Source organism: Arthrobacter liuii (assembly GCF_014639275.1).
Taxonomy (GTDB): domain Bacteria; phylum Actinomycetota; class Actinomycetes; order Actinomycetales; family Micrococcaceae; genus Arthrobacter; species Arthrobacter liuii.
The window spans coordinates 1-56643 of sequence record NZ_BMFW01000001.1 but is presented as its reverse complement, the minus strand read 5'-3'; the positions used below and the strand labels follow the sequence as shown (position 1 = coordinate 56643).

57 protein-coding genes (1 of these 57 only partly in view) are annotated in these 56643 nt (G+C 66.9%); 46 read left to right on the top strand and 11 right to left on the bottom strand.

Annotated elements, in window-relative coordinates; all coding sequences use genetic code 11:
- From IEW19_RS00285 to IEW19_RS00255, 7 genes are all read left to right on the top strand, one after another.
- Window positions 1–808, top strand: partial view of a molybdopterin-dependent oxidoreductase gene (locus IEW19_RS00285; RefSeq protein WP_188569702.1) — the 3' end only. 872 nt of this gene lie to the left of the window's left edge; the window shows 808 of its 1680 coding nt (coding positions 873–1680); the start codon falls outside the window, past its left edge; the stop codon is at window positions 806–808.
- 23 nt (window positions 809–831) lie between these two features.
- Window positions 832–2082 (top strand): molybdopterin molybdotransferase MoeA, encoded by a 1251-nt coding sequence (locus IEW19_RS00280; protein WP_188569701.1) that lies wholly within the window; start codon window positions 832–834, stop codon window positions 2080–2082.
- Entirely contained in the window at window positions 2070–2561 is a 492-nt protein-coding gene (gene moaC, locus IEW19_RS00275) for a cyclic pyranopterin monophosphate synthase MoaC (protein ID WP_188569700.1), read from the top strand. The genes IEW19_RS00280 and moaC overlap by 13 nt, the downstream gene beginning before the upstream one ends.
- The gene (locus IEW19_RS00270) at window positions 2558–3088 is read left to right on the top strand and encodes a MogA/MoaB family molybdenum cofactor biosynthesis protein (RefSeq protein WP_188569699.1); all 531 of its coding nucleotides are present in this window, start codon (window positions 2558–2560) and stop codon (window positions 3086–3088) included. Before moaC ends, IEW19_RS00270 begins: the two co-directional genes overlap by 4 nt.
- Entirely contained in the window at window positions 3078–3566 is a 489-nt protein-coding gene (locus IEW19_RS00265; protein ID WP_188569698.1) for a molybdenum cofactor biosynthesis protein MoaE, read from the top strand. The genes IEW19_RS00270 and IEW19_RS00265 overlap by 11 nt, the downstream gene beginning before the upstream one ends.
- A 123-nt stretch (window positions 3567–3689) precedes the next feature.
- The gene (gene dapB / locus IEW19_RS00260) at window positions 3690–4460 is read left to right on the top strand and encodes a 4-hydroxy-tetrahydrodipicolinate reductase (protein ID WP_188569697.1); all 771 of its coding nucleotides are present in this window, start codon (window positions 3690–3692) and stop codon (window positions 4458–4460) included.
- Window positions 4461–4463: 3 nt separating this feature from the next.
- On the top strand, window positions 4464–4937 hold the full coding sequence (locus IEW19_RS00255) for a hypothetical protein (protein WP_188569696.1): 474 nt from the start codon (window positions 4464–4466) through the stop codon (window positions 4935–4937).
- A gap of 279 nt (window positions 4938–5216) precedes the next feature.
- Here IEW19_RS00255 and IEW19_RS00250 read toward each other — a convergent pair whose 3' ends face one another.
- Complete coding sequence (locus IEW19_RS00250; RefSeq protein WP_188569695.1) at window positions 5217–6452, bottom strand: heparan-alpha-glucosaminide N-acetyltransferase domain-containing protein; 1236 nt, start codon at window positions 6450–6452, stop codon at window positions 5217–5219.
- 349 nt (window positions 6453–6801) lie between these two features.
- Between IEW19_RS00250 and IEW19_RS00245 the strand changes: the two genes are divergently transcribed.
- The 7 genes from IEW19_RS00245 to IEW19_RS00215 all read left to right on the top strand — a co-directional run bounded on the left by IEW19_RS00245 (window position 6802) and on the right by IEW19_RS00215 (window position 14572).
- A complete protein-coding gene (locus IEW19_RS00245; RefSeq protein ID WP_229748221.1) occupies window positions 6802–7080 on the top strand; it encodes a hypothetical protein in 279 nt (92 codons plus the stop codon).
- Between the two features lie 58 nt (window positions 7081–7138).
- On the top strand, window positions 7139–8047 hold the full coding sequence (gene dapA, locus IEW19_RS00240) for a 4-hydroxy-tetrahydrodipicolinate synthase (RefSeq protein ID WP_141160967.1): 909 nt from the start codon (window positions 7139–7141) through the stop codon (window positions 8045–8047).
- A 40-nt stretch (window positions 8048–8087) separates the two neighbouring features.
- Window positions 8088–9779, top strand: a complete 1692-nt coding sequence (locus tag IEW19_RS00235) for a ribonuclease J (protein ID WP_018771601.1) — start codon at window positions 8088–8090, stop codon at window positions 9777–9779.
- A 140-nt stretch (window positions 9780–9919) separates the two neighbouring features.
- A complete protein-coding gene (locus tag IEW19_RS00230; protein ID WP_188569694.1) occupies window positions 9920–12814 on the top strand; it encodes an FtsK/SpoIIIE family DNA translocase in 2895 nt (964 codons plus the stop codon).
- A 17-nt stretch (window positions 12815–12831) separates the two neighbouring features.
- Window positions 12832–13476: a CDP-diacylglycerol--glycerol-3-phosphate 3-phosphatidyltransferase gene (gene pgsA / locus IEW19_RS00225; protein ID WP_188569693.1), complete on the top strand. Its 645-nt coding sequence runs from the start codon at window positions 12832–12834 to the stop codon at window positions 13474–13476.
- Window positions 13473–13952: a CinA family protein gene (locus IEW19_RS00220; RefSeq protein WP_188569692.1), complete on the top strand. Its 480-nt coding sequence runs from the start codon at window positions 13473–13475 to the stop codon at window positions 13950–13952. Before pgsA ends, IEW19_RS00220 begins: the two co-directional genes overlap by 4 nt.
- A 167-nt stretch (window positions 13953–14119) precedes the next feature.
- Entirely contained in the window at window positions 14120–14572 is a 453-nt protein-coding gene (locus IEW19_RS00215; protein ID WP_188569691.1) for a helix-turn-helix domain-containing protein, read from the top strand.
- Window positions 14573–14702: 130 nt separating this feature from the next.
- Here the strand turns inward: IEW19_RS00215 and IEW19_RS00210 are convergent, their stop codons facing one another.
- Window positions 14703–15230, bottom strand: coding sequence for a MarR family winged helix-turn-helix transcriptional regulator (locus IEW19_RS00210; protein ID WP_188569690.1), 528 nt, complete (start codon window positions 15228–15230; stop codon window positions 14703–14705).
- A 41-nt stretch (window positions 15231–15271) separates the two neighbouring features.
- On the opposite strand from IEW19_RS00210, the gene IEW19_RS00205 reads away from it, so the two are divergent.
- The 6 genes from IEW19_RS00205 (at window position 15272) to dapF (ending at window position 20866) form a co-directional block, all read left to right on the top strand.
- Window positions 15272–15496 carry a DUF3046 domain-containing protein gene (locus IEW19_RS00205; RefSeq protein WP_188569689.1) on the top strand — a complete coding sequence of 75 codons (225 nt, stop codon included), beginning with the start codon at window positions 15272–15274 and terminating at the stop codon, window positions 15494–15496.
- Between the two features lie 229 nt (window positions 15497–15725).
- Entirely contained in the window at window positions 15726–16781 is a 1056-nt protein-coding gene (gene recA / locus IEW19_RS00200) for a recombinase RecA (RefSeq protein ID WP_188569992.1), read from the top strand.
- An 84-nt stretch (window positions 16782–16865) separates the two neighbouring features.
- Complete coding sequence (locus IEW19_RS00195) at window positions 16866–17414, top strand: regulatory protein RecX (protein WP_188569688.1); 549 nt, start codon at window positions 16866–16868, stop codon at window positions 17412–17414.
- 3 nt (window positions 17415–17417) lie between these two features.
- A complete protein-coding gene (miaB, locus tag IEW19_RS00190) occupies window positions 17418–18977 on the top strand; it encodes a tRNA (N6-isopentenyl adenosine(37)-C2)-methylthiotransferase MiaB (RefSeq protein ID WP_188569687.1) in 1560 nt (519 codons plus the stop codon).
- Window positions 18978–18980: 3 nt separating this feature from the next.
- The gene (miaA, locus tag IEW19_RS00185) at window positions 18981–19877 is read left to right on the top strand and encodes a tRNA (adenosine(37)-N6)-dimethylallyltransferase MiaA (protein WP_188569686.1); all 897 of its coding nucleotides are present in this window, start codon (window positions 18981–18983) and stop codon (window positions 19875–19877) included.
- A gap of 44 nt (window positions 19878–19921) precedes the next feature.
- A complete protein-coding gene (gene dapF, locus IEW19_RS00180) occupies window positions 19922–20866 on the top strand; it encodes a diaminopimelate epimerase (RefSeq protein ID WP_188569685.1) in 945 nt (314 codons plus the stop codon).
- Here dapF and IEW19_RS00175 read toward each other — a convergent pair.
- Window positions 20838–21461: a class I SAM-dependent methyltransferase gene (locus tag IEW19_RS00175; RefSeq protein WP_188569684.1), complete on the bottom strand. Its 624-nt coding sequence runs from the start codon at window positions 21459–21461 to the stop codon at window positions 20838–20840. The genes dapF and IEW19_RS00175 overlap by 29 nt on opposite strands.
- 436 nt (window positions 21462–21897) lie before the next feature.
- Here IEW19_RS00175 and hflX point away from each other — a divergent pair, with 436 nt between their 5' ends.
- Window positions 21898–23478 carry a GTPase HflX gene (hflX, locus tag IEW19_RS00170; RefSeq protein WP_188569683.1) on the top strand — a complete coding sequence of 527 codons (1581 nt, stop codon included), beginning with the start codon at window positions 21898–21900 and terminating at the stop codon, window positions 23476–23478.
- Window positions 23471–25531, top strand: a complete 2061-nt coding sequence (locus IEW19_RS00165; RefSeq protein WP_188569682.1) for an ATP-dependent DNA helicase — start codon at window positions 23471–23473, stop codon at window positions 25529–25531. Before hflX ends, IEW19_RS00165 begins: the two co-directional genes overlap by 8 nt.
- Before the next feature lie 61 nt (window positions 25532–25592).
- On the opposite strand, the gene lexA is transcribed toward IEW19_RS00165, so the two are convergent.
- Window positions 25593–26327, bottom strand: coding sequence for a transcriptional repressor LexA (gene lexA, locus IEW19_RS00160; protein WP_188569681.1), 735 nt, complete (start codon window positions 26325–26327; stop codon window positions 25593–25595).
- Window positions 26328–26883: 556 nt separating this feature from the next.
- Between lexA and IEW19_RS00155 the strand changes: the two genes are divergently transcribed.
- From IEW19_RS00155 to IEW19_RS00120, 8 genes are all read left to right on the top strand, one after another.
- Window positions 26884–27183 carry a LysM peptidoglycan-binding domain-containing protein gene (locus IEW19_RS00155; RefSeq protein WP_188569991.1) on the top strand — a complete coding sequence of 100 codons (300 nt, stop codon included), beginning with the start codon at window positions 26884–26886 and terminating at the stop codon, window positions 27181–27183.
- A 128-nt stretch (window positions 27184–27311) separates the two neighbouring features.
- Window positions 27312–28430 carry a histidinol-phosphate transaminase gene (locus IEW19_RS00150; protein ID WP_188569680.1) on the top strand — a complete coding sequence of 373 codons (1119 nt, stop codon included), beginning with the start codon at window positions 27312–27314 and terminating at the stop codon, window positions 28428–28430.
- A 61-nt stretch (window positions 28431–28491) separates the two neighbouring features.
- Window positions 28492–29118, top strand: coding sequence for an imidazoleglycerol-phosphate dehydratase HisB (gene hisB / locus IEW19_RS00145; RefSeq protein ID WP_188569679.1), 627 nt, complete (start codon window positions 28492–28494; stop codon window positions 29116–29118).
- Entirely contained in the window at window positions 29115–29873 is a 759-nt protein-coding gene (gene hisH / locus IEW19_RS00140; protein ID WP_188569678.1) for an imidazole glycerol phosphate synthase subunit HisH, read from the top strand. The genes hisB and hisH overlap by 4 nt, the downstream gene beginning before the upstream one ends.
- Window positions 29874–30032: a CG2302 family histidine operon protein gene (locus IEW19_RS00135; protein ID WP_188569677.1), complete on the top strand. Its 159-nt coding sequence runs from the start codon at window positions 29874–29876 to the stop codon at window positions 30030–30032.
- 93 nt (window positions 30033–30125) lie between these two features.
- Complete coding sequence (gene priA / locus IEW19_RS00130; RefSeq protein WP_188569676.1) at window positions 30126–30872, top strand: bifunctional 1-(5-phosphoribosyl)-5-((5-phosphoribosylamino)methylideneamino)imidazole-4-carboxamide isomerase/phosphoribosylanthranilate isomerase PriA; 747 nt, start codon at window positions 30126–30128, stop codon at window positions 30870–30872.
- A 20-nt stretch (window positions 30873–30892) separates the two neighbouring features.
- Complete coding sequence (locus IEW19_RS00125) at window positions 30893–31777, top strand: SseB family protein (protein WP_188569675.1); 885 nt, start codon at window positions 30893–30895, stop codon at window positions 31775–31777.
- 58 nt (window positions 31778–31835) lie between these two features.
- Window positions 31836–33134 carry an MFS transporter gene (locus IEW19_RS00120; protein ID WP_188569674.1) on the top strand — a complete coding sequence of 433 codons (1299 nt, stop codon included), beginning with the start codon at window positions 31836–31838 and terminating at the stop codon, window positions 33132–33134.
- Between the two features lie 94 nt (window positions 33135–33228).
- Here IEW19_RS00120 and IEW19_RS00115 read toward each other — a convergent pair whose 3' ends face one another.
- A complete protein-coding gene (locus IEW19_RS00115) occupies window positions 33229–33615 on the bottom strand; it encodes a DUF1844 domain-containing protein (RefSeq protein ID WP_056338291.1) in 387 nt (128 codons plus the stop codon).
- Window positions 33616–33974: 359 nt separating this feature from the next.
- On the opposite strand from IEW19_RS00115, the gene infC reads away from it, so the two are divergent.
- The 4 genes from infC to IEW19_RS00095 all read left to right on the top strand — a co-directional run bounded on the left by infC (window position 33975) and on the right by IEW19_RS00095 (window position 36828).
- A complete protein-coding gene (infC, locus tag IEW19_RS00110; RefSeq protein ID WP_188569990.1) occupies window positions 33975–35012 on the top strand; it encodes a translation initiation factor IF-3 in 1038 nt (345 codons plus the stop codon).
- A 117-nt stretch (window positions 35013–35129) separates the two neighbouring features.
- Window positions 35130–35324, top strand: a complete 195-nt coding sequence (rpmI, locus tag IEW19_RS00105) for a 50S ribosomal protein L35 (protein WP_009358635.1) — start codon at window positions 35130–35132, stop codon at window positions 35322–35324.
- Window positions 35325–35442: 118 nt separating this feature from the next.
- Complete coding sequence (gene rplT / locus IEW19_RS00100; protein ID WP_018763610.1) at window positions 35443–35832, top strand: 50S ribosomal protein L20; 390 nt, start codon at window positions 35443–35445, stop codon at window positions 35830–35832.
- 69 nt (window positions 35833–35901) lie between these two features.
- Window positions 35902–36828 (top strand): TrmH family RNA methyltransferase, encoded by a 927-nt coding sequence (locus tag IEW19_RS00095; protein ID WP_188569673.1) that lies wholly within the window; start codon window positions 35902–35904, stop codon window positions 36826–36828.
- A 208-nt stretch (window positions 36829–37036) separates the two neighbouring features.
- Here IEW19_RS00095 and IEW19_RS00090 read toward each other — a convergent pair whose 3' ends face one another.
- On the bottom strand, window positions 37037–37312 hold the full coding sequence (locus tag IEW19_RS00090; protein ID WP_188569672.1) for a GlsB/YeaQ/YmgE family stress response membrane protein: 276 nt from the start codon (window positions 37310–37312) through the stop codon (window positions 37037–37039).
- A gap of 196 nt (window positions 37313–37508) precedes the next feature.
- Between IEW19_RS00090 and IEW19_RS00085 the strand changes: the two genes are divergently transcribed.
- Window positions 37509–38468, top strand: coding sequence for a cation diffusion facilitator family transporter (locus tag IEW19_RS00085; protein WP_188569671.1), 960 nt, complete (start codon window positions 37509–37511; stop codon window positions 38466–38468).
- 109 nt (window positions 38469–38577) lie between these two features.
- Here IEW19_RS00085 and IEW19_RS00080 read toward each other — a convergent pair whose 3' ends face one another.
- Window positions 38578–39786: an MFS transporter gene (locus IEW19_RS00080; protein ID WP_188569670.1), complete on the bottom strand. Its 1209-nt coding sequence runs from the start codon at window positions 39784–39786 to the stop codon at window positions 38578–38580.
- A 161-nt stretch (window positions 39787–39947) separates the two neighbouring features.
- On the opposite strand from IEW19_RS00080, the gene IEW19_RS00075 reads away from it, so the two are divergent.
- The gene (locus IEW19_RS00075; protein WP_188569669.1) at window positions 39948–40394 is read left to right on the top strand and encodes a (deoxy)nucleoside triphosphate pyrophosphohydrolase; all 447 of its coding nucleotides are present in this window, start codon (window positions 39948–39950) and stop codon (window positions 40392–40394) included.
- Here IEW19_RS00075 and IEW19_RS00070 read toward each other — a convergent pair.
- From IEW19_RS00070 to IEW19_RS00060, 3 genes are all read right to left on the bottom strand, one after another.
- Window positions 40391–41509 carry an Rv2578c family radical SAM protein gene (locus IEW19_RS00070; RefSeq protein WP_188569668.1) on the bottom strand — a complete coding sequence of 373 codons (1119 nt, stop codon included), beginning with the start codon at window positions 41507–41509 and terminating at the stop codon, window positions 40391–40393. The two genes, IEW19_RS00075 and IEW19_RS00070, sit on opposite strands and share 4 nt — an antisense overlap.
- 57 nt (window positions 41510–41566) lie before the next feature.
- Window positions 41567–42139: an SIMPL domain-containing protein gene (locus tag IEW19_RS00065; RefSeq protein ID WP_444541728.1), complete on the bottom strand. Its 573-nt coding sequence runs from the start codon at window positions 42137–42139 to the stop codon at window positions 41567–41569.
- A 104-nt stretch (window positions 42140–42243) separates the two neighbouring features.
- Window positions 42244–42696 carry a hypothetical protein gene (locus IEW19_RS00060; RefSeq protein WP_188569666.1) on the bottom strand — a complete coding sequence of 151 codons (453 nt, stop codon included), beginning with the start codon at window positions 42694–42696 and terminating at the stop codon, window positions 42244–42246.
- A 200-nt stretch (window positions 42697–42896) separates the two neighbouring features.
- Between IEW19_RS00060 and pheS the strand changes: the two genes are divergently transcribed.
- A complete protein-coding gene (pheS, locus tag IEW19_RS00055) occupies window positions 42897–43958 on the top strand; it encodes a phenylalanine--tRNA ligase subunit alpha (RefSeq protein WP_188569665.1) in 1062 nt (353 codons plus the stop codon).
- Window positions 43959–43960: 2 nt separating this feature from the next.
- On the top strand, window positions 43961–46504 hold the full coding sequence (gene pheT, locus IEW19_RS00050; protein WP_188569664.1) for a phenylalanine--tRNA ligase subunit beta: 2544 nt from the start codon (window positions 43961–43963) through the stop codon (window positions 46502–46504).
- A 78-nt stretch (window positions 46505–46582) separates the two neighbouring features.
- On the opposite strand, the gene IEW19_RS00045 is transcribed toward pheT, so the two are convergent.
- Window positions 46583–47548, bottom strand: a complete 966-nt coding sequence (locus IEW19_RS00045; protein WP_188569663.1) for a quinone oxidoreductase family protein — start codon at window positions 47546–47548, stop codon at window positions 46583–46585.
- A 156-nt stretch (window positions 47549–47704) separates the two neighbouring features.
- Here IEW19_RS00045 and argC point away from each other — a divergent pair, with 156 nt between their 5' ends.
- The 8 genes from argC (at window position 47705) to argH (ending at window position 56478) form a co-directional block, all read left to right on the top strand.
- On the top strand, window positions 47705–48736 hold the full coding sequence (gene argC, locus IEW19_RS00040) for an N-acetyl-gamma-glutamyl-phosphate reductase (protein WP_188569662.1): 1032 nt from the start codon (window positions 47705–47707) through the stop codon (window positions 48734–48736).
- A complete protein-coding gene (gene argJ / locus IEW19_RS00035) occupies window positions 48733–49899 on the top strand; it encodes a bifunctional glutamate N-acetyltransferase/amino-acid acetyltransferase ArgJ (protein WP_188569661.1) in 1167 nt (388 codons plus the stop codon). Before argC ends, argJ begins: the two co-directional genes overlap by 4 nt.
- Before the next feature lie 42 nt (window positions 49900–49941).
- Window positions 49942–50901, top strand: coding sequence for an acetylglutamate kinase (gene argB, locus IEW19_RS00030; protein ID WP_188569660.1), 960 nt, complete (start codon window positions 49942–49944; stop codon window positions 50899–50901).
- Window positions 50902–51008: 107 nt separating this feature from the next.
- The gene (locus IEW19_RS00025; protein WP_229748254.1) at window positions 51009–52223 is read left to right on the top strand and encodes an acetylornithine transaminase; all 1215 of its coding nucleotides are present in this window, start codon (window positions 51009–51011) and stop codon (window positions 52221–52223) included.
- Between the two features lie 26 nt (window positions 52224–52249).
- On the top strand, window positions 52250–53251 hold the full coding sequence (gene argF / locus IEW19_RS00020) for an ornithine carbamoyltransferase (RefSeq protein WP_188569989.1): 1002 nt from the start codon (window positions 52250–52252) through the stop codon (window positions 53249–53251).
- Window positions 53251–53781, top strand: coding sequence for an arginine repressor (locus tag IEW19_RS00015; protein WP_159632296.1), 531 nt, complete (start codon window positions 53251–53253; stop codon window positions 53779–53781). The genes argF and IEW19_RS00015 overlap by 1 nt, the downstream gene beginning before the upstream one ends.
- 45 nt (window positions 53782–53826) lie before the next feature.
- Entirely contained in the window at window positions 53827–55032 is a 1206-nt protein-coding gene (locus tag IEW19_RS00010) for an argininosuccinate synthase (protein ID WP_188569658.1), read from the top strand.
- Between the two features lie 6 nt (window positions 55033–55038).
- Window positions 55039–56478, top strand: a complete 1440-nt coding sequence (argH, locus tag IEW19_RS00005) for an argininosuccinate lyase (protein ID WP_188569657.1) — start codon at window positions 55039–55041, stop codon at window positions 56476–56478.
- Window positions 56479–56643 lie beyond the last annotated feature (165 nt).

Genomic DNA, 56643 nt, shown 5'->3' with positions numbered 1-56643 from the left:
GGACACCTGGGTCCTGAAAGTCACGGGAATGGTGGCCCGCGAAGTTCAGCTTTCCTTCGCCGACCTCCTGGCAAAGCCCTTAACCGAACGGCACATCACCATTGCCTGCGTCTCCAACGATGTGGGCGGGGACCTGATCGGCAACGCCCGCTGGCTGGGTTGGCCGGTCCGCGAACTGCTGGCCCAGGCCGGTCCCGCGCCAGGTGCGGACATGGTCCTCTCCCGCAGCGCCGACGGCTGGACCGCAGGGACGCCGTTGGATGTCCTCACCGATAACAGGGACGCCCTGCTTGCCGTAGGCATGAACGGCGAACCACTGCCGATTGAGCACGGCTTTCCGGTGCGCCTGGTGGTCCCGGGCCTTTACGGCTATGTGTCGGCCACCAAGTGGGTCACCGAACTCAAGGTCACCAGGTTTGCCGACGACGCCGGATACTGGACCCCGCGGGGCTGGTCCGAACGCGGCCCCATCAAGGCGTCGTCCCGCATCGACGTGCCCCGCAGCGGCCGCCCGGTCAGTGCAGGGACGGTGGTTTTCGCAGGCGTTGCCTGGGCCCAGCACACGGGCATCCAGAAGGTGGAGCTGCGGATCAACCGGGGACCGTGGCGGGAGGCGGAACTGGCGGAGGGCATCTCGCTTGACACCTGGTACCAGTGGAAGCTGGCCGTTGACCTCACCCCCGGGCAGTACGAAGTCCAGGTCCGCGCCACCGACCTCAAGGGCCAGCCGCAGGACGAAACCGCGCGGCCGCCGGCACCGGACGGAGCCACGGGATTCCACACCGTTAGAGTGGACGTGAAATCCTGACGGCCTCGACCAAAGGCGTACCCATGACCAGCCACCCCCCGCACGGCCATGCCCAGCACGGAGCGGAGAACGCGCGGTCCGTCGCCGGCCATGCCGCCGCCGTCGCGGAACTCCTCCGGCCGCTCCGTTCCGCGGACCGCGAAGAGACCCTGCCGCTCAGCCGGGCGCTGGGCCGAGGCCTGGTGCACGATGTCGCCGCGCCGCTCAGCCTTCCCCCTTTCGCCAATTCCCAGATGGACGGCTATGCGGTCCGTTCCGCTGACATTGACGACGGCGGCACGGACCTGCGCATCATGCCGCCGGTTCCCGCCGGGTCAAGCCCGCAGGCACTCGAGCCGGGGACCGCGGCGCCCATCATGACCGGTGCCATGGTGCCGGCGGGGGCTGACGCCGTCGTCCCCATTGAAAAGGCGGTGCCTGACCACTTCCTGGCGCCTGGTCACGGAGGCACAGTGCGGCTGCCTGCCACCGCGCCCGGAACGTACGTGCGCATTGCCGGCAGCGACATCGCGGCGGGGGAGCGGGCCCTTGCCGCCGGAACCTGCCTGGGCCCGGCCCAGTTGGGGCTGCTTGCCGCCCTGGGTATTCCGGAGGTGGCGGTGCACAAGGCCGTGACCGTCCTGCTCGTCACCACGGGGGACGAGGTGGTTGAACCCGGGGGGACACTGACTCCGGGCAGGATCTACGACTCCAATGGCACGCTCCTGGAAACCGCCATGAAGCAGGCAGGCCTCAGCGTCCGCCGCGCCGGAATCGCCAATGACAACCCGGCGGAACTCCAGGACCTGCTGCGCGCCCAAAGCCAGGGCGCCGACTTGATCGTCACCACCGGCGGGGTCAGCAAGGGGGCCTACGAGGTGGTGCGGCAGGCCATGGCGGACCAGCCCGTCGAATTCCTGCACGTGGCCATGCAGCCGGGTGGCCCGCAGGGAATAGGGACGTTCGACGGCGTCCCCTTCCTTGGGTTTCCCGGCAATCCGGTCAGCTGCCTGGTGTCCTTCGAGATGTTCCTCCGCCCCGCCCTGTCAGCATTGCTGGGGGCGCCGGCGCCCCGGCTGCCGCTGCGTGCCCGCCTGGGCCAGCCGCTGACGTCCCCCGGGCGCAAGCATCAGGTCCGGCGCGGAAGCCTGCAGCCGGACGGGACGGTGCGGCTGGAGGGTGGCGAGAGCTCGCATTTGATGCACGCCCTGGCGGGCTCGAACGTCCTGGTCCACGTCCCTGCCGGCGTAACGGAACTCGCCGCCGGCCACGAGGTGGAAGTATGGATGCTGTGAACGCAGAACAGACCCCCGCACTGACGCACCTGCGCCAGGACGGCAGCGCCCAGATGGTGGATGTCTCCGGCAAGGCCGAGACCACCCGTGAGGCCACGGCAACGGCCACAGTCCGGACCACCACCGAAGTCATGCAGCTCCTGGGTACCGGCGGACTGCCCAAGGGGGACGCGCTCGCCGTCGCCCGTGTGGCGGGCATCATGGCCGCCAAGAGGACGCCGGACCTGATTCCGCTCTGCCATCCGTTGCCGCTGTCAAAGGTCACCGTCGATTTCGAACTGGGCGCGGCCGCCGTGACCATCAGCTCCACCGTCAAGACCCGGGGCGTCACCGGAGTGGAAATGGAGGCCCTGACGGCCGCCTCCGTGGCAGCCCTCAGCGTCTACGACATGATCAAGGCGGTGGACAAGCACGCAGTCCTGACGGACATCAAAGTGCTGGCCAAGAGCGGCGGCAAGAGCGGAGACTGGGCACTGTGACCACCCCAAGCATCCTCAACGTCCCCGAACCCCACCGGCACGGCGACGTGCAGGGGCGGAAGGCCGGCGTCGTGATCGCCTCCACCCGCGCCGCCGCCGGCATCTACGACGACGAAACCGGTCCCGTGATCACCGATTGGCTTACCGAGCACGGCTTCGACGTGTTCCCGCCCATGGTGGTCCCTGACGGCGGGCCCGTGGGGGCTGCCATCCGGGCGCTCCTCACCCAGCGCCCCGCCGTCGTGATTACCAGCGGCGGTACGGGCCTGAGCCCGGACGACCAGACGCCGGACGTCACCCTGCCGCTGCTGGACAGGGAGATCCCGGGGATCATGGAGGCCATCAGGCGGGCCGGCGCTGCCAAAACTCCGCTCGCCGCCCTGAGCCGGGGCTACGCCGGAGCCGCGGGGCAGACCTTTATCGTGAACCTGCCCGGGTCACCCAAGGGGGTCATGGATGGGCTGAGCGTCCTGGACCCCGTGATCGGGCACCTCTGCGACCAACTGGAAGGCGGACATGGGCACTGAAGCATTCGAGGTAGTGCGGGCGGTCCTCAGCGCGGACCCCATTTCCGTGGACCAGGCCATCGCGGCGGTGGAAAGCGACACCGCCGGCGCCGTGGTCAGCTTCAGCGGGGTGGTGCGCAACCACGACGGCGGCAAGGCCGTCGAGCGCCTCAGCTACAGCGCGCACCCCACAGCACACCAGGTGATGGCCGACGTCGTGGCGCAGTTGGTTGCCGAGCAAGACGCTGCGGGGGATGACGCCGCCGGGGGCACCTCCGGTGGTGCGCAGAGGCAGCCGGTCCGCATCTGGGCTGCGCACCGGATCGGGATGCTGGAGATCGGGGATCCGGCGCTGGTGTGCGCGGTCTCCGCGGCGCACCGCGGCCAGGCATTCGCCGTCTGCTCGGAACTGGTGGACCGGATCAAGGAACAGGTGCCCATCTGGAAGGAACAGTTCTTCTCCGACGGCACCGTGGAATGGGTCGGCGCCGGCAGCTGATGCTGCAGCGGCCCGGGCGGCTGCCCGTCCGGCACCCAACATTGCTCCGACTGGCCCCAAGCTGCGAGGTAACGCACGCAGCCCGGTTCCAGCGCCAACCGTCCCGCCGGTAGGGTTAACGCCATGACCGAACAACACTCCGTTCCCAAGCTGGTGGCCGTCCTTGGTGCCAATGGCCGCATGGGTGCCGAGGCCGCAAAGGCCATTGAGGCAGCACCCGACATGAAGCTCGTTGCAGCCCTGGGACGGGGTGACTCGCTGGAGCAGCTGGCATCCTCAGGTGCCCAGTGCCTGGTGGACCTGACGGTTCCTGAAAGCACCGAAGCGAACGTCCGCTTCGCCGTCGAGCATGGGATCCATGCGGTAGTTGGCACCACGGGCTGGGACGCGGGGCGCCTGTCCGCGCTGGAGTCCCTGCTGGCAGGGCACCCGGACACGGGCGTCCTCATCGCACCGAACTTCGCGCTGGGTTCGGTGCTCGCGTCTGCCTTCGCCGCGAAAGCGTCCAAGTACTTCGAATCGGTGGAGATCATCGAGCTGCACCACCCGGACAAGGTGGATGCTCCGTCCGGCACCGCGGTCCGCACCGCACAGCTCATAGCCGGGGAACGAAACGCCGCGCAGGTTCCGCCCAGCCCGGATGCCACCACCAGCGAACTCGCGGGCGCACGCGGCTGCGAGGTGGACGGCATCCGGGTGCACAGCGTCCGGCTCCGCGGCCTCGTGGCACACCAAGAAGTGCTCCTTGGCGGTCCCGGTGAGCAGCTGACCCTCCGCCATGACTCCTTCGACCGCGCGTCGTTCATGCCCGGCGTACTCCTGGGCGTGCGCAATGTCGCGGCGCACCCGGGCCTGACCGTCGGCCTGGACGGTTACCTGGACATGGGGCTCTAGGCGATGAACGGATTGGCCGCCGGCTTCCGGAAGAACCGCACCAAGATCTGGGTGGGGGCGGTTACGCTCCTGCTGGTCTTCTACCTGGTGGTGTCCTTCCAGCGTTCCCTCCTGCTCCTGGCGGACAGCAACCTGACAGCCAAGGCCATTGGCGCCGCCTACCTGGTGCTGCCCATCGTCGGGGCATGGGCCCTCATCCGCGAACTGATGTTCGGTGCCCGCACCGAACAGATGGCCAAGCTCCTGGAGGCCGAAGGGGGGCTACCGGTGGATGAGCTGCCACGCACGCCCGGCGGCCGGATTGTCCGGGCCGCGGCGGACGCGGAGTTCGAAAAGTACCGTGCCGAAGCCGAGGCCGCTCCCGGCGACTGGCGTTCCTGGTTCCGGCTGAGCTGCGCCTACGACGCCGCCGGCGACCGCAAACGTGCGCGCGCATCCATGCGCGACGCCGTCAGGCTCTTCACCACGGCGTCCTAGCGCCCGCTGCCGCGTCCCATTACGGACCCGCTGATGAACTGCTGCCCTCGGTAGGTTGGCTTAGTAAACACTCTTTAGCTTTGGGGAAAAGCATGAGGCTGCCGATTCCTGCGCGCCATAGGCAAGAAGGGCCCGGTGCAGGTGGTTGTGAACGATGACTACGGCGACAAAGCCGCCACATTCACCCTGACCCCGCAATAGCCGGTCAGAACGGAACCCGTGGCGCCGTCCTGTGGCAACGCGGCGGATTCCTGTTTGATTTGCTGTGAAACCGGCAGGTCAGGGCACGGCTTTGAAGCCCCCGCGCCCCACCAGGCTCGCCGCATGGGCTGCCCATTCCAGCGGGCCGCGCCACTGCAGCCGTGCGAACACAATGCCGACAGTGATGGCAGTGGCCGCCTGGACAAAGTACATCCCGTCCTCGGTCCAGCCTCCCGGCAGGGGTTTCAGGTAGAAGCCGGAGACCACCCAGACGTGGACGGTGTACAGGGTCAGCGTCATGGCACCGGCCCCCCGCAGCGGCAGCAGCAGGTCCAGGTCCACCCATTCGGCGAGGCGCCCCAGGAGCAGGCAGGCACCAATGACAGCCGCCGCCACTCCCGACGTGTGCAGCAGGTCAAGCGGGGTGCCCGAGTGCGGTGCGGCCGACGCCAGCCACCACCACGAGCCTTCCTGCGGGATCCCTGTGAGGTTCACCTGCAGCACACTGCCCAGCGGGTAACCCGGCGAATTGAGCACCTTCTCCAGCGCCGCCCGGCCGCCCCAATCCTCCATGGCCGCCACACCCAAGGTCTTCGCCGCAACGGCCACCACGGTTCCGCCCGCCACCAGCAGCACGGGAACCAGGGCTTTGGCGAGGACCAGGCGGCCGATTGCCAGCCCCACCAGCAAATACGAAAGCCACTGCAGGACGGGGTAGTAGCCCGTGAGGAACACATCGGCGAGCAACCGGGCAGGCGTTCCGAGGTCCTCCCAGCCCGGATTGTGGCCCAGCTTGAGCGGCGGTTCCGGGGCAAGGAGCCAAGGCCGCAGCAGGTACGCCAGGAGGGGAGACGCTAAAATCCACCCGGCCGCCCACGCCCACAGCCGCTTCGCTCCCAATCCCAGGAAGGGGAGGATGCAAAGGAACAGCACCGCGTAGTGGACCAGGATAATGGCCACGTTCACTTCCAGGCCGCCCAGGGTAAACCCGACGGCGGCAATCACCAGGGCGCGCAGCGCCACGCCGCGCCGTGCCGCGGAGAGTTCGGCGCCTTCCAGCGGCTTGTCCTTTCCAGTGGACAGGGCAAGTCCCACACCGGCAAGGACGGCGAAGAGGGCGGCCGCCCGCCCGGAGAACGTGAGGCCTATCCAGGTTGGCGTGAGATCGGCATTTGATTCGAACGTCGGCAGCAGGTGGGTTGCCATCATCCCGAGTAATGCCAGGCCCCGGGCGGCATCGATGCCCCGAAGGCGCCCCGGTTCCTGCCGGTTTGGGGTCTTCCGGGACCGGGTGGCCGGGGTTCGGGACGTCACGACCAGATCGTCTCACATGGCCTCGCGGGCTGGCTTGTCAAGGCGAGGCACCTCCGCCGGCCAACCCTTGTATTCGAATATATGTTCGAATAATATGGCTGCCATGGAGATGCGATCATTCGGAGCCCCCGCACCGCAGGGGCGGGAACGCCAGCCCTCGGCAACTGTGCAGCCCCCAGCCGCTGTGCAGCCAGCCACTGTCCAGCCAGGAACCACTGCGCGGCCAGGAAGCCTGCTATCGGGAAACCCGCAGCCCAGGAGCAAGTCGGCAGGTTCCCGTCCGGCAGGCCCGCCGCCTGGAGGTGCGGACGCCGGGGGCGGGCCGCTGAAAGCGCTGAGCCCGGGAGTAGTGGACTACCTGTTCCGCCAACTGGTCTCCGGGCGCCCGGCCGAGGACGTCACGTGGGAACGCGAAGGCGTCAGCCTGGCTGCGCAGCCGGAGGGGGCGGAGCTGGCCCGCCGGCTGGCGGAAACGGATATCGACGCCCTGACGCCCACGGAGCTGTTCCACTACGTGCGGGCTGCCCAACGGCTCGCTTCCTGGGCTGAGGACCTCCGGCAGGCCGCCGTCGGCCGCTATTGCCATGCCGGAGCAGATGCGCCGCGGCCCGGGCAGCGACGTATTTGACGCTTGTCACGCCCGTGGCATTGTCCTAACCCGCGGGGGACAGGGTAACGTTTTTTCCATGGCTGATTCTTCCGCGCACATCCCTGCCCTCGGTACCCTCCTGACCGCCATGGTCACGCCGTTCACCAAGGACGGCGCCGTGGATTACGACCAGGCGGCAGCGCTGGCCAGCAAGCTGGTCGACGACGGCTGCGACGGCCTGGTGGTGACCGGCACCACCGGCGAAACGTCCACACTCACGGACGAAGAAAACCTCGGCATGTTCCGCGCCGTGAAGGACGCCGTAGGCGGCCGGGCGGCCATCATTGCCGGTACCGGCACCAATGACACGGCGCACTCAGTCCACCTCTCCCAGCAGGCTGCTGCCCTCGGCGTCGACGGACTCCTCCTGGTGACCCCTTACTACAACAAGCCCAGCCAGGCCGGTGTCCGCGCCCACTTCGAGACCATCGCCTCCGCCGTGGACGTCCCCGTCATGCTGTACGACATTCCCGGCCGGTCATCCATCCCCATCGAGCCGGACACCATGATCCGCCTGGCCCAGCACCCCAACATCGTCGCCGTCAAGGACGCCAAGGCCGATTTCACCGCAGCTACCCGTGTCATGGCGGAAACCGACCTCCTCTTCTACTCGGGCGATGACGGACTGACCCTTCCCTGGATGGCGCTGGGCGCCGTCGGCCTGGTGGGTGTCACCACGCACGTGGCCACCCGCCGCTTCCGCGAACTCATTGACGCCGTCAACGCCAACGACCTTGGCACTGCCCGCAAGATCAACTTCGAGCTGCAGCCGGTGGTCCGCGCAACGATGACCCGTGTCCAGGGGGCCGTAGCGGCCAAACAGATTCTTAAATGGCAGGGAGTCCTGCCCAACTCGATTGTCCGTTTGCCCCTCGTGGAGCCGGACGAAACCGAGATCGAAACCATCCGCGGGGATTTGGCGGAAGCGGGGCTGGTCTTCTCCTGAGGCTAAGACCGGCACCCTTCCGCCTGGAAAGAAGTGCACTATGACCCAAACTGCCCTTACCGGCCTCGTCACCCCGCCGCGCCTGCCCCAGGGCACGCTGCGGATCGTTCCGCTTGGCGGACTGGGGGAGATCGGCCGGAACATGGCCGTGTTCGAAATCGACGGCAAACTGCTGATCGTGGACTGCGGCGTCCTCTTTCCCGAGGAAACCCAGCCCGGCGTTGACCTGATCCTGCCGGACTTCTCCTACATCGAAGACCGCCTTGACGACGTCGTTGCCGTGATCCTCACGCACGGCCACGAGGACCACATCGGTGCTGTGCCGTACCTCCTGCGCCTGCGCAACGACATCCCCCTGGTGGGATCGCAGCTGACCCTCGCCCTGATCGAGGCGAAACTGCAGGAGCACCGCATCCGGCCCTACACCCTGACAGTGGAAGAGGGCCAGGTGGAGAAGTTCGGGCCCTTCGAATGCGAGTTTGTGGCGGTCAACCACTCCATCCCGGACGCCTTGGCCGTGTTCATCCGCACCGCGGGCGGCACCGTCCTGCACACCGGCGACTTCAAGATGGACCAGCTCCCCCTGGACGGCCGCATCACCGACCTGCGGCACTTCGCCAAGCTGGGCGAAGAGGGCGTGGACCTCTTCATGTCCGACTCCACCAACGCCGACGTCCCCGGATTCACCACGGCCGAGAAGGAAATCGGCCCCACGCTGGAACGGCTTTTTGGCCAGGCCACCAAGCGCATCATCGTGGCGTCCTTTTCCTCCCACGTCCACCGCGTGCAGCAGGTCCTGGACGCCGCAGCCAAGCACAACCGCAAGGTGGCCTTCGTGGGCCGCTCCATGGTCCGCAACATGGCCATCGCCGAGAAACTGGGCTACCTGGACGTTCCCGCCGGGCTGATCGTCGATATCAAGAACATCGATAACCTTCCGGACAACCGCGTGGTGCTCATGTCCACCGGTTCCCAGGGCGAGCCCATGGCGGCGCTGTCCCGGATGGCAAACGGGGACCACCGGGTGGTGGTGGGCGACGGCGATACCGTCATCCTGGCCTCCAGCCTCATCCCGGGCAACGAAAACGCCGTGTTCCGGATCATCAACGGGCTCCTCAAGCTCGGTGCCGACGTCATCCATAAGGGCAACGCGAAGGTCCATGTGTCCGGCCATGCCGCTGCGGGCGAGCTGCTCTACTGCTACAACATCCTTGAGCCGCTCAACGCCATGCCCGTGCACGGCGAAACCCGCCACCTGATCGCCAACGGCAAGATCGCCATCGAGTCCGGCGTACCGGATGCCAGCGTCATCCTCGCGGACAACGGTACCGTCATCGACCTGCGCGACCACCAGGCGGACATCGTGGGCCAGGTTGAAGTGGGCTTCGTCTACGTGGACGGTTCCAGCGTGGGCGAGATCACCGACGCAGACCTCAAGGACCGCCGGATCCTGGGTGACGAAGGCTTCATCTCCATCATCACGGTCGTCCACCGTGCCACCGGCAAGGTGGTGTCCGGTCCGGAGATCCATGCCCGCGGTGTAGCCGAGGACGATTCGGTCTTCGACGACATCATCCCCAAGATCAACGCGGCCCTGGAGGAAGCGGTCCAAAACCACGCCGACCACACGAGCCACCAGCTCCAGCAAGTGGTGCGCCGGGTTGTGGGCACGTGGGTCAACCGGAAGCTGCGCCGCAAGCCCATGATCATTCCGGTGGTGCTCGAGGCCTGACGGCCTCTGCCGCAGGCGCCGGCCCGCACTCCCCGCTTCAGGCAGGGGTGCGGGCCGGAGGTATTTAAGGGCAGGTGCCGGGGATGTGCCCGGCCCCGATATCCCCGGATTCACAGCATGCTTCCGGTAGCGTGGCTACCATGGCCACACGTACTACTTCCGCGCCCAAAGGTACCGGCAGGGGCAGCTCCGGCAGCAAAGCGGGCAGTTCCACAGGCCGCGGAACCGGTTCCACCGCCAGCAAGGCAGCACGCGGCGGTTCGTCCAGCACCGCACGTACCCGCCAGCTTCCCGCCGTCGAACACCACCAGCCCTGGCTGCTGCGCGTGGTGGGCGGAGCATGGCTGGGGGTGGGCCACCTGGTGGGCGGGGGAGTGCGCCGCATCGGCCATGACGTCAGCGACCTCCCCGCCGAGGATCGCCGCGATGGTGCCGCCCTGTTCAACCTGGCGCTGGGCATCTTCATCGCCACTTTCGCCTGGTGGGGGCTGACGGGGTGGTTCCCCGACGCCGTCTACGCCGTGGTGAACGGCACCTTCGGCTGGATTTCCCTGCTGCTCCCGCTCATGCTTTTCGTCTGCGCCTTCCGGCTGTTCCGGCAGCCTTCCGACGGCCGGGGCAACAACAGGGTGGGCATCGGCTTCCTGATCATGACGTTCGCCGGCTGCGGCCTGGCGCACATCCTGGGTGGCCAGCCCACTGTCGCCGACGGCTTCGACGGCCTCCGCAAAGCCGGCGGCATGCTCGGCTTCCTGGCCGCCGCGCCGCTGGCCGCCATCCATCCCGCCGTGCCCGCGGGCCTCTACGGCCTGCTCGCCTTCATTTCACTGCTGATCATCACGGCCACCCCGTTCACCGCCATCCCGCGCCGCCTCCGCGGAGCCTACGAGCACCTCATGGGCATCGACCTGATGGACCAGGAGCACTCCGGGGACGCCCACGACCGCAGCTACCTCGAACGCCCGGCCCCCGCCGCACCGAAAAAGAAGAAGCGCAAGCTCTTTGGCAAGAACGGGGAGTCCGAGGCCGGCCTTGAGGGCTACGTGGGCGATGAAGCCTTCGAGCACGCCGTCATTGACGACGACGAGCGCGAACCTGCGCGGCCCGCTCCCGGCGTGCGGCGGCCCACCCAGGCCGAGATCGCCGTCGAAAAGATCAAGGCGGCCCAGGGCCTGGGCCCCGCCCCGCAGGCATCGCCGCCCGAGAACGCCACCGAGGCCATCCCGCTCGTCATCCCCGGCGCCGCTGCCCCGGGCAAACCAGGCGCCGCTGCGCCCACCGTTCCCTCCAACCCGGTGGCGCCCGCCCCGCCGCCCGTTCCCATCCCGCAGCGGACCGAGCAGCTCTCGCTCGCCGGCGACGTCACGTACACCCTGCCTGCCTCGGACTACCTGACCCCTGGCTCCATCCCGAAGGAGCGCACCGAAGCCAATGACGCCGTCGTCGCCGCCCTGACCGACACCCTGACCCAGTTCAACGTCGATGCCACCGTGACCGGCTTCAGCCGCGGGCCCACTGTCACCCGCTACGAGATCGAGCTCTCGCCCGGCACCAAGGTGGAGCGCGTCACCGCGCTGTCCAAGAACATCTCCTACGCCGTGGCCTCCAGCGACGTCCGCATCCTCAGCCCCATCCCAGGCAAGTCCGCCATCGGCATCGAGATCCCCAATACCGACCGTGAGACCGTTTCCCTGGGCGATGTACTGCGCAGCCAGAACGCGCGGCGCACGGACCACCCCATGGTCATGGGCGTGGGGAAGGACGTGGAGGGCGGCTACGTGGTGGCCAACCTGGCCAAGATGCCGCACCTCCTGGTGGCCGGTGCAACGGGCGCCGGCAAGTCATCCTTCGTGAACTCCATGATCACCTCCATCCTCATGCGTGCCACCCCGGACGAAGTGCGCATGGTGATGGTGGACCCGAAACGCGTGGAACTCACTGCCTACGAAGGCGTCCCGCACCTGATCACGCCCATCATCACCAACCCCAAAAAAGCTGCCGAAGCCCTGCAGTGGGTGGTGCGGGAAATGGACGCCCGCTACGACGACCTCGCCAACTACGGCTTCAAGCACATTGACGACTTCAACAAGGCCGTGCGGGCCGGCAAGGTCCAGCCGCCCGTGGATTCCAAGCGCGTCATCCGGCCCTACCCGTACCTCCTGGTGATCGTCGACGAACTCGCGGACCTCATGATGGTGGCACCGCGCGACGTCGAAGATTCGATCGTCCGCATCACCCAGCTCGCCCGCGCCGCCGGCATCCACCTGGTCCTGGCCACCCAGCGTCCCTCCGTGGACGTGGTCACCGGCCTCATCAAGGCCAACGTGCCCTCCCGCATGGCCTTTGCCACGTCCTCCGTCACCGACTCCCGCGTGGTGCTGGACCAGCCCGGCGCGGAAAAGCTCATCGGCCAGGGCGATGCGCTCTTCCTGCCCATGGGCGCGTCCAAGGCCATGCGCGTCCAGGGCGCCTGGGTCACCGAGTCGGAGATCCACAAGGTGGTGGAGCACGTCAAGGGGCAGCTCCAGGCGACCTACCGCGACGACGTCGCCGCGGAGGCCCCCAAGAAGCAGATCGACGACGACATCGGGGACGACCTCGAGGTCCTGCTGCAGGCGACGGAACTGGTGGTGACCACGCAGTTCGGGTCCACCTCGATGCTCCAGCGCAAGCTCCGCGTAGGGTTCGCCAAGGCCGGACGCCTCATGGACCTGCTCGAATCACGCGGGGTGGTGGGACCCTCCGAGGGCTCCAAGGCGCGCGATGTGCTGGTCAAGCCGGACGACCTCGCTGCCGTCCTGGCCGCCATGAAGGGCCAGGAGGCACCCGCCGCTGCCGATTCGCAGACGGCCGCGCTCAGCGACAACGCCAATGCCAACATCGCCCAGGGCGGCTACGCCGAGGACCTGGTGGCCGCCGACCTGGACAACAGGAAGCAGAACGTCGAGTATTACGACGGCTCGGATTCCGCTCCAGGCGGGCATGGCGATGACGAGGACGGTTCCGAAGACGCCTGGTCCCTCACCGGACGCTAGCCCGGTAGCCTAGAAACGTGACTAGCACCGATGCAACCGCCGCCGGCCAGGGCCGTGCCGGGGTCTGGAACCTTCCCAATGTCCTGACCATGATCCGCATCGCGCTGGTCCCGTTTTTCGTGTGGTGCCTCGTGGCGGACGCGCCCGGGCTGCACAGCGTCTCGGGGCCGTGGCGCTGGGCGGCGGTGGTGGTGTTCGCCGTCGCCATCTACACGGACAAGCTCGACGGCGACATCGCCAGGAGCCGGAACCTCGTCACGGACTTCGGCAAGATCGCCGACCCCATCGCGGACAAACTCCTCACCGGCTCCGCGCTGGTGATGCTGTCCCTGCTGGGCGAACTGCCCTGGTGGGCAACCATCGTGATCCTGGTGCGGGAATGGGGGATCACCGCCCTGCGCTTCTTCGTGATCCGCTACGGGGTCATCCCCGCCTCCCGCGGCGGCAAGCTCAAGACCGTTGTGCAAACTGCGGCGATCTTCCTCTACCTCCTGCCGTTGGCGGCGTTCGCGCCCTGGATGTCCTGGGTCGCGTTCGCGGTCATGATGGCTGCCGTGGTGATCACGCTGTGGACCGGCGTCGAATATGTTGTGCTGGCCCTGCGCCTTCGGGCAGAGGGCAAGCGGCAGGCAGGAACCGCACAAGGACAGGAAGAGGCGTGAGCAACCTCCACCATTTGGCCGCGCAGGCCGTACGCGCGGCGCTTGAGTCCGGGCAGACCGTTGCTACCGCCGAGTCGCTGACGGCCGGGATGGTGTCAGCAATCCTGGCCGACACGCCCGGCGCATCAGGCATGCTGCAGGGTGGGGTGGTGGCTTACCAGAACTCCGTGAAGGACGCGGTGCTGCACGTCCCCACCGATCTGCTGGCCCGTGTGGGCTCCGTCGACCCGGACGTCGCCCGGGCCATGGCAGCCGGGGCGCGGACGGTCCTTGGCGCCGACGTCGGACTTTCCACCACCGGTGTGGCAGGTCCCGATGCCCACGACGGCAAGCCCGTGGGGCGGGTCTACGTCGGGATTGCCACAGTCGCCGGAACCGCAGGTTTCGAATATTCCTTTACGGGCAGCAGGCCTGACATCCGTGCCGCTGCCTGCGGGGCCGCCCTTGAAAGGCTCCTTGAGGCCTTGTCCGCCTGACCTAAGTGGTCCACGAAGTTACCGAGCGTAAAGTTGGCGGGAACAAAAGCCGGTACCGATTAGTTATTACATTGTGTCGCTTCCGGTGAGCGGAGGCGCCTAGGATGAAATGACCACGATGGTTCGCCGGCGGCGGACCTGACCAATGAGGGAGCAAGGCGATACAGATGGTAAAGCAGCCCGTATCCGTGAACGGCGTTGTCCGCTGGAAGGATGTGGGCCTCGCCGAACAGGCTAAGAGCGAACAGAAGGAGCGCAAGATGGTAGTACTTCGTCACGAAATTGGTGATGTCCTGCGCGATGTCCGCCAGCGTCAGGGGCGCACGCTCCGTGAAGTTTCGCACAGCGCCCGTGTCTCCCTGGGATACCTCAGCGAAGTGGAGCGCGGCCAGAAGGAAGCATCGTCGGAGCTTCTGTCCTCAATCTGCTCGGCACTGGATGTTCCGCTGTCAAGCATGCTCCGTGAGGTCAGCGACCGCGTGGCAGTAGCCGAAGGCGTCGCAGTTCCGGACACCGTTCCGCAGGAATTCTCCCAGCGTTACGGCCGTGACCTGGAACGGGACCTCAACTCTGAGCTGAACGACGAACTCTCCACAGGCCTTCTCTCCGGCGCCCGGTAAAGGCAGCCCCCACCCGTAGGTGGGCCTTGGATAAGCAGGAAGCCCCCGGCCAGGCCGGGGGCTTCCTGCTTTTGTCCGGGCTCCCCGTTCCGCCGTGCGGCCGGGGACCCGGGGCCTGTGTCCCGGCCGCCTATGCGTCCTCTGCCTGGGATGCGCCGGCGGCTTCCCTGGGGAACCCGTCACGCTCATAGGTGGAGTTCAATTTGGCCATGTAGCGGGCAAGCTCCTGCAGGTCCTCCACCGGCCACTCGCGCAGCCGCTCCTGGAAGACCTGGCGCCGGGCGTCCTGGACCTGGTGCATCTTCTCTTCGCCCTTCGGCGTCAGCCGGATGGACTGCGCCCGGCGGTCCAACGGATCCGCCTCCTTGGATACCAGCCCCAGGCTTTCCAGGAAGGCAATCTGCCGGCTGACCGACGGCTTGCCCACCCCGATGTTCATGGCAAGCTCGGTGAGCCGGATGGGTCCTTCCCGGCGGATAACCGTCAGCAGACCATACGCGGCAGGTTCCATGTCGGGGTGGACCTGGCGTGAGAGCTGGTTGGAGATGGCCCGGGCCCGCCGCCAAAAGAGGCTGATCTGGTGTTCGACATTCTGCAGCGCGCTATCGGCGGCATCTTTGCCTGCGTCTTGCTGCGGGAGATCCGGGGAGTTGCTCATGGCAACAATTCTAGGGTCCACGATCATGAGAGGATTTACCGATGCGAATCAGCGACTACTGGCGTCTCATGGATGACGAGTTCGGCGCGGGGTACTCCCGCGTGCTGAGCAGCACGCTGGTCCTTGCGGGCGTAGGTGGGCGCACCGCTGACCAGGCCCTTGCGGCGGGCATTGAGCCGCGCAAGGTCTGGCTTGCGGTCTGCGATGTCCAGGACGTACCTGCGGAACGGCGCCTTGGCCGCGATATCGCCCCACGCCGTGACTAACAGCGGCCCCAAAAGCCGGTTGAGCCGGCGGGTGGCGCCTGCCGCCTGACACGCCGGAGGCGCGCCACTCTTCGAATACCTGTTCGGATAACGCTATGCTTTTTCTATCGGGTTTATCCACATAGGCGTTGTCCTCCGGCCGGAATGTCAGTGGGTCCCCTTAGCGTCAGAGATGACCAATACAACGGCCGCGAAGGCCACCATCGAGAAAGCATTAGAGGTGTCAACCATGGCGGCAGCCCCGGATCGTGCAAAAGCGCTGGAAGCAGCGCTTGCCCAGATTGACAAGCAGTTCGGCAAGGGCTCGGTCATGCGCCTGGGCGACGAAGTCCGCGCCCCGATCGAAGTCATCCCCACCGGCTCCATCGCACTGGACGTCGCCCTCGGTATTGGCGGGCTTCCGCGCGGCCGCGTCATCGAGATCTACGGTCCTGAATCCTCGGGTAAGACCACCGTTGCCCTGCACGCTGTGGCGAATGCCCAGCGCGCCGGCGGTATCGCCGCCTTCATCGACGCCGAGCACGCCCTGGACCCGGACTACGCCGCCAAGCTGGGCGTGGACACCGATGCCCTCCTCGTCTCGCAGCCGGATACCGGTGAGCAGGCCCTGGAGATCATGGACATGCTGGTGGGCTCCGGTTCGCTGGACGTCGTCGTCATCGACTCCGTTGCCGCCCTTGTGCCGCGCGCCGAAATCGAAGGCGATATGGGCGACAGTCACGTGGGTCTCCAGGCGCGGCTCATGAGCCAGGCCCTGCGTAAGATCACCGGCCGCCTGAGCCAGACCAAGACCACGGCCATCTTCATCAACCAGCTCCGTGAAAAGATCGGTGTCTTCTTCGGTTCCCCCGAAACCACCACCGGTGGCAAGGCCTTGAAGTTCTACGCGTCGGTCCGCATCGACGTCCGACGGATCCAGACCCTCAAGGAGGGCGCCGATTCCGTCGGCAACCGGACCAAGGCCAAGATCGTCAAGAACAAGATGGCTCCGCCCTTCAAGGTCGCCGAGTTCGACATCATCTACGGCCAGGGCATCTCCCGCGAAGGCGGGATCATCGACATGGGCGTGGAGCACGGCATCATCAAGAAGTCGGGCTCCTGGTTCACCTACGACGGTGACCAGTTGGGCCAGGGCATGGAGAATTCGCGCCGGTTCCTCCGCGACAACCCCGAGCTCGCCGCGGAACTGGAGCGCCTCATCAAGGAGAAGCTTGGCGTCGGGGTAAAGCCTGCCGAGGATGAGTCCAAGGACACACCAAAGCTGAAAGCCGTCGACGGGTTCTAGCCCTTGACTGGATCACGGACCGGACCACGTTCACGGCGGGCCCGTTCCGGCAGCCCTTCACCGGGGCCGTCGGACGGCTTCGCCGTGCCTGCGGACCAGCAGGCCGCGGACGCCGAACCGGATCCTTTCACGCTTGCCCAAGCCATCGTGTACCGGCAGCTCACGGCATCGCCCAAAAGCCGGCTGCAGCTTGCCCGGAAGCTGGCGGAGCGGAACATTCCGGAACACGTCGCCGAAGCGGTGCTGGATAAGTTCCAGGAAGCCCGCCTGATCAACGACGCCGAGTTTGCGGACATGTGGGTCAGGAGCCGAGCCCAGTCCCGCAAACTTGCCAAGGGCGCTCTTCGGCGCGAACTCGCGGAAAAAGGCATTGACCAGGAAACCGCTGCTTCAGCCCTGGAACAACTGACAGACGCCGACGAGGAAGCCGCCGCACGCACACTGGTTGAGCGCAAGCTGCGGCCCGGGACGGATGTGTCCGTTCCGGGGGAACGTGAAAAGACCGTCCGGCGGCTGGCGTCCATGCTGGCACGAAAGGGTTATCAGCCCTCCCAGGCGTTCCGGATCGTCAGCGACGTCCTCGATTCCCTGCAGGATCCCGACGGCGGCACGCCGCAAAGCCGGTACCCTTAACGGGTGAGTTTGACCATTCCTTTCCCCCGTTCCGGCGCCACGACTTCCGCTGAAGGCGGGGCCGACCCGCAATCCGGTGGCCCGCAGCCCCGCACCTACCAGGTGCGGACCTTTGGCTGCCAGATGAACGTGCACGACTCGGAGCGGATGGCCGGCATGCTTGAGGACGCCGGCTACGTTCCGGCGGAGGGCGAGCAGGCCGACGTCGTGGTGTTCAACACCTGCGCCGTCCGGGAAAACGCCGACAACAAGCTGTACGGAAACCTCGGCATCCTGGCCCCCGTCAAGGCAGCCAACCCCGGCATGCAGATCGCCGTAGGCGGCTGCCTGGCGCAAAAAGACCGCGAAACCATCCTCAAGAAGGCGCCATGGGTGGACGCCGTGTTCGGTACCCACAACGTCGGGGCCCTGCCCGCACTCCTGGACCGGGCACGGCACAACAACGAAGCGCAGCTGGAGATCCTGGAATCACTGGATGTCTTCCCCTCCACGCTCCCCACGAAACGCGACTCTGTCTACTCCGGGTGGGTATCCATCTCCGTCGGCTGCAACAACACCTGCACTTTCTGCATCGTGCCGGCGCTCCGCGGCAAGGAAAAAGACCGCCGGCCCGGCGACATCCTCGCCGAGATCCAGGCACTCGTGGACGACGGTGCCATCGAAGTCACCCTGCTCGGCCAGAACGTCAACTCCTACGGGGTGGAATTCGGGGACCGCCAGGCCTTCTCCAAGCTCCTGCGTGCCTGCGGCGATATCGAGGGGCTGGAACGCGTCCGGTTCACCAGCCCGCACCCGGCGGCCTTCACCGATGACGTCATCGACGCCATGGCAGAGACACACAACGTGATGCCGCAGCTCCACATGCCGCTGCAGTCCGGTTCGGACACCATCCTCCGGGCCATGAAGCGCTCCTACCGGTCCACCAAATTCCTGGGCATTCTCGACAAGGTCCGGGAGAAAATCCCGCACGCAGCCATTTCCACGGACATCATCGTGGGGTTCCCGGGCGAAACGGAAGAGGATTTCCAGGCAACACTTGACGTGGTGGAGAAGTCCCGCTTTGCCACGGCCTTCACATTCCAGTATTCAAAGCGCCCCGGCACACCCGCCGCCGACCTGCCCCAGCAGCTGCCAAAAGCTGTGGTGCAGGAACGCTTCGAACGCCTCACCGCCCTGCAGGACAGGATCGCCGCGGAGGAAAACCGGAAGCAACTCGGCCGCAGGCTCGAGGTCATGGTTACGGCCCAGTCGGGGCGGAAGTCGGAAGAAACCCACCGTCTGTCCGGCCGCTCCCAGGACCAGCGGCTGGTCCACTTCTCCGTCCCGGAGGGCGCACCCGCACCGCGGCCGGGCGACCTCGTCACCGTCACCATCACAGAAGCCGCGGCATTCCACCTGGTGGCCGATCCAACGCTGGAGGACTACAGCCTGCGGCGGTCACGGGCGGGGGACGCATGGGACCGGTCCCAGGCCGCCTCCTGCGGAGCGCCGGCCCCCGGTTCCGGAGGGGGTCGGAAGGGCGTCTCGCTCGGCATGCCCTCACTGCCCCTGCGCACCCGCTGACAGGTGGCTGCCCCGCCCGTCATCGCCGTCGTGGGCCCCACCGGCTCCGGCAAGTCCGACCTCGCAGTCAACCTCGCCCTCGAACTGGACGGCGAGGTGGTCAACGCCGACGCCATGCAGTTCTACCGCGGCATGGACATCGGCACCGCCAAAATCACGATGGCCGAGCGCAAGGGAGTGCCGCACCACCTCCTCGACATCCTGGACGTGACCCAGGAAGCCAGTGTTTCGGACTTCCAGCACCAGGCCCGCGCAACCATCGATGCCATCCATGCCCGCGGCAAGCGCGCCATCCTGGCCGGCGGCTCCGGGCTGTACGTGCGCGCAGCGCTGGACGTGCTGGAGTTCCCCGGCACGGACCCCGGGCTGCGTGCGCGGCTGGAGGCGGAGCACGCCGAATGTGGCACCGAGGCCCTGCTGGCCAGGCTCGAAGCGGTGGATCCCGTATCTGCTGGCAGGGTCTCGGATGCCCGGCGGATCATCCGTGCGCTGGAGGTCCAGGAGCTAACCGGCCGGCCATTCAGCTCCTTCATGCCCCGCCGCGAGTACTACCAGCCGGCGGTCCAGGTGGGCCTCAGCGTGGACCGGGAGGTCCTGCGGGAGCGGCTGGCAGCACGGGTGCACCGGATGGTGGACGACGGATTGCTGGACGAGGTCCGGCTGCTCGACGCCCGGGGCCTGCGCCGGGGCAAAACTGCGTCCCGGGCACTCGGCTATTCCCAGTTCCTGCGGGTTATCGACGGTGAGTCAACCGTTGAAGACGCCGAGGCGGAGACCATCGCGGCCACCCGGCAGTTTGCCCGCCGCCAGCTGACCTGGTTCCGCGCCGACCCCCGTATCGGCTGGCTGGACTGGCGGGATCCTGAGCTCGTTGGCAGGGCCGCGCAGTTGTGCCGGTAGCCGCGGTTTCGGCACCGGGATCATCCGCCGCTACGCTTGGGACCATGAATGATAACCCCACGGAAACCACCGAGCCCGCCCTGAGCACGCTGAGCGGACTCCGCTTTTCCAAGGGGCACGGCACCGGCAATGACTTCGTCCTGGTGGCCGATCCGGAGGGGAACCACGCCATCGGTGCGGGCCAGGCAGCCGCGCTCTGCGACCGGCACCGCGGGATCGGAGCCGATGGCCTGATCAGGGCCGTCCCGTCACGTTTCCTGCCCGAGGGCCGGGAACTGCTCGCCGGTGCCCCGGACGCGGAATGGTTCATGGATTACCGCAATGCCGACGGCTCGCTCTCAGAGATGTGCGGCAACGGGGTCAGGGTTTTCGTCCACTTCCTGCGGGCCGAGGGCCTGATCGACCTGCCCGACGGCGGATCGCTCACCATCGGCACCCGCGGCGGGGTCAAGACCGTGGTCCGTACCGGGGACGGTTATGCGGTGGACATGGGACCCTGGGAGTTCATATTCCCTGGGGAAGCCAGCGCCAAGGCCATGGATTCCCTTGTAACTGCCGACGGGCTGGAAGTTCCCAGGCCGGCCCTCTCCGTGAGCATGGGCAATCCGCACACGGTGGTGGCCCTCGCTGAACTTGGGGAGCTCGCCGGTACCCGGCTCTTCACAGTGCCGAAAGTCAACCCGGTACCGGTGAACGGGACCAACGTCGAATTCGTTGTTCCCGCGGAGCCGCTGGTCCATGGCGGGGTCGGCTCCGTGACCATGCGGGTCCACGAGCGTGGTGTGGGGGAGACCCAGTCCTGCGGAACGGGTGCCTGTGCTGCCGCCGTCGCCATCCGGCACTGGGCCGGTGCGGAAGCCCCTGATGCCTGGCGTGTCCACGTTCCCGGAGGAGTGGTGGGCGTGAAGTTCTTCGCCGGCCCCGGCGGGCATGAGCATGTGGAACTCAGCGGCCCTGCCGTCATTGTGGCGAGCGGGACGCTTTCCTGACTTTCAGGACGCGGAAGGACTTTGACGTGGACTCGCGGGTCACGGTGAAGGAGCTGTCCAGTTCGGCCACCAGCCAGCGCTGAAGGGAATCAGAACCCAGGTTCTTCTGTACCACCAGCCACGCCGTGCCGCCATCTGCCAGGCGCGGCAGCCACAGCTTGAGCAGGGCATGCAGCTCGTCCTTGCCGATCCTGATGGGCGGGTTGGACCAGATGGTGTCGAAGCGAACGTCGGCGTCCACTGCCTCCGGCGTGCTGGCGACGACATTGGACAGTCCCAGTGCAGCCGCGTTTTCGTTGGTCAGGGCGATGCAGCGTTCATTGACGTCCACGGCGTAGACCTTTGACTGGGGGGCCAGCAGCGCCATGGTGAGCGCCACGGGGCCCCATCCGCACCCAATATCCAACAGGTTGCCCTGGGGGTGCGGGGCCGGAACTTCGGCCAGGAGCACCGCGGTGCCCTTATCGATCCCGTCCGGGCTGAAGATGCCCGAAGAGGTCTGGAGCCTGCGCGTCTGACCGGCCAAGTCCACCGTCAGGGGCTTACGGGTAAAGGGGCCGGCGGGGGACGTGCTGAAATAGTGTGCGGACTCCATAATTGGCCAGAGTAGTTCCCCTGGCAGCGTAAAGGGAAACCGTGCAGGAGGCCCTCTGATACGCTGGAACGCATGTTCCTGATCTTTGAGTAGCCGGCACGGGCCACGCCCGTCCGCAGCCTGTCCACCAGTGACAGCCCGTCCCGCAGCGACGCAGGTTTCCACACCTTCCGCTTGTGCACCGGCCGGACCATTCGGTCTTCCCGGTAGCCGGACAGTACTCGAAAGTCAGCCCCCTGCTGCACTTCCCGCCATGTCTCCGGCCCTTTTCCGCCCTGCCGCCGTCCTGACGCGGCATCCCCGGCCCCGGCATCGCAGCCGGCGGCGAAACAACCAGGAGAACTGCATGACCGCAGGCCGTCAGCCCAGCGCGAATACTTTCCACCTTCCAGCCAATCAGCACTATTCTGGAATTGCCGAATCTTCAAAGGAGACCATGACCAGCCAGCCCAACACCGGTTCCGATCCAGCCGCCCAGGCCATGAGTCCGCAGGAGATCCAGGCTGTCATCGACCGGATCCTCGCCAAGGACGTACCGGCCAAGGATGTCAGCACGTCCGGTGGTGATGGCGGCGCCAGCGGAAAAGCCGTGCTCGGCAAGGCGCAGGCCATTTCCCGCCTTGACGAAGAACACTCAACGTACGACGGCGACCAGCAGGACCTCGAGGAGCGCCGCGCCCTGCGACGCAGGGCAGGCCTGTCCACCGAACTCGAAGACGTCACCGAAGTTGAATACCGCCAGCTGCGCCTGGAGCGCGTTGTCCTGGCGGGGCTTTGGTCCGAGGGAACCCTTGCCGATGCCGAAAACTCCCTGCGCGAGCTCGCCGCCCTGGCCGAGACTGCCGGTTCAGAGGTCCTCGACGGGCTGGTCCAGCGCCGTGACAAGCCGGACCCCGGCACCTTCCTGGGCTCCGGCAAGGCGCTTGAGCTCAAGGACATTGTCGCGTCCACGGGCGCTGACACTGTGGTTGTGGACGCCGAACTGGCACCTTCCCAGCGCCGTGGCCTTGAAGACATCGTCAAGGTCAAGGTCATCGACCGGACGGCCCTGATCCTGGACATCTTCGCCCAGCACGCCAAGAGCCGCGAAGGCAAGGCCCAGGTGGAGCTGGCGCAGCTGGAATACCTGCTTCCCCGCCTCCGCGGTTGGGGTGAGTCGATGTCCCGCCAGGCGGGTGGCCAGGTGGGCGGCGCTGCTGCCGGTATGGGCTCCCGTGGCCCCGGTGAGACAAAGATTGAGCTGGACCGGCGCCGGATCCGTACGCGCATGGCCAAGCTGCGGCGCGAAATCGCCGCGATGAAGCCAGCACGGGAGACCAAGCGGGCCAACCGCCGTCGTAATGAAGTGCCCTCCGTGGCAATTGCCGGGTACACCAACGCCGGCAAGTCCTCGTTGCTCAACCGGCTTACCGACGCCGGGGTCCTCGTGGAGAACGCGCTGTTCGCCACCCTGGATCCCACCGTCCGCAAGGCGGAAACCGCGGACGGCCTGGGGTACACCCTGGCAGACACCGTCGGGTTCGTCCGGTCGCTGCCCACCCAGCTGGTGGAAGCCTTCCGCTCAACCCTTGAGGAGGTGGCGGACTCGGACCTGATCCTGCACGTGGTAGACGTTTCGCACCCCGATCCCGAAGGACAGATCGCTGCGGTCCGGAAGGTCTTCAGCGAAGTCGATGCCCGCAAGGTGCCCGAGATCATAGTGCTGAACAAGGCCGATGCGGCCGACCCCTTCGTGGTGGAGCGGCTGAAGCAGCGCGAGCCGCGGCACGTGGTGGTCTCGGCCCGGACGGGGGAGGGCATCCCGGACCTGCTGAAGGTCATCAGCGAGTCCATCCCGCGGCCCTCCGTCAAGATGGAGCTGCTCATTCCGTACGACCGCGGAGACCTGATCAGCAAGCTCCATGAGTCCGATGCCGAAATCCTCAGCTTGGACCATGTTGAGGCCGGTACCAGGGCTGCAGTGATGGTCCGGGAGGGCCTGGCGTCCGAACTGGAACCATTCGTCGTCAATGACTGACCCCGCCGCCGGCGAAGCTGCGCAGACGGCGGGCGAGCAGTTCGTTATTGAACTGCTCGACCGCGCCGTCGCCGGCATGGGCGGACAAAGCCGCACCGGACAACACGAAATGGCCAAGCAGGTGGCCCGTGCCATCGAAACGGGCAATCATCTGTTGGTGCAGGCAGGCACCGGCACCGGTAAGTCGCTGGCCTACCTGGTGCCGCTCATCGCCCATGCGCTGGAAAGCAACAAGCCCGCGCTGGTCTCTACGGCCACGTTGGCACTGCAGACCCAGATTGTGGGCAGGGACCTGCCCCGGCTCCTGAAAAACATCACCCCGGCCCTGGAACGGCCGGTCAAGGTTGCCCTGGTCAAGGGCCGGTCCAACTACGTCTGCCGCCACAAGCTCGAGGGCGGGTTCCCCTCCGAAGAGCCGTCCGAAGGCCAGCTCTTCTTCCTGGGCGAGGACACCAGCGTGCCGCACTTCGCAGCTGCTGTTGGCGGGCCCTCCTCGCAGCTTGGCAAGGAAGTGGTGCGGCTCCGCGAGTGGGCGGAGACAACAGCCACCGGCGACCGGGACGAGCTCCTGCCGGGCGTGACCGACCGTGCCTGGCGCCAGGTTTCCGTGACGTCCATGGAGTGCCTCGGGGCCCAAAAATGCCCTATGGCCGCCGAGTGTTTCAGCGAGCTCGCCCGGCAGGACGCGGCCGAGGCCGACGTCGTGGTGACCAACCACGCCATGCTTGCCGTCAGTGCCTTCGAGGGACTCGCGGTCCTGCCGGAATACGACGTCGTGGTAGTGGACGAAGCGCACGAACTGCAGGACCGGGTCACTGGAGCCGTGTCCGGGCAGTTGTCCGTGGCCATGATCCATGCTGCCGCTTCCGGCGCCCGGAAACATACGGCCATCACCGTTGATGCCCTGAACTCCGCAGCTGCCAACCTTGAACTGGCCCTCGCCGGGGCGCAGAACGGACTGCTGCCCAACGGCTTGAACGACGAACAGCTGGACTGCGTGGACCAGTTGCGTGAGGCGTGCCGGGCAGCGCTCTCCGATTCCAAGGGGGACAGCAACACCACGGCCGACGGCGGGCGGCAGCTGGCCCGGTCCCGCCTCATGCTCATCCTGGAACTGTGCGAGCGGCTGATCGCCGCCCGTGAAAACCGGGAAGTGGTGTGGTTTTCCCGCGCCAGCACGTTCGACCCCGGCCAGGGCTACTCCCAGCCCGATGACAATGCGCCGGTGCTGATCAACGTCGCACCGCTGTCCGTGGCCGGCAGGCTGCGGGAAGGGCTCTTCGCCGGGCATACGGTGGTGCTGACCTCCGCTACCCTGGCCATTGGCTCGGCTTTCGAACCCGCGGCCGGCGGACTGGGCCTTGGCGGCGACGGTGCGCCCAGCTGGACGGGGGTGGACGTAGGCTCGCCTTTCGACTATCCCAAACAGGGCATCCTCTACATTGCCGGCCACCTGCCCAAGCCCGGCCGTGGTGTTTCCCCGGAAGCGCTGGAGGAATTGGAAGCACTGATCAAGGCCTCGGGTGGGGGAGCCCTCTGCCTGTTCTCCTCGCGGCGGGCTGCCGAAGAGGCTGCCGACGCCCTCCGGCCCAAGCTCGATGTGACGGTCCTTTGCCAGGGTGAATCGACCATGACCGGCCTGGTCAAGCAGTTCGCCGATGAACCGGACACATGCCTCTTCGGAACCATGTCCCTGTGGCAGGGGGTTGACGTTCCGGGAGGCTCCTGCCGGCTGGTGGTGATTGACCGCATTCCGTTCCCGCGGCCGGACGACCCACTGATGACGGCGCGTTCGCGGGCAGTGGCGCAGGCGGGCGGGAATGGCTTCATGTCCGTTTCAGCCACCCACGCTGCGATCCGGCTGGCCCAGGGCGCGGGCCGGCTGATCAGGTCGACGGGAGACAAGGGCGTCGTGGCCGTACTGGATTCGCGGTTGGCGACCGAACGCTATGCCGGTTTCCTCCGCGGGGCCCTGCCGCCGTTCTGGGCCACCACCGACCGCAGCAAGGCGCTGGCCGCCCTCGCCAGGCTGGGTGCTGACGCTTCCCAATAACCGGGGAAGCTGCGGGATCAGTCCGGGTATACCCGTGGAAGCCAGCCGTGTGAAAGGCCGGTCAGAGGGAACGCAGGACTGAGACGACCTTGCCCATGATGGTGGCGTGGTCTCCCAGGATCGGTTCGTACTGCGTGTTTTGGGGGAGCAGCCAGGTGTGGCCGTCGCGCTGGCGGAAGGTTTTGACGGTTGCTTCATCGTCCAGCAGTGCAGCGACGATGTCACCGTTCGCAGCGTCCGCCTGGCGGCGCACCACCACCCAGTCTCCGTCGCATATGGCGGCGTCCACCATGGAGTCGCCGGCCACCCTGAGCATGAACAGTTCGCCCTGCCCGACCAGTTGGCGGGGAAGCGGCATGATGTCTTCCACGAGCTGCTCAGCGAGGATGGGACCGCCGGCAGCAATCCGGCCGACCAGCGGAACCATGGCCGTATCAAGTGCCGTGGGCAGTTCTGTAACCGTGGCGCCGCCGCCCGCGGCCTGCGGCGCAGGAGAGGTGCCCGAGGCTTTGCCGCCGCCGTCAAGCGTCAGGGGCGTGAGCACTTCCATGGCGCGCGGCCGTTTTGGATCGCGCCGAAGATAGCCCAGCTTCTCCAGCTGGGAGAGCTGGTGGGTCACGCTGGACAGGCTTGCGAGGCCCACCGTGTCGCCAATCTCGCGCATGGAGGGCGGGTAGCCGTTCTCATTGACCGACCGCTGGATTGTCTCGAGGATTTTCTTTTGCCGGGGGGTCAGGCCCTTGGCGGTCCTCTTGGGTTGCGGGGCGGTCCTGCCCCCGGCGGCTGCTGCTGCCATATTCGCCAATGCCTTTCGCTTGCCGCCGGATCTCCCGCAAGCCACTGTTCACAGTGCCGCCGGGAAGACTCCCACTGTCATTGTCAGACCCTGCTGTTCAACTTCACTGGTGGTTGTTCTTTGGTTTCAAAGCTAGGCCAGCCACATCGCTTTTTCAAACATTTGTTCTAGCGAGTCTCGACATTGTTCGTTGATAGGTGCTAAAACTTAACAAGCAAAGTTCGAACATGTGTTCTAACCTGTGGATGCCCCATTCGAAGGCGTGGCCGGAAGAAGTTCCGGACACGGTGTGAGTGACAGGGGCAGCGGCGGGCGGACACCCGGGCAGCACGGCAGGTCCAGGAGGGCTTAGTTCATGTCAGCTTTATCTCTTCACCAGGTTTCACCGTCGGAACCCGTTTCCCTGAAGCGAGGTAACCCTTCGAAGCGCGTGTCCGCACGTGGCCGGCGGGAGTCAACGGGACACCACGTACCCTCAAAGCAACGGGCGGCCAAGGCGGAACGGGGCAGCACGTTCGGTCCGGCAGCGGCTGCACCGCCGTCGGCGCCGCTTCGGTTGACCCGCCGGGGTCGGATCGTCCTGATCGGAGTTCCGGTCGTACTCCTCGCCGTTTTCCTGCTGTCGCTGTCCGGACTTTTCAACTCGCCGGCGAAGGCCTCGGATTCCGCCGCCGATCTTGCAGTGACGCCAACGGTTACGGTGACGGTGCAGGCCGGCCAGTCGCTGTGGACCATCGCGGGCGCTGTGGCTTCGGACCGGGATGCGCGGGACGTGGTGGCGGACATCGTCCAGCTCAACAACCTCCCCGCTGCAACCGTGCTTCCGGGCCAGCAGCTCTTCGTCCCCACGCACTGAGCAGGCTGCCGGGACCGGCCCAGTGCGGGGAGCGGTCTTGGCGAAAACTGCCTCATGGCAAGGCATGCCGATGGCGAACAGAACTTGTCACATTTTTGGGTAGTTGCCGCGGCAACTAAACTGTTCAGGTGAACGACCAGCTAGAACGTCTGAACCGGCTTCCCCTCCGCAGCAACCTTCGGGGGCTGACCCCTTACGGGGCGCCCCAACTGGACGTCCCCATCCTCCTGAACGTCAATGAGAACACCCATGGTGTTCCTGCGGACGTACGCGCGGCCATCAGCGCAGCAGTTACTGAGGCCGCTGCAGGGCTCAACCGCTATCCGGACCGGGAGTTCACCGCACTGCGGAAAGCCTTGGCCGAGTACCTGGGGCACGGTCTCGATGAAACCAACCTTTGGGCAGCGAACGGTTCCAATGAAGTCCTGCAGCAGATTCTGCAGGCCTTTGGCGGCCCCGGCCGCACCGCCCTGGGCTTTCCGCCCACGTACTCCATGTATCCCCTGCTTGCCAGCGGAACGGACACGCGGTACATCACGGGGGAACGCGCGGAAGGCTACGACCTGAGCGCAACGTCAGCTGCACGCCAGGTCAGGGAGTTGCAGCCCAACATCGTGTTTCTCTGCTCGCCCAACAACCCCACGGGGACGGGACTTGGGCTGGACGTTGTGGAGGCTGTGTATGAGGCCGGGGCGGACAGCCAAACCATCGTGATCGTCGACGAGGCGTACCACGAGTTCGCCCATGACGGTACGCCCAGTGCACTGACCCTGCTGCCCGGCCGGGAGAGGTTGATCGTTTCCCGCACCATGAGCAAGGCCTTCGCCCTGGCGGGCGCCCGGCTCGGCTACATGGCCGCAGCGCCGGAAGTTACCGACGCCCTGAGGCTTGTGCGCCTCCCCTACCACCTGTCCGCGATCACCCAGGCGACCGCCCTGGCAGCCCTGGAACACCGTGAATCGCTGATGGCCGATGTCCAGGACATCAAGACGCAGCGGGACCGGATCGTGGCTGAACTGACCAGGATGGGCCTCAAGCCTGCCGCGTCGGACTCCAACTACGTGTTCTTTGGCGGCCTCGAAAATCCCCACCAGGTATGGCAGGAGCTGCTGGACGCCGGGGTGCTCATCCGTGACGTGGGTATTCCCGGACACCTAAGGGTCACGGCAGGCACTGAGGCGGAAACCACGTCATTCCTGACCGCCCTGGAACGCATCCTTGCGGGCCAGGCCGCGCTTCCCGCCTAGACTTGATAGTGCGGCGCTGGACGCCTTGAACCACTTCTTCTCCCACTAAGGATCCTTCACCATGAGTACAACCGGATCGAATACGGCTGCGGCCCGGACCGCACGCATGGAGCGAGCCACCAGCGAGTCCTCCGTACTCGTGGAGATCAACCTCGATGGAACCGGCGTTTCGGACATCGATACCTCCGTGCCGTTCTATGACCACATGCTTACTGCACTGTGCAAGCACTCCCTGATCGATATGACGGTCAAGGCCACCGGAGACACCCATATCGATGTCCACCACACGGTGGAGGACGTGGCCATCACGTTCGGCGAGGTCCTGCGGACTGCCCTGGGCAACAAGGCGGGGATCCGCCGGTTCGGCGAGGCCACAGTGCCGCTGGACGAGGCCCTGGCCAACGCCGTGGTGGACGTGTCCGGCCGCCCATACCTGGTGCACGGCGGTGAGCCGGCCGGCCAGGAGTACCACCTGATCGGCGGCCACTTCACCGGGTCCCTGACCCGCCACGTCTTCGAAGCCATAACGCTGCACGCCGGCATCTGCCTGCACATGAACGTCCTGGCAGGCCGGGACCCGCACCACATCGTCGAGGCACAGTTCAAAGCCTTCGCACGCGCCCTGCGCGCCGCCGTCGAACCCGATCCTCGCGTGGAGGGCATCCCCTCCACCAAGGGTGCGCTGTGAGCGGGCAGGTCCTCAAGGACGGCGCCATCATCGATCCCACAGCGTCACGAAAACTTCCTTCACCGGAGGGCAAGCCTACGGTGACCGTGCTGGACTACGGCTCCGGGAACGTCAGGTCGGCTGTGCGCGCACTGGAACGTGCCGGCGCAGAAGTCATCCTGAGCTCCAAGCCGGAGGACGTGCTCAACGCAGACGGCCTGGTGGTGCCCGGCGTGGGTGCCTTCGAGACCGTGATGCGCGAACTCAAGGCCGTGGACGGGATCAGGCTCATCGGCAGGCGCGTTGCAGGCGGACGTCCGGTGCTGGGCATCTGCGTGGGCCTTCAGGTCCTGTTCGAGGCCGGTGTGGAACACGGCACCGAAGCCGAGGGCATTGGCGAGTGGCCCGGCAAGGTGGAGGCCCTCCCCGCGGAGGTGGTTCCGCACATGGGCTGGAACACGGTCAAGGTGCCGGAAGGCTCCAAACTCTTTGCCGGCGTCGAGAATGAACGGTTCTACTTCGTGCACTCGTACGGCGTGCAGGAATGGAACTTCGACGTCATCCAGCCACGGATGGCGCCGCCCCTGGTCACCTGGTCCGAGCACGGCGGTCCGTTCATCGCCGCCGTCGAAAACGGCCCGCTCTGCGCAACCCAGTTCCACCCCGAGAAGTCCGGCGATGCCGGTGCGCGGCTCCTGCGAAACTGGGTGGAAGGCCTGCGCAAGCCAGCCGGAAGTGAACCCGGGGCAGCGGCCGGCGCCGGCAGTGACGCCTAGATGTGGTCCGTACTCCTGATGGGCCTTGCCGGAATATTGATAGGCGGCGGCATCTCGTTCCGGCAGCAGCGCAAGCCCCTCTGGACGCAGGTGGCCTTCTACGTGCTGGCCGCCATGTCGCTGGTCGCCGCGTACCTGCTCGCGCTGCCTGCCAACTGACCGCCAGTGGGCGGCGCTCCGCTATGCCGTCCGGAACGCCTTGGACCACCCCCGCCTTTGCCCCGAACCAAAGAACCACCACGGAGGATGAGTATGACCACCGCACATGACCTGCCGGTACTTGAACTGCTGCCAGCCGTCGACGTCGTCAACGGCCAGGCCGTCCGGCTGGTCCAGGGTGAGGCGGGCAGCGAGACCAGCTACGGCACCCCGCTCGAAGCGGCACTGAACTGGCAGCAGCAGGGCGCCGAATGGGTACACCTGGTCGACCTTGACGCAGCGTTCGGCCGCGGCTCCAACGCCGACCTGCTCCGAGACGTGGTGGGGCGGCTGGACATCAAGGTGGAGCTCTCCGGCGGCCTTCGTGATGACGAGACCCTGGAGGCAGCGCTTGCCCTGGGCGTCACCCGGGTCAACCTCGGAACGGCCGCGCTGGAGAACCCCGACTGGACCCGCCGGGCCATAGAGCGCTTCGGCGACAAGATCGCCGTCGGCCTCGACGTCCGCGGAACCACCCTCGCAGGCCGCGGCTGGACCAAGGAAGGCGGCGACCTCTGGGACGTGCTGGGCAGGCTCGAAGAGGCCGGCTGCTCCCGCTATGTGGTGACGGACGTGACCAAGGACGGCACCCTCCAGGGGCCCAACGTTGAACTCCTCCGCCAGATGGTGGAAAAGACCGGCAAGCCCGTGGTGGCGTCCGGCGGCATCTCCAGCCTGGACGACCTGAAGGTCCTACGCTCCCTGGTCCCGCTGGGTGTGGAAGGTGCCATCGTGGGCAAGGCCCTGTATGCCGGAGCCTTTACACTGCCCGAAGCCCTCGACGTCGCCGGCCGCCGTTAGGCGCGGCGGCAGATCCACCCATGCCTGACATCGACGAGCCGGAGCGCCCGGCGGCCCGCCCACTGCCCGGACATATTGCGGCCGCGCTGGCCGGCGCCGGCGGTGCCACGGACTCCGCGGGACAGCCGTGGGCGGGGCGCAGCCTCACCGGTGAGGACGCGAAGATCCACAACTTCGAGGACGACGACGGTACAGCCGACGCCGGCTACCTCGCTGCGGTTGCCGCGCTCCGTGAGGGGCGCGGCGACGAAGCGGCAGTGGTTGCCTCGCTGGCAACAGCACGCGTCTTCATTCCGATCGTGGCGCAACTGGCCGAAGAGGCGGAAACCGGCCACGGGCTGCATGCTGACAAACAGGCGGACATGGCGCTGGTGACCCTGAAGGCAGCCGACGGAAGGACCGCGCTCCCTGTATTCACCTCGGCTGCCGCGCTGGCAGCCTGGCATTCCGGGGCCCGGCCCGTAGCCGTCTACGCCGCGCGGGCGGCGCTCTCGGCAGTCGCCGAAGGCGCCGAACTCCTGGTCCTGGACCCGGGAGCCGACGTGACATTCGTGGTCCGCCGGCCCGGCGTCTGGGCACTGGCCAAGCAGCATGGCTGGATCCCCTCCTACAACGACCCTGAACTGGCCGAAGAGATGGGCCGCGCCACTGCCCACTTTGCGGCCATCAGGAGCATCGAACTTTTGCCCGGCAGGGGAGTGGCCGCCAGTGCTGCCGATGGCTCGGTTGTTCCTGGCGGGGGCGCTGGGCCGGAGCTGCAGGTGGTGCTGTACCTCGAGGACGGCCTGGACGCTGCCGGTGTCCAGGAACTGGTGGCCGGCCTGCAGGCGGAGTGGTCGCGGAATGTATTGTTTGGGGAGCGCGTCGACTCCGTTGAAATCAAACTGAGGCGCGCTCCCGACTAGCCGGCAGCCGGATGGGTGATCCCCGCCACGGCTGCGGCACATCTTGAAGGACCGCCACGTGAATTTCGCTCTCTACCGGGAGTTGCTTGCCATCCGGCCAATCCGCCGGCTGTTGCTGGTGGGCATGGTTGCCCGCATCCCGCACTCGGCCGCCGGGGTGCTGCTGACCCTGCACATCGTCCTTACCCTCGGCCAGGGCTACGCGGCAGCCGGCGCTGCCGCGGCCGTGATGACCATCGGCATCGCCCTGGGCGCTCCCTGGCGGGGCAGGCGCGTAGACACCGTGGGACTGCGGACCGCGCTCATCCCCTCCGTGATCTCGGAGACGGTGATCTGGTCGGTCGTGCCGCACGTGTCCTACCCGTGGCTCCTTCCTTTGGTCTTCGTGGGCGGCCTGCTCACGCTGCCCATCTTCAGCGTGGTCCGGCAGTCCCTGGGGGTCCTGGCGGAGGGCGACCAGCGCCGCACGGCGTTTGCCCTGGATGCCATTACCACGGAAGTGGTGTTCATGATCGGACCGGCAGCGGGAGCCGTCGTGGCCACCAGCGGGTTCACCGTTGCCGGACTGACGGTGGTGGGCGTGGCCACGTCCCTCTCCGGGCTGTTCCTCATGTGGTTTAACCCGCCCACCCGCAGCGAGGGCCTGACGGTCGAATGCGCAGAGGATGAGCAGCACGCCGCGGAAGTCGCCGTCGTCTCCACGGCTCCTGCCCATCTCCAGGAAGCTGCTGCGGAACTGGCCCATGCGGGGGCAGCCGGCAGAGCTGTGGAGGGTGGCCGGCGGGAAAGGCTCGCAGGTGGCTTTTCCTGGTTCACTGCAACGGTTGCGGCTCTCTTTGCCGTGGCCGCCGGCGCTGGAATGGTCCTCAGCGGCACCGACGTCGGCATCGTCGCAGCCTTGGAAACCGGCGGACACCAGAGCGAAATCGGGATCGTCTTTGTCTTCTGGTGCGCGGCTTCCGTAGTGGGCGGACTGGTCTACGGCGCCATGCACCGGCCCATCCCGCCTGTCATCCTGCTGCTGGGCATGGCCGCGCTGACCCTGCCCATGGCCTTCGCGCACGACACCTGGACATTGGCCTTCATCTCACTCCTGCCGGGCCTGCTCTGCGCTCCCGTGCTCTCCGCGGCCTCCGAAAAGGTCGCGGACCTGGTCTCGGAGGAGCGGCGCGGGGAGGCCATGGGCTGGTATGGCTCGGCACTGACCGCAGGCGTTGCGCTTGGCTCGCCGCTGGCCGGGATCTTCATCGACGTCATGGGGCCGTCCGGCGGTTTCGTTTCCGTCGGCGCAGCGGGTGTATTGCTGTGCCTGGTGGGCCTGGCCCTGCAGCAGCGCCGACGCCGCGCGGCCGCCTAAGCAGGCCGCGGGCTCCAAACGGGTTAAAGCGCGACGGCGGGACGACCTGGAAAGGGCCGTCCCGCCGTCGGACACTGCTTTGGGGAGTGCGTCCTTAGTTGACTGCCCCGGTGTACTTTTCGCCCGGGCCCTTGCCCGGTGCGTCCGGAATCAGCGACTCTTCGCGGAAGGCCAGTTGGAGGGAGCGCAGGCCGTCGCGCAAGGGTCCGGCGTGCTGGGACCCGATTTCGGGAGCAGCGGCGGTGACCAGGCCGGCCAGCGCGGTGATCAGTTTCCGGGCTTCGTCCAGGTCTTTCAATTCAGCCGCGTTGTCTTCTGCCGCAAGGCCAAGCTTTACCGCGGCGGCGCTCATCAGGTGGACTGCGGCCGTGGTGATGACCTCAATGGCGGGGACCTCCGAGATGTCCCGGATCTGTTGGGAAACGTCCGCGCCCGCATCACCGGGCTCGAAGACGTACGAATTACTGTCTGGGGTGCTCATACTGGTAAGCTTGACACAGACCGACTGGATGTCGTTATTTCAGGGATTGTCCCAAACAATCAGGTTCCCAACAGCGCTTCGCGGCGGTGGCGGGAATTTTCTCTGTAGAATGGCATGCAGTTTGCAAGCGGAGTTCTCTCCCACCCGCGTCAGCCGTTGTCCCAAGCGTTCCTTTGGAACCCGCAGGGGACGCAAGGTTGCCGGGTACCTGGTTGGGCACGGACCGGCAGCTGCCGGAACAGTGCACGTGCAGCCCCACAGGGGGTTGCTGCGCCAACCTATCTGAGGCCTTCGATTGCTCCGGCAATTGGGGGCCTTCTTCATTTGCCGGACACAACAACAAACACAGGAGCTTTAACATTAGCGAGCCAAGAATCAATGAGCGTATCCGCGTCCCCGAGGTGCGGCTGGTCGGCCCTGCAGGTGAACAGGTAGGAATCGTCCGTATTGAGGATGCCCTGCGCCTGGCTGCCGAGTCCGACCTTGATCTCGTTGAAGTTGCACCTCAGGCGAAGCCTCCGGTGTGCAAGCTGATGGACTTCGGCAAGTACAAGTACGAGGCCGCGGTCAAGGCACGTGAGGCCCGGAAGAACCAGACCAACACTGTTCTGAAGGAAATCCGTTTCCGCCTGAAGATCGACACCCACGACTACGAGACCAAGCGCGGCCACGCCCTCCGCTTCCTCGGCGCCGGGGACAAGGTCAAGGCCATGATCCAGTTCCGTGGCCGTGAGCAGCAGCGTCCGGAGATGGGCATCCGCCTTCTCCAGCGCTTCGCGGACGACGTCGCCGAAGTTGGCGTGGTGGAGTCCAGCCCCCGTATTGACGGCCGGAACATGGTCATGGTGGTTGGCCCGCTGAAGAACAAGGCCGAGGCCAAGGCTGAAGCGCGGCGGGCCACCCAGCGCGCCGAGGCCAAGGCCCAGAACGAAGCCAAGGCCTCGGGACGCGTTGACACATCCGGCCAGGACCAGACCCCCATGACGCAGTCACTGGCGGATCTCCTGCCGGAAGGCTTCACGGTTTCCACCGAGCCGGAGGCTGCTGCCGCGGATAACGCACCGGCCGAGGCACCCGTTGAGGTCCCTGCTGCTGAGGCTCCTCAGCAGGAGGCTCCCCAGGCCGCCGCTCCGAAGCAGGAAGCCCCCAAGGCTGCTGCTCCGAAGCAGGAAGCACCGAAGGCTGCTGCGGCACCCAAGGCTGCCGCACCGAAGGCCGCTGCGCCGGCGCCCAAGCCTGCAGTTGCCGCCAAGCCGGAAGCGGCCGCTCCGGCTGCGCCCAAGCCGGCCGGTGTGCCTGCACCGCCGAAGCCGGTCGCCAGGCCTGCTGCACCGAAGCCTGCTGCCCGCCCTGCCCCCAAGGCAGTGCCGAAGCCGGCCGGTAAGAAGACCAACTAGTTCACAGCTGCCGGGGTCCGCCCCGGTAGTCAGCAACCAGCATGCTGCCCGCAGGGGCGGCTGCGCGATAGAACTGCCGGCCCCCGGGCCCGCAGAAACGTAAGGAGATCGGTTCCCATGCCGAAGATGAAGACCCACAGTGGTGCTAAGAAGCGCTTCAAGCTGACCGGCAGCGGCAAGCTGCGCCGCCAGCAGGCCAACCGCCGCCACTACCTGGAGCACAAGTCCAGCCGCCTGACCCGCCGCCTCGCCGGCGACAAGATCGTCTTCAAGGGCGACGCCAAGGTCATCCGGAAGATGCTCGGCATCTAGTTTCCAAGTTTATTGATGGACCGCTTCCTGGTAGTCCGTCACCTGCCAAACAGCCTTCTCAGGCCGCCGGAACGCCGGCAACAGATGCTTGGGATCAGATTTTCGAAGGAGTACGCACGTGGCACGTGTGAAGAGGGCGGTTAACGCCCACAAGAAGCGCCGGGTTGTTCTTGAACGGGCGAAGGGCTACCGCGGACAGCGTTCGCGCCTGTACCGCAAGGCCAAAGAGCAGCTGCTGCACTCGTTTGTGTACAGCTACGGCGACCGCAAGAAGAAGAAGGGCGACTTCCGGCGCCTGTGGATCCAGCGCATCAACGCTGCTTCCCGCGCCAACGGCCTCACCTACAACCGCCTCATCCAGGGCCTGAAGGCCGCTGAGGTCGAGGTTGACCGCCGTATGCTGGCCGAGCTTGCCGTCTCTGACGCCAACGCCTTCGCCGCACTGGTCCAGGTGGCCAAGGATTCCCTGCCGGCAGACACCTCCGCCAAGAAGGTTGCCGCAGCCTAGCAGCCGCTGCCGCCCCTCGACTGAGGGGCCCGTTCCGGAACATGTAGCAGCAGCTACTACAGTTCTTGTATGAACGAAACCGGGCGCCCGCAAGATTTTCCACTGTCCAACCCCCGAGCCGATCGGGTCAGGGACGTGGCAAAGCTTGCAGGGCGCCCGGCCCGTTTAAAGCGCGGACAGTTCCTGGCCGAGGGGCCGCAGGCCGTCCGCGAAGCACTCAAACTCCACCAGCGGCGCCTTGCGGCCGGAGCCCCCGGAGTGGTCACCGAGGTCTTCGCCAGTGAAAGCTGCCTTGACCGTTTTCCCGAATTCGAAGAGCTTGCCGAAGGCACCAATGCGCGGCTGGCCACCGATGAGGTCCTGGCGGCCATGGCCGACACCGTCAACCCGCAGGGGATAGTCGCCGTCTGCCGTTTCGTCGACGCGGCCTTGGCGGACGTGCTCGACGCCGGCCCCCGCCTGCTTGCTGTGCTGTGCCAGGTCAGGGATCCGGGGAACGCCGGGACTGTCCTGCGGGCGGCCGATTCCGCCGGTGCCGATGCCGTGGTTTTCACCGCGTCCAGCGTCGATATCTACAACCCCAAGGCGGTCCGTTCCACCGCGGGATCGCTGTTCCACCTTCCGGTCGTCCTGGCCGCTGACCCCGCCGAACTGGCCACGGCCTGCAAGGCCCAAGGCATCGGTATCCTCGCTGCCGACGGCCACGGGCATCTGAACCTGGATGTCCTGCAGGACGAGAACGCGCGCCGCAGGCTCACCGGAGCCGGGCCGGACTCGGTGTACGACCTGGCCAAACCTACCGCCTGGTTCTTCGGGAATGAAGCACAGGGGCTTTCAGAGGAGGAGCTGGAACTTGCGGACCACCGGGTGGCAGTTCCCGTCTATGGCGCCGCCGAAAGCCTCAACCTTGGGACTGCGGCCACCGTCTGCCTCTACGCCAGCGCCCGCTCCCAGCGCCGCGCTGCGGCAACGGCGGGGCAGGAACAAGCAGTTTAGGAGCGTCCGGTACAGGGAGTACGACGGCGGCCCGGCAGCGACGTTCCCAGGTCCTGCCTTTTGCGCACTGCTCTTGTGCAGGCAACGCCAGCGCCGCATGGCTGCACAGACATGCACGGGCACACGAAAACCTGGGCACACGAAAACCCGGGCACAAAGAAAGGCCCCGGAAACTCCGGGGCCCGCTGGTTATTGGATGACAGAGCGGTCAGGGTGCGCGGGTAGCCTTTCCACGACCGGTAACGGCTCCGTAGATGCCGGCAACAAGAAGGCCGCCGACGATTGCGAGGATCCAGGTGCCGAGGTCGAAGAAGGAAAGATCGCCCTTGTTGAACAGGAGGCTTCCAATCCAGCCGCCAACAATGGCTCCAACGACACCGAGGATAAGGCTGGTTACCCAGCCGCCGCCGACCCGTCCGGGCATAACGGCTTTAACGATGGCCCCGACAATCAGGCCCAAAATAATCCAAGCAAGAAAACCCATGTCTCCTCCTATTGTGACCGGGAAAAATAGTCCCGATGAGGCTCAAGCTAACATAAGCACCCCGCAAAGTCAGTAGCCCGGGGAGCAGCGTTGCTGCATCGTTAAAGCCGGTCCGGGTACGGTAATGACTGGGCGGGATCATGGCCCGCCTCCGCAAGAACCGACTTTCCACAACCGGCAAAGAGGTGAGGTCCCAATGGCTGCAAGTGGCGGTACCAAGGCGATCATTGCGGCTCTCGCCGCCAACCTGAGCATCGCGGTCCTGAAATTCCTGGCGTACGTCCTGACGCTGTCCTCATCAATGCTTGCGGAGGCCATCCACAGCCTGGCGGACTCCGGCAACCAGCTGCTGCTCCTGGTGGGCGGCAAGAAATCACAGCGTGCCGCCAGTCCCGAGCACCCCTTCGGGTACGGCCGTGAGCGGTACATCTATGCGTTCATTGTGTCGATTGTGCTGTTTACGGTGGGCGGCTTGTTTGCGCTTTTTGAAGCGTGGGAGAAGTTCCTGCACCCGCACGGCATCGAAGGCGGTTTCTGGTGGGTTCCGTTGGCTGTGCTGGTGGGTGCCATCATCGCCGAGTCATTTTCCCTCCGGACGGCCATCAGCGAATCCAACCACACCCGCGGCAAGCAGTCCTGGGTCAAGTTCGTTCGCAGCGCCAAGCAGCCCGAACTGCCGGTGATCCTGCTTGAGGATGTCGGCGCCCTCCTGGGCCTGCTGTTCGCGCTGATCGGCGTGAGCCTGACGCTGGCCACGGGCAACGGTGCATGGGATGCCGCCGGCACAGGGATGATCGGCCTTCTGCTGGTGGCCATTGCCGTGGTGCTGGCACTGGAAACCAAGTCGCTCCTGCTGGGTGAGTCCGCCACGAAGGGTGACGTGGAGCGCATCCGCGCCGCCATCGAATCGGACGGCGGCCGCGTCATCCACCTCAAAACGCTGCACCTGGGGCCGGAGGAACTGCTGGTGGCGGCCAAGATAGCCGTCAGCCGCTCCGCGACCGGCGAGGAAATAGCCCGGGCCATTGACCGCTCCGAGGAGCGGATCCGGGCTGCCGTGCCCATTGCCCGCGTGATCTACCTTGAGCCGGACCTGCACCGTTCGGCAGCCGCCGGATCCGGGGAGGAGCCCTCCACGGCAACGCCGCGGAGCTGAGCGCCTGCCGGGGAGCGGGCTTGCCGGAGGCAGGCTCCGGGCCCGGGCGGTGCGGATCAGGCAGCCAGCGGCCTTGCCGGAGGCAGGCTCCGGGCCCGGGCGGTGCGGATCAGGCAGCCAGCGGCCTTTTGCGTTCCAGCAGGCCGCTGAGGAGGGCGACGCCGAAACCCAGGACGGCGAGGACGGCACCGACCAGGGCGGGGGCAACGAAGCCCCAGCCGAGGGCGATGACCAGGCCGCCGAGGAATGCACCCAGGGCATTGGCGACGTTCAGCGCTGCATGGTTAAGGGAGGATGCAAGCGACGGTGCGTCCGGCGAGGCGTCAAGCAGCCGGGTTTGCAGGGCCGGGATCAGCATGGAGCCGGACGCTCCCACCACGAACACCATGACCAAGGCGCTCCACTGCCAGTGCGCCGCCACCGCGTAGACCACCAGGGCCACGGCAATGGCTGGGAGGACCCGGTACAGCGTGCCCATGACCGACTTGTCGGCCAGCCTGCCGCCGATGATGTTCCCGGCCACCATGCCCAGCCCGTAGAGCGCCACCACCAGAGGGATCATTGCCGAGGGGATGCCTGCCACGGCGGTCATGGTGTGCGCGATGTAGGTGTAGGTGGCGAAAAAGCCGCCGAAGCCGACGATGCCCACCAGGAGGGCAAGCCACACCTGGAGCCGCTTGAGGGCCCCGAGTTCGCGCCGGATGCTGGCGTCCGGGTGGGCGTGCTGGAAGGGGACAAATTTCCACACCATTGCCAGCGCCAGCACGCCGATGGCACCCACCAGGACGAACAGCAGGCGCCAGCCGAACGTCTGGCCCAGCCACGTGGCGAACGGCACTCCCACCACGTTGGAGACGCTGAGTCCTGCCATGACCATCGAGATCGCCCAGCCGCGCCGGGTGGGCGGCACCAGGGAGGCGGCGATCACGGCCGCAACCCCGAAGAATGCCCCGTGTGGAAGGCCGGCAGCAAAGCGGGACACAAGCATCGATCCGTAGTCGGGGGCGATGAACGAGGTCAGGTTGGCCACAGTGAAGAACAGCAGGAGCCCCAGCGCCAGGTTCTTGCGGGGAAGCTTGGCTCCGACGGCGGCCAGGAGGGGAGCCCCTACCACCACTCCCAGCGCATAGGCTGAAATCAGGTGCCCGGCCTCGGGAGTGCTGATCCCCAGGCCCTGTTCCACTTCCTTCAGCAGGCCCATCATGGTGAACTCGGTGACGCCGATGCCCACACCGCCCATGGCCAGGGCAAAGATGGCCATGCCGATGTTGGGGGCCTTGGTGCTGGCCGCCGTGGACGGGGAAAGAACGCTGCTCATATGCCTGCTTCTCAAAGGTGGAACTGGAAATGGGACGAACGCCACGGCAATGGGGCAGGAGGATCCGGACAGTGTGGCAAACCCTGGGCGGGCTGGCGCTATTCCCTCGGACGGGACATACTGTTCCGGGCCATTCCCATTGTGGCCCATAGAATGGGCAGGTGACTGGACTGATTCAGGTAGTGGGCGGAGCCGTGGTGGACAGCCTGGCCGGCCCGGCGGCCCTGTTGGTGGCAAGGCGGAGCGCGCCGGAGCACTTGGCGGGGATGTGGGAGTTTCCAGGGGGCAAGGTGGAACCGGGCGAGGAACCCGAAACGGCGCTGGTGCGGGAGCTGGAAGAGGAACTCGGAATCGGCGTTCGCTTGGGATCGGAGCTCCCTGCGGAAAAACCGGACGGGTGGCCCCTGAATGACAGGGCCAGCATGAGGGTCTGGTTCGCCGAGGTGACCCGCGGCGAGCCACTGCCCCTTGAAGACCATGACGAACTGCGCTGGGTTGATCTGCAGGACCGGGAAGCGGTCTTAGGCCTGCCGTGGATCCCGGCCGATTATCCGATTGTCCATGCGCTCCTGGGTTCCGTGGTGGTGGCTCCCGGCAGGACCCGCTAGAAGAGCGCGTCCTGCTGCGAGGGCCGGGAGGCGGGAACGGTGGCGGCGCCATCTCTACTGGTGGCGGGAATGCTGCCGGCCGGGTATTGCGCTTCCTCGGCCCGTGGATCGTCCAGGCCCGGGCTGTCCAGGTCGCGGTGGCTGAAGCCGGAGGAACGCGAAAAGCCATGGCGTGCCTTGAAATAGCGGACCTTGGCCGCGAGCCACGTCCGGTACTCCTTGGAGGCATAGGAACCGGTCCCGTAGAGCCGCCGGTAGCGGCCTGCCAATTCGGGGTGGTTGGCCGCGATCCACTTCATGAACCATTCCCTGGTACCCGGTTTCAGGTACAGTGCACCCGCGGTCACGCCCGTTGCGCCGGCCGCCGCCAGCGAGCCGAACAGCGCATCCAGGGCTTCGTCGCCGTCGGACAGCCACGGCAGGATGGGCATGGCCATCACGCCGCAGGGCAGTCCAGCCTCGCGCAAGCGGGAGACCAGTTTGAGCCGGGCCCGGGGGCCGGGGGTGCCGGGTTCGATCGCCTCCGAAAGGGCTTCGTCCGTCATGGCCAGCGAAATGCCCAGGCCCAAGGGCACCTGCGTGGCAGCGCTCTTGAGCAGCGGAATGTCGCGCCCCAGCAGGGTCCCCTTGGTGAGGATGGACAGGGGAGTGCCGGACTCCGCCAAGGCGGCAATGATTCCAGGCATGAGCCGGTACCGACCCTCGGCCCGCTGGTAGGGATCGGTATTGGTGCCCAGTGCCACCTGCTGCCGCGTCCAGGATGCCTTGTTCAGTTCCTTGCGGAGGACCTCCGCCGCGTTCACCTTCACCACCACCTGGCTGTCAAAGTCCATGCCGGCGTCGAAGTCCAGATAAGTGTGCGTTTTACGGGCAAAGCAGTAAACGCAGGCGTGGCTGCAGCCACGGTAGGGATTCACCGTCCATTCGAACGGCATCTTCGACCCGGCCGGCACCCGGTTGAGCACTGATTTGGCAGTGACCTCGTGGAACGTGATGCCGGCGAACTCGGGGGTGGTCACGGAGCGGACCAGGCCTGCCAGCGGAAGCAACGCCGGGCCTGCTCCTCCGTCCGCAGCGTCCGGCGCCGGCACGAGTGCTTGCGCTTCCCATCTCATGGTCTCTATTCGAAAACATGTTCGAATGGAAGTCAAGGCCGCAACGCCCAAGCCGCGCTAGTGCCGCAGCTCCCAGGTGACGGTCACGGCTGCCTCCACCCGGTTCTGGCCCGGTTCAACCGCCAGGTCTTCCGCAGCGGAAGCCCGCTGCAGCCCGGCAAGCGGGACAGACCCCGGCGCCGGGCGCTGGTCTGCAATGGACAGCACCCGCCCCAGGGTGGCCGATGCCAAGGCGCCGTACTGTTCGGCGGTCCGGAGCGCATCCTGCCATGCGGCATCCCGGGCCTCTGCCCGGACGGCGGACTCGTCGGAGAGGACCAGTTGAAAGTTGTTCAGCCGGACGGTGTCCCCGGCGGCGCGGACCGCCTCGGAGACGACGGTGGACGCGTGTTCGATGTCCCGCAGCCGGACCGTGAGGTTGCTGGCAGCCACATAGCCCACGAGTTTCTGGCCTTCGCCATCCCGCCAGGCGAGGTCGGCGCGGACGGACAGGCCGGCCGAACGGATATCGGCGGGGGCAATACCCCGGCTGCGGAGGACCGCGTCCACCGCTGCCAGGCGCTCTCCGGCGGCCTCGTACGCCTCGTCCACCGATTCCGCGCGGCACTCCACTCCTACCGAAACCAGCATCTGGTCCGGGGCCGCTTCCGCCCAGCCGGTCCCCGCGNCCGCCCAGCCGGTCCCCGTGGCGGTGACGGTCCCTGCGTCCCCGTGAACATGCGTTTCCTGGCCCATCACGCCTGCCTCTCGGTTGTGAGCGGGTAACCGCCGGCGGCCAGTCCGGCCCGGCGTTCGAAGATGTTCGCCGTCCCCGGATTACCGGTGCGCAGCACTGACCAGCCGGCGGCGGCCAGGTACAACGGGACGAAGGGAAGTCCCATACACCCCGCGTACTGGCTGCAGTGCCTCTCCTCGTGCCCCAGGAGTGCCGGCCGTGACAACAGGTCTTCGGCCGAGCTGCGGCACAGCACCACGTTGCCTAAGGTGTAGGCATGTGCGAAGGGAAGCCGCCAGCGGTAACCGGCGGCGATGACCAGTCCGCGCGGCCCGGCGCTGATGCGCGTCCGGGCGGCGAGGGCGACGGCGAGCCCCGCCAGGGTGCTCCCGTTGAGGAGGTTCGCTGCCCGCCTGAGCCGCTGGGCCGTCGTCGGGCCGTGAACGGAACCCGCGCGCTGCCGCAAAGTCATGAGGCCATGGTAGCCGGAGGGTTCAACTAGACTGGAGGGTAGTGGCCGCCGGTCCTGCCGGCGAGCCCTGACCTGGTCATTGAATGACACTGACGTTCAGCGCATTCATCCATGACCTGCCAGCGACGGACGCGCCGGGCGGGAAACCGCGTGTGGCTGCCCGTCTGCCGGCAGCCACGACTCGTAGCTAAGAACAGTAGATGACTGAAACTTTGCCGGGCGCCGCCATCCCGAACCCTACGGATGAGGCCGCCATCAACGCCGCTGTAGACCAGGCCATCACCGCCATCGCCGGTGCGGCCACCCTTGACGAGCTGAAGGCGGTGCGCCTTGCCCACAGCGGCGAGAAATCCCCGCTCAGCCTGGCCAACCGCGAAATCGGCCGCCTGCCCAAGGACCAGAAAGCGCTCGCCGGAAAGCTGATGGGCGCCTCCCGCGGCAGGGTCAACAAGGCGCTCGCCGACCGGACCGCGGTGCTCGAAGCCGAAAACGACGCCCGGATCCTGGTGGAGGAAACCGTGGACGTCACCGCCGCCCCGCGCCGCCGTCGTGCCGGTGCCCGCCATCCGCTCTCCACGCTGCAGGACCGTGTGGCGGACATCTTCGTGGGCATGGGCTGGGAAATCGCCGAGGGGCCGGAGGTGGAATCGGAATGGTTCAACTTTGATGCCCTGAACTTCAAGCCGGACCACCCTGCCCGCGAAATGCAGGACACCTTCTTCGTCGAGCCACCTGAAGCCCACCTGCTGATGCGGACCCACACCTCACCGGTGCAGGTCCGTTCCATGCTGGAGCGCGAGGTGCCCATCTACGTGCTGTGCCCGGGCAAGGTGTTCCGCACCGATGAGCTGGACGCCACGCACACGCCGGTGTTCCACCAGTTCGAGGGACTCGCCATCGATAAGGGCCTGTCCATGGCAGACCTGCTCGGCACCCTGGAACACTTCACCCGGCAGATGTTCGGCGAGGAGGCGAAGGTCCGCCTGCGCCCCAACTACTTCCCCTTCACTGAGCCTTCCGCCGAGCTGGACATCTTCCACCCCGGCGCCAAGGGCGGCCCGCGCTGGATCGAGTGGGGCGGCTGCGGCATGGTCAACCCCAACGTCCTGCGCGCCGCCGGCATCGACCCGGACGTCTATTCAGGTTTTGCCTTCGGCATGGGCATCGAGCGGGCGCTCATGTTCCGCAACGAGGTTGCTGACATGCACGACATGATCGAAGGCGATGTACGGTTCAGCGAGCACTTCGGGATGGAGATCTAACAGTGCGTATCCCACTTTCCTGGCTGCGTGAATTCGCGGCAGTACCGGCCGGTGCAACGGCCGAAGACGTCATGGCCGAGCTGGTCAAGGTCGGTTTCGAAGAGGAAGCGGTCCACCGCCCCACGGACACCCTGCAGGGTCCAGTGGTGGTCGGCCAGGTCCTGAGCCTGGTCAAGGAACCGCAGACCAACGGCAAAACCATCAATTGGTGCCAGGTCCGCGTCGTCCCCGAAGGACAGGAACAGACCCTTACCGGTGACGGGATCGACCCTTCCGGTGTCCAGGGCATCATCTGCGGTGCCCACAACTTCGTTGAGGGCGACAAGGTGGTAGTCACGCTTCCGGGCGCCGTGCTGCCCGGCGACTTCCACATCTCGGCGCGCAAGACCTACGGCCACCTCTCCGCGGGCATGATCGCCTCCGTCCGTGAACTGGGCATCGGCGAGGACCACGACGGCATCCTGGTGCTGTCCCGCATTGGGCTCGACCCGGAAGTGGGCACCGACGCCATGGAGCTGCTGGGGCTGTACGACGAAGCCGCCGAAATCAATGTCACACCGGACCGGGGCTACGCGTTCTCCATCCGCGGCGTGGCACGCGAATACGCGCACGCCACCGGAACCTCCTTCACGGACCCGGCCACGAAGGTGGCAGCTCCCGCGGAGCTCTCCGGCGGCTACGGCGTCAAGCTCAACGACGACGCCCCCATCTACGGCAAGCCCGGCTGCGACCGATTCGTGGCCCGCACCGTCCGCGGTGTGGATGCCACCCGGCCCACCCCGCCCTGGATGGTCTCCCGGCTCCGGCTGGCAGGCGTCCGCTCCATCTCGCTGCCGGTGGACATCTCCAACTACGTCATGTTCGAGCTGGGCCAGCCCACGCACTGCTACGACCTGGACAAGCTGTCCGGGGACATCGTGGTGCGCCGCGCATCCGCGGGGGAGAAGATCACCACCCTGGACGGCAAGGAACGCACCCTTGACACCGAGGACCTGCTCATCACCGACGACTCCGGCGCCATCGGCATCGCAGGCGTCATGGGCGGCGCGGCAACCGAGGTGGGCGATTCGACGTCGAACATCCTGGTGGAAGCAGCGCACTTCGACGCGGTGTCCATCGGGCGGTCCCGGCGCCGGCACAAGCTGCCGTCCGAAGCGTCCAAGAGGTTCGAACGCGGCGTTGACTGGCAGGTGGCGGGCATCGCCGCCCAGCGCGTGGTGGACCTCCTGGTGGAACTGGCAGGCGGCACCGCGGACGAAGCCGGCACCGACGTTGGCACCGCCCCGGAAACCATCACCATCGAGCTGCCCGCCGGCTTCGCGGCCGCCCGCATCGGCATCGACTTCACTGACAGCCAGATCGTCACTTCCCTTGAGGACCTGGGCGCCGTCGTGGTCAAGAACGACGCCGGGTGGACCGTTACGCCGCCGAGCTGGCGCAGCGACCTTGAGACCAAGGAAGACCTGACGGAGGAGATTGCCCGGCTGGTGGGCTACGACAAGATCCCCGCCACACTGCCGGTGGCACCTCCGGGCCGCGGCCTCACCCGGGTCCAACAGCAGCGCCGGCGCCTCATCCAGGCCCTGGCGGACACCGGACTCACCGAGGTCCTGTCCTACCCGTTTGTGTCCAAGGCAGCCAACGACACCTTTGGAACGGCCGAACAGGGTGCCGGGCGCAGTGCCATCAAGCTCGCCAATCCCATCAGTGAAGAGCAAGGTTACCTGCGCACGTCCATCCTGCCCGGGCTGATCGAGGTGGCCAAGCGGAACCATTCCCGTGGCTTCCGCGACCTCGCCCTGTTCGAATCGGGCCTGGTGTTCCTGCCTGGCGCGACCATGGGCACCCCCGCCATCCCGCCGCTGGGCGCCAAGCCTGCCGATGAGGTGTTGGACGCACTATACGACGGCGTCCCGGACCAACCGTTCCACCTCGCCGCGGTCCTGACCGGCCACGATTCACCTGCCGCGGCCGCACACTCCCCGCGGGCTTGGGACTGGGCGGACGCGCTGGATATTGCCCGCCTTGCCGGTGATGTCCTCGGCGTGGACCTTGTGGTGACCCAGGGCAGCCACCAGGCATTCCATCCCGGCCGCACGGCACAGCTCGCGCTGCGCACCGGTGAGGTGGTGGGCTACGCCGGCGAACTGCATCCCAAGCTGCTGGCGGCCTCGGACATGCCTGCCCGTTCAGTGGCAGTGGAGATCAATGCCGACGCCCTGTTCGAGGCAGCGCCGGACGTGATCGTGGCCCGCCACATCTCCACGTTCCCGCTGGCCACCCAGGACGTGGCCCTCGTGGTCCCGGCCGACGTGCCGGCAGACGACGTTCTTGCCGCACTGCGTGAAGGTGCCGGTGAGCTGCTGGAGGACGTGGCACTGTTCGACGTCTATGCAGGCAAGGGCATCGAAGAGGGCAGGAAGTCGCTGGCCTTCGGGCTGCGGTTCCGTGCAGCGGACCGCACCCTGACCGCTGACGAAGCCTCTGCGGCGCGCGAGAGCGCCGTCGCCCTGGCTGCCGAGCGCTTCGGAGCTGTCCAGCGGTAAGCGCGGCACGTCCACAAAGAGGAAAGAAGTCCCCGCAATCATGTTGATTGCGGGGACTTCTTCGCTGTGACCCAAAAACTAGGGCACCAGGATGACCTTCCCGGTCGTCTTGCGGCCCTCGAGGTCGCGGTGCGCCTGGGCCGCCTGGCTCAACGGGTAGCGTGCGCCGATCCGAACCTTCAGGCTGCCGTCCGCGGCGGCGGCAAAGACCTCATCCGAGCGCCAGCGCCGCTCCTCCGCGTTCCGCAGGTAGTGCCCCATGGTGGGGCGCGTCAGGAACAGCGAGCCGCCGGCGTTGAGGCGCTGCGGGTCAAACGGCGGGACGGGTCCGGAAGCGGCACCGAACAGCACCAGCATTCCCCGAACCCGCAACGCAGCGAGCGAGCCGTCGAAGGTGTCCTTGCCCACGCCGTCGTAGGCCACGTCCACGCCGGTGCCGCTGGTGATGTCCCTGACCCGCTCCGCGAAGCCGTCGTACCGCAGGACGTGGTCCGCGCCGGCGTCGAGCGCCAACCGCTCCTTCCCGTCAGTGGAGACTGTGGTGATGACCTCCGCGCCGCGTGCCTTAAGCAACTGGATCAGGAGCAGGCCCACACCGCCGGCGCCGGCATGCAGCAGGACCTTGTGGCCGGGCTCCACCTTGAAGGTCGAGTTCATGAGGTAGTGGGCCGTGACGCCCTGCAGGGGAAGGGCCGCGGCGGTGAAGATGTCAAGGCTTTTTGGTACCGGCAGCGCGGCGTCCTCGTCCACCAGCGCGTAGTCCGCGTAGCAGTCGATGCCCTCGGCCGTGGCAATCCGGTCGCCGACAGCGAAGCCGGCCACCCCTTCGCCCACCGCCTCCACCGTCCCGGCGGCCTCCGATCCGGGGGTGAAGGGGTAGGGCACTTTGTAGGTGCCGCTGCGCTTGTAGGTATCGATGAAGTTGACGCCGGCCGCCCCGACTTTGAACAGTAGCTGCCCCGGACCTGGAACGGGCGGTTCAACCTCGGCGTAGTCAAGGACTTCCGGTCCGCCTGCCTGCCGTGCGACGATTGCGTGCGTCATGGCTCTCCTTTCGCGGGTCCCGGCGTCTCCGGCCCCGGCTGCCGAATCCATCCTAGGGACACCTCCGGCCGGGACGACAAGTGTTGGCCTGATCCCGGACACCGCCTATGCATAAATATCGATGCTAATGCATAACTATTGCTGTATAGTCGAAGCATGACTATTTCTGTTGCGGTTTCGGGAGCCAGCGGCTACGCCGGGGGTGAGGTCCTCCGCATTCTTGCCGGGCACCCCGGTGTGACCATCGGCGCCATCACGGCCCACAGCAACGCCGGTTCCCGCCTCGGCGAACTGCAGCCGCACCTGCACGGGCTGGCCAGCCGCATCCTCGAGGACACCACGGTGGAGAACCTCTCCGGCCACGATGTCGTCTTCCTGGCGCTGCCGCATGGAGCCTCCGCCGAGATCGCCGCCCAGCTGCCGGAAGGGACAGTGGTGATCGACGCCGGCGCCGACCACCGCCTCGAGGACCCCGCCGCCTGGGAAAAGTTCTACGGCTCAGCCCATGCCGGCACGTGGCCCTACGGGCTGCCAGAACTGCCCGGCCAGCGGGAAGCCCTCAAAGGAGCCAAGCGCATCGCCGTTCCCGGCTGCTACCCGACGTCCGCCCTCCTCGCACTGACCCCCGGGTTCGCCGCGCACCTGCTGGAGCCCGACGACGTCGTGATCGTTTCCGCGTCCGGCACCTCGGGCGCCGGCAAGGCCGCCAAGGTCAACCTGATCGGCGCCGAGGTCATGGGTTCCATGAGCCCTTACAGCGTGGGCGGCGGGCACCGGCATACCCCGGAAATCGAGCAGGGCCTAGCCAACGCGGCGGGGGAGAAGGTCACCGTTTCCTTCACGCCCACCCTGGCCCCGATGAGCCGCGGCATCCTGACCACCGCCACCGCAAAGGTCAAGGCCGGCACCACAGCCGCGCAGCTGCGCCAGGCCTGGACCGAAGCGTACGACGACGAGCCGTTCGTCCACGTGCTGCCCGAAGGCCACTGGCCCGGGACCAAGTCCGTCCAGGGCTCCAACCACGCGGCCATGCAGCTGGCGTTCGACGCCCACACCGGACGCGTGATCGTCACCTGCGTGATCGATAACCTCACCAAGGGCACTGCCGGCGGCGCCGTGCAGTCCATGAACATCGCACTCGGCCTGCCGGAAACCGCCGGCCTCAACCTGCAGGGAGTAGCCCCGTGACCATCACCGCACCCCAGGGATTCCGGGCCGCCGGCGTCACCGCCGGACTCAAGGCCTCCGGCAACCCGGACCTCGCCCTGGTCGTCAATGACGGACCGTCCAAGGCCGCCGCCGCCGTCTTCACCAGCAACCGCGTGGCAGCAGCCCCTGTCCACTGGTCCCGCCAGGTGGTCTCCGACGGCCGCGTTGACGCCGTTATCCTCAACTCCGGCGGAGCCAACGCCTGCACGGGCCCCACCGGCTTCCAGAACACCCACAGCACGGCGGAAAAAGTTGCCAAGGTGCTGGGCATCTCGGCAACCGACGTGTTCGTCTGCTCCACCGGCCTGATCGGGGAGCAGTTGCCCATGGACAAGGTCCTGCCGGGGATTGAGGCTGCAGCGGCGGAACTCAGCACCGATGGCGGCCCGGCCGCCGGCACCGCCATCATGACCACTGACAGCGTGCCCAAGTCCGCCCTGTTCATCGGCACCGACGCCGACGGCCAGGAATTCAGCATCGGCGGGATCGCCAAGGGCGCCGGCATGCTGGCTCCCGGCCTGGCCACCATGCTGGTGGTGCTCACCACGGACGCCCTGGTGCAGCCGGAAATGCTCGACGTCGTCCTCCGCGACGCCACGCGCGTCACCTTCGACCGCGCCGACTCCGATGGCTGCATGTCCACCAACGACACCGTTGTCCTGCTGGCCTCAGGTGCCTCCGGGGCAGTGCCTGCCGCTGAGGTTTTCGGCGCAGGACTGACGCAGGTCTGCGCCGAGCTGGCACGGAAACTGATCGCGGATGCCGAGGGCGCCAGCCACGACATCGCCATCCGCACGTTCAATGCAGCCAGCGAAGCCGATGCCGAGTCGGTCAGCCGCTCGGTGGCCCGCTCCAACCTGTTCAAGGCCGCCATCTTCGGCAAGGACCCCAACTGGGGCCGTGTGCTCTCCGCCGTCGGCACCACGGACGCCGCCTTCGAGCCGGACAAGCTCAACGTGGCGATGAACGGCGTCCAGATCTGCCGCAATGGCAGCATCGGCGACGACCGGTCCCTGGTGGACCTGGAACCGCGCGAAGTGCTGGTGGAGATAGACCTGCAGGCAGGCGATGCCGAAGCCACCATCTGGACCAACGACCTCACCCACGACTACGTGCACGAAAACAGCGCCTACTCCAGCTAGGAGGACCGCGCCGCCGGCACAACCGCTGCGGAAAGTGACCACATGAACACCCAGACGCGTGAAACCACCAGCATGTCCGCTGCCCAGGACAAGGCCGCGACCCTGATCGAGGCCCTGCCTTGGATCCAGCGGTTCGCCGGCACCACCATGGTGATCAAGTACGGCGGCAACGCCATGGTCAACGACGAGCTCCGGCGCGCTTTTGCCGAGGACATCGTCTTCCTCCATCACGTGGGCATCCACCCCGTGGTGGTCCACGGCGGCGGTCCGCAGATCAACTCCATGCTGGGCCGGCTGGGCATTGAGTCCGAGTTCAAGGGCGGCCTGCGCGTCACCACGCCCGAGGCCATGGACGTGGTCCGCATGGTCCTCACCGGCCAGGTGGGCAGGGAGCTCGTTGGCCTGATCAACTCCCACGGCCCGTACGCCGTCGGCATGTCCGGGGAGGACGGGGGCCTGCTGCGCGCCGTCCGCACCGGGACCGTGGTGGACGGCGAAGAAGTGGACCTTGGGCTGGTAGGCGAGGTGGTCGGCGTCGACCCCGCCGGGATCGTGGACATCCTCGCCGCCGGCCGCATCCCCGTGATTTCCACCGTGGCCCCGGAGATTGTCGACGGCGGTGACGGCGTGGCGGGGACCGCGCGCTTCCAGCCCACTGGGCAGGTCCTGAACGTCAACGCCGACACCGCGGCGGCCGCCGTCGCGTCCGCGCTGGGCGCCTCCAAGCTGGTCATCCTCACCGACGTCGAAGGCCTCTACGCCAACTGGCCGGACAAGTCCTCCCTGATTTCCTCGCTCACGGCATCGGAGCTGCGGGACATGCTGCCCAGGCTCGAGTCGGGCATGATCCCCAAGATGGCCGCCTGCTTGAAGGCGGTTGATGAGGGCGTGGAACGGGCACACATCGTGGACGGGCGCCTGGCTCACTCCATGCTTCTTGAAACTTTCACCACCGCCGGTATCGGCACCCAGGTCGTCCCGGACGAGGAAGTGAACGCATGAACGAAACTGTTGACGTGAGTCCGGCCGGCGATGGGGGCCCCGCCCGCTTCGCGGTGCCCGACCACGCCCTGGCCCCCATCGCCGGACCGGACGCCAAAGCTTCCGTTATGACTGGGGCAGGAAGTGGCTCCGAGTGGCTGTCCCGCTACTCCTCCTCCCTGATGGGCGTGTTCGGCACGCCGCAGCGGGTCCTGGTCCGCGGCGCCGGCTGCCTGGTCTGGGACGCCGACGGCAAGGAATACCTTGACCTGCTGGGCGGCATTGCCGTCAACGCCCTGGGCCACGCCCACCCGTTCGTGACGTCGGTCATTGCCAGCCAGCTGGCCACCCTGGGCCACGTCTCCAACTTCTTCACCAGCCCCACCCAGGTGGCGCTGGCCGAGAAACTCCTGGAACTTGCCCACGCTCCCGCCGGCTCCAAGGTGTTCTTCAGCAACTCCGGCACGGAAGCCAATGAGGCCGCCTTCAAGCTTGCCCGCCGCAACGCCGGCGATGGCCCGGTCAAGCGCACCAAGATCATCGCCCTCGAAGGCGCGTTCCACGGTCGGACCATGGGAGCGCTGGCCCTCACCGCCAAGGAAGCCTACCGCGCGCCCTTCGAGCCGCTGCCCGGCGGCGTGGTGCACATCCCGTTCGGCGACATCGCCGCGCTGGAGGCGGCCGTGGATGAAACCGTTGCTGCCGTCTTCCTGGAGCCCATCCAGGGTGAGGCAGGCGTCCGTCCGCTGCCGCCGGGCTACCTCAAGGCCGCGCGGGAGCTGACTGCCCGGGTAGGTGCGCTGCTGATCCTGGACGAGGTCCAAACGGGCATCGGCCGGACCGGAAAGTGGCTGGCCAGTGAGGATGCCGGGATCGTCCCGGACGCCGTCACCCTGGCCAAGGGCCTCGGCGGCGGTTTCCCCATCGGCGCCCTGATCACCTTTGGCGGGCAGACGTCGTCGCTGTTGTCCGCCGGCCAGCACGGGACCACCTTCGGCGGGAACCCGGTGGCGACGGCCGCCGCCCTCGCTACGCTGCACGCCCTGGAAAGCCAGAACGTGCTGGCCAACGTCACGGCCCTGGGGGAGCACCTGCGCTCTGCCTTGGCTGCGATCCCCGGCGTGACGGAAGTCCGCGGGGAGGGGCTGCTGATCGGTTTCGACCTCGACGCCGATGTTGCCCCGGCCGTCGTGCAGGCCGGCCTCGATGCAGGCTTCATCCTCAACAGCCCGGGCCCGCACACCATCCGGCTTGCCCCGCCGCTGATCCTCACCACGGCGCAGGCCGACACCTTCCTCGCCGCCTTCCCGGCAATCTTCCAAGCAGCTAAGGACGCACAGTGAACCCCACAGCTTCATCCCTTGGTTCGGTGCCTGGCAGCACCCGGCATTTCCTCAAGGACACCGACCTCAGCCCCGCCGAGCAGGCGGAGGTCCTGGAGCTCGCTGCCCGCATGAAGGCAGCACCCTACAGCGTCCAGCCGTTCGCCGCGCAGGGCAGCGGCCGCAAGACCGTGGCCGTGATCTTCGACAAGACCTCCACCAGGACCCGCGTCTCCTTCGCCACCGGCATCGCCGACATGGGCGGCAACGCGCTGATCATCAACCCCGGGGAAGCCCAGATCGGGCACAAGGAATCCGTGGAGGACACCGCCAGGGTGCTCGAGCGGATGGTGTCCACCATCGTGTGGCGCACCGGCGCGCACTCTGGCCTGGTGGCCATGGCGGAGAACTCCAAGGTGCCGGTCATCAATGCCCTTTGCGATGACTACCACCCGTGCCAGCTCCTGGCCGACCTGCTCGCCGTCAAGGAACACAAGGGCGAACTCAAGGGGCTCACCATGAGCTACCTGGGCGATGCCGCCAACAACATGGCAAACTCCTACCTGCTGGCAGGGGTTACGGCCGGCATGCACGTCCGCATCGCAGGCCCTGCAGGCTACCTGCCGGCCGCGGAGATCGTGGCCGCAGCGAAGGAGCGCGCAGCCGAGACCGGTGGCTCGGTGCTCATCACCACCGACGCCAAGGAAGCGCTGCGGGGGGCCGACGTCGTCGCCACCGACACTTGGGTGTCCATGGGCCAGGAGGCCGAGAAGGAAGCCCGGATGCAGCTGTTCCGGGACTACTCCGTAGACTCGGACGCCATGGCACTTGCTGCGGATGACGCCGTCGTGCTTCACTGCCTGCCTGCCTACCGCGGCTACGAGATATCCGCCGATGTCATTGACGGCCCGCAGTCCATCGTCTGGGATGAGGCGGAAAACCGGCTGCACGCCCAGAAGGCGCTGATGGCCTGGCTGATGCACCGCTCGGGCCTGGCCTTCGTCGAAGGTCTTTCCCCAGTTGAGGGGACCGGGGAGAGCACGTTCTAGTGTCCGCCCAGCCGTCCTCCCCGGGCACCAGTCCCGCCACCAAGACCGCCCGGCAGGCGCGCATCACCGCAATCCTGACGGGGCAGTCTGTACGGTCGCAGGCGGAACTTGCCGCGCTGCTGGCGGACGACGGCGTGCAGGTCACCCAGGCAACGCTGTCCCGCGACCTGGTGGAACTGGGCGCCGTCCGCGTCCGCGGCAAGGAGGGCGTCCTGGTCTACGCAGTCCCCGGCGAGGGCGGCGAACGGGGCGCCAAGAGCGGCGTGACCCAGGAGATCCTGGACGCCCGGCTGGCCCGGCTGTGCAGTGAACTGCTGGTCACGGCGGAAGCTTCCGCCAACATCGCAGTCCTGCGGACGCCGCCCGGCGCCGCGAACTTCCTGGCGCTGGCCATCGACCACTCGGTGATGCCGTCCATCCTGGGCACCATCGCCGGGGACGACACCGTCCTGCTGGTCTCGCGCGACCCGCTGGGCGGCCCGGACCTCGCCGCCCGCTTCCTGCAGCTGGCCGAGGAAGCCGGGCAATAAGCTTGAAGACAATCAACCCAACAAACCCCACAAGGAGCATCTGAAGTGACTGAACGCATTGTGCTTGCCTACTCCGGCGGCCTGGACACGTCCGTCGCCATCGGCTGGATCGGTGAAGCCACCGGTGCCGAGGTCATCGCCGTGGCGGTCGACGTCGGACAGGGCGGCGAATCGCTGGAAACCATCCGCCAGCGCGCCCTGGGCTGCGGCGCCGTCGAGGCCTACGTGGCCGACGCCTCGGACGAGTTCGCCAACGAATACTGCGTGCCCACGCTGAAGGCCAACGCCCTCTACCAGGGCCACTACCCGCTGGTGTCCGCCATCTCCCGCCCGGTCATCGTCAAGCACCTGGTCAAGGCTGCCCGCGAATTCGGCGCCACCACCGTTGCCCACGGCTGCACCGGCAAGGGCAACGACCAGGTCCGCTTCGAAGTGGGCATCCAGACCCTCGGCCCGGACCTCAAGTGCATCGCACCAGTCCGCGACCTCGCCCTGACCCGCGACAAGGCCATCGCCTTCGCCGAGGAAAAGGGACTGCCCATCGAGACCACCAAGAAGAACCCATACTCGATTGACCAGAACGTCTGGGGCCGCGCCGTGGAAACCGGCTACCTCGAGGACATCTGGAATGCCCCCACCAAGGACATCTACGACTACACCGCCACCCCGGAGTTCCCGCCGGCACCGGATGAGGTCACTATCTCCTTCCAGGCCGGCGTACCCGTGGCGATCGACGGCGTCAAGGTCACCCCGCTGCAGGCCATCAAGGAACTCAACCGCCGCGCCGGCGCCCAGGGCGTGGGCCGGATCGACGTCGTCGAGGACCGCCTGGTGGGCATCAAGTCCCGCGAAATCTACGAGGCACCGGGCGCCATGGCGCTGATCACCGCCCACAAGCACCTCGAGGACATCACCGTAGAGCGCGAGCAGGCCCGCTTCAAGGCCACCGTGGGCCAGCGCTGGGCCGAACTGGTCTACGACGGCCAGTGGTTCTCCCCGCTCAAGCGCTCCCTGGACGCCTTCATCGAGGACACGCAGAAGTACGTCTCCGGCGACATCCGCATGGTGCTCCACGGTGGCCAGGCCATCGTCAACGGCCGCCGCTCCGAGACCTCGCTCTACGACTTCGACCTCGCCACCTACGACACCGGCGACACCTTCGACCAGTCCCAGGCCAAGGGCTTCATCGAGCTGTGGGGCATGTCCGCCAAGGTTGCCTCCGGCCGCGACATCCGCGTCGCAGGGAAGTAAGTTTCGGTGGTTGAGCCTGTCGAAACCCAAAAAACCGAAGCCACAAACACCGGCGCGCTGTGGGGCGGCCGGTTCGCCGGCGGCCCCGCCGACGCCCTCGCGGCGCTGAGCAAGTCCACGCACTTCGACTGGCGCCTGGCCCGGTACGACATTGCCGGCTCCAAGGCCCACGCCCGCGTGCTCCACAAGGCCGGACTGCTGGACGACGCCGAGTTGGAAGGCATGCTGGCAGCCCTGGCGCAGCTGGATGGGGACGTAGCTTCCGGTGCCTACGTGCCCGCTGAATCCGATGAGGACGTGCACGGTTCGCTGGAACGCGGCCTGATCGAGCGCGCCGGCGCCCAGCTGGGCGGCAAGCTCCGCGCAGGCCGGTCCCGCAACGACCAGGTGGCAACCCTGGGCCGGATGTTCCTGCGCGACCATGCGCGGATCATCGCCCGGGGCGTCCTGGCCACGGTGGACGCGCTGGTGGAGCAGGCAAAGGCGCACCACGGTGTTGCCATGCCGGGCCGCACGCACCTGCAGCACGCCCAGCCAGTCCTGCTCAGCCACCACCTCCTGGCCCACGCCTGGGCCCTGCTGCGCGACGTGCAGCGGCTCCAGGACTGGGACAAGCGCGCAGGCGTTTCGCCCTACGGTTCCGGTGCGCTGGCCGGGTCCTCGCTGGGCCTGGACCCGGAGGCCGTGGCGGCGGACCTGGGGTTCTACTCCGCCGTGCACAACTCGATCGACGGCACCGCGTCCCGCGATGTCTTCGCCGAGTTCGCCTGGGTCTGCTCCATGATCGGCGTGGACCTGTCCCGCATCTCCGAGGAAATCATCTTCTGGGCCACGAAGGAGTTCTCCTTCGTAACGCTGCATGACTCGTACTCCACCGGGTCCTCGATCATGCCGCAGAAGAAGAACCCTGACGTGGCGGAGCTGGCGCGCGGCAAGGCTGGACGCCTGATCGGCAACCTGACCGGGCTGCTGGCCACGCTCAAGGGCTTGCCGCTGGCGTACAACCGCGACCTGCAGGAGGACAAGGAACCGGTGTTCGATGCCGCGGACACCCTGGAGCTGTTGCTCCCGGCAGTCACCGGCATGATCGCCACCCTCACGTTCAACACGGAGCGGATGGAATCGCTGGCACCCCAGGGCTTTGCGCTGGCCACCGACATCGCCGAATGGCTGGTCCGCCAGGGCGTGCCGTTCCGCGAAGCGCACGAACTGTCCGGCGCGGCCGTCAAGCAGGCCGAGTCCCGCGGCGTGGAGCTGTGGGACCTGACCGACGAAGAGTACGCGGCCATTTCGGAGCACCTGACTCCCGAGGTCCGGACCGTGCTGTCCACGGAGGGCTCGCTCAACAGCCGCAACTCCCAGGGCGGCACCGCACCGGCCGCCGTCGAACGCCAGCTCGCAGCGCTGGAAGCCGAGCTTGCCGGCGCGCGGGAGTACGCAAAGTAACACCTCCGCGAGATGGCATTTCAACGCAATGTTTTTGAGGCAAAGTCATAGGGTCGTTGCAACGCTCTGATTGATGGAGCGTTAGATGGTCAAGTTGTTCCCGTCGAATGCCCGCACTGAGTTTGTTGATTTGGTGTGCGGCGGGCTGTCGATTCTGGAGGCCTC

Coding starts and splice junctions, on each gene's coding strand:
- IEW19_RS00280 (WP_188569701.1), top strand. CDS start 832: ATGACCAGCCACCCCCCGCACGGCCATGCCCAGCACGGAGCGGAGAAC.
- moaC (WP_188569700.1), top strand. CDS start 2,070: ATGGATGCTGTGAACGCAGAACAGACCCCCGCACTGACGCACCTGCGC.
- IEW19_RS00265 (WP_188569698.1), top strand. CDS start 3,078: ATGGGCACTGAAGCATTCGAGGTAGTGCGGGCGGTCCTCAGCGCGGAC.
- dapB (WP_188569697.1), top strand. CDS start 3,690: ATGACCGAACAACACTCCGTTCCCAAGCTGGTGGCCGTCCTTGGTGCC.
- IEW19_RS00255 (WP_188569696.1), top strand. CDS start 4,464: ATGAACGGATTGGCCGCCGGCTTCCGGAAGAACCGCACCAAGATCTGG.
- dapA (WP_141160967.1), top strand. CDS start 7,139: ATGGCTGATTCTTCCGCGCACATCCCTGCCCTCGGTACCCTCCTGACC.
- IEW19_RS00235 (WP_018771601.1), top strand. CDS start 8,088: ATGACCCAAACTGCCCTTACCGGCCTCGTCACCCCGCCGCGCCTGCCC.
- IEW19_RS00230 (WP_188569694.1), top strand. CDS start 9,920: ATGGCCACACGTACTACTTCCGCGCCCAAAGGTACCGGCAGGGGCAGC.
- IEW19_RS00215 (WP_188569691.1), top strand. CDS start 14,120: ATGGTAAAGCAGCCCGTATCCGTGAACGGCGTTGTCCGCTGGAAGGAT.
- IEW19_RS00210 (WP_188569690.1), bottom strand. CDS start 15,230: ATGAGCAACTCCCCGGATCTCCCGCAGCAAGACGCAGGCAAAGATGCC.
- IEW19_RS00205 (WP_188569689.1), top strand. CDS start 15,272: ATGCGAATCAGCGACTACTGGCGTCTCATGGATGACGAGTTCGGCGCG.
- recA (WP_188569992.1), top strand. CDS start 15,726: ATGGCGGCAGCCCCGGATCGTGCAAAAGCGCTGGAAGCAGCGCTTGCC.
- dapF (WP_188569685.1), top strand. CDS start 19,922: ATGAATGATAACCCCACGGAAACCACCGAGCCCGCCCTGAGCACGCTG.
- IEW19_RS00175 (WP_188569684.1), bottom strand. CDS start 21,461: ATGGAGTCCGCACACTATTTCAGCACGTCCCCCGCCGGCCCCTTTACC.
- hflX (WP_188569683.1), top strand. CDS start 21,898: ATGACCAGCCAGCCCAACACCGGTTCCGATCCAGCCGCCCAGGCCATG.
- IEW19_RS00165 (WP_188569682.1), top strand. CDS start 23,471: ATGACTGACCCCGCCGCCGGCGAAGCTGCGCAGACGGCGGGCGAGCAG.
- lexA (WP_188569681.1), bottom strand. CDS start 26,327: ATGGCAGCAGCAGCCGCCGGGGGCAGGACCGCCCCGCAACCCAAGAGG.
- hisB (WP_188569679.1), top strand. CDS start 28,492: ATGAGTACAACCGGATCGAATACGGCTGCGGCCCGGACCGCACGCATG.
- IEW19_RS00135 (WP_188569677.1), top strand. CDS start 29,874: ATGTGGTCCGTACTCCTGATGGGCCTTGCCGGAATATTGATAGGCGGC.
- priA (WP_188569676.1), top strand. CDS start 30,126: ATGACCACCGCACATGACCTGCCGGTACTTGAACTGCTGCCAGCCGTC.
- IEW19_RS00125 (WP_188569675.1), top strand. CDS start 30,893: ATGCCTGACATCGACGAGCCGGAGCGCCCGGCGGCCCGCCCACTGCCC.
- IEW19_RS00115 (WP_056338291.1), bottom strand. CDS start 33,615: ATGAGCACCCCAGACAGTAATTCGTACGTCTTCGAGCCCGGTGATGCG.
- rpmI (WP_009358635.1), top strand. CDS start 35,130: ATGCCGAAGATGAAGACCCACAGTGGTGCTAAGAAGCGCTTCAAGCTG.
- IEW19_RS00095 (WP_188569673.1), top strand. CDS start 35,902: ATGAACGAAACCGGGCGCCCGCAAGATTTTCCACTGTCCAACCCCCGA.
- IEW19_RS00090 (WP_188569672.1), bottom strand. CDS start 37,312: ATGGGTTTTCTTGCTTGGATTATTTTGGGCCTGATTGTCGGGGCCATC.
- IEW19_RS00085 (WP_188569671.1), top strand. CDS start 37,509: ATGGCTGCAAGTGGCGGTACCAAGGCGATCATTGCGGCTCTCGCCGCC.
- IEW19_RS00080 (WP_188569670.1), bottom strand. CDS start 39,786: ATGAGCAGCGTTCTTTCCCCGTCCACGGCGGCCAGCACCAAGGCCCCC.
- IEW19_RS00070 (WP_188569668.1), bottom strand. CDS start 41,509: ATGAGATGGGAAGCGCAAGCACTCGTGCCGGCGCCGGACGCTGCGGAC.
- IEW19_RS00065 (WP_444541728.1), bottom strand. CDS start 42,139: ATGCTGGTTTCGGTAGGAGTGGAGTGCCGCGCGGAATCGGTGGACGAG.
- IEW19_RS00060 (WP_188569666.1), bottom strand. CDS start 42,696: ATGACTTTGCGGCAGCGCGCGGGTTCCGTTCACGGCCCGACGACGGCC.
- pheS (WP_188569665.1), top strand. CDS start 42,897: ATGACTGAAACTTTGCCGGGCGCCGCCATCCCGAACCCTACGGATGAG.
- IEW19_RS00045 (WP_188569663.1), bottom strand. CDS start 47,548: ATGACGCACGCAATCGTCGCACGGCAGGCAGGCGGACCGGAAGTCCTT.
- argC (WP_188569662.1), top strand. CDS start 47,705: ATGACTATTTCTGTTGCGGTTTCGGGAGCCAGCGGCTACGCCGGGGGT.
- argB (WP_188569660.1), top strand. CDS start 49,942: ATGAACACCCAGACGCGTGAAACCACCAGCATGTCCGCTGCCCAGGAC.
- IEW19_RS00025 (WP_229748254.1), top strand. CDS start 51,009: ATGACTGGGGCAGGAAGTGGCTCCGAGTGGCTGTCCCGCTACTCCTCC.